At 40.6% G+C, this 57671-nt stretch carries 58 protein-coding genes and 6 pseudogenes (1 of these 64 running past the window's edge); 57 read left to right on the forward strand and 7 right to left on the reverse strand.

What is annotated here, in order from left to right:
• Window positions 1-630, reverse strand: the 5' portion of a protein-coding gene (locus tag I872_RS04020; protein WP_015604870.1) for a LacI family DNA-binding transcriptional regulator. 372 nt of this gene lie to the left of the window's left edge; 630 of the gene's 1002 nt are visible here — the first part of the coding sequence; it begins with the start codon at window positions 628-630; its stop codon lies beyond the left edge, outside the window.
• 198 nt (window positions 631-828) lie between these two features.
• On the opposite strand from I872_RS04020, the gene I872_RS04025 reads away from it, so the two are divergent.
• From I872_RS04025 to I872_RS04160, 28 genes are all read left to right on the forward strand, one after another.
• Entirely contained in the window at window positions 829-2007 is a 1179-nt protein-coding gene (locus tag I872_RS04025) for a galactokinase (RefSeq protein WP_015604871.1), read from the forward strand.
• Window positions 2008-2225: 218 nt separating this feature from the next.
• Window positions 2226-3710 carry a UDP-glucose--hexose-1-phosphate uridylyltransferase gene (gene galT / locus I872_RS04030; RefSeq protein ID WP_015604872.1) on the forward strand — a complete coding sequence of 495 codons (1485 nt, stop codon included), beginning with the start codon at window positions 2226-2228 and terminating at the stop codon, window positions 3708-3710.
• Window positions 3711-3787: 77 nt separating this feature from the next.
• A complete protein-coding gene (gene galE / locus I872_RS04035; protein ID WP_015604873.1) occupies window positions 3788-4789 on the forward strand; it encodes a UDP-glucose 4-epimerase GalE in 1002 nt (333 codons plus the stop codon).
• Between the two features lie 142 nt (window positions 4790-4931).
• Window positions 4932-5855, forward strand: a complete 924-nt coding sequence (locus I872_RS04040; protein ID WP_015604874.1) for a bifunctional riboflavin kinase/FAD synthetase — start codon at window positions 4932-4934, stop codon at window positions 5853-5855.
• 119 nt (window positions 5856-5974) lie between these two features.
• Window positions 5975-6373, forward strand: coding sequence for a Spx/MgsR family RNA polymerase-binding regulatory protein (locus I872_RS04045; protein WP_015604875.1), 399 nt, complete (start codon window positions 5975-5977; stop codon window positions 6371-6373).
• 62 nt (window positions 6374-6435) lie between these two features.
• Window positions 6436-6654 (forward strand): UPF0223 family protein, encoded by a 219-nt coding sequence (locus tag I872_RS04050; protein WP_015604876.1) that lies wholly within the window; start codon window positions 6436-6438, stop codon window positions 6652-6654.
• On the forward strand, window positions 6644-7414 hold the full coding sequence (locus I872_RS04055) for an inositol monophosphatase family protein (protein WP_015604877.1): 771 nt from the start codon (window positions 6644-6646) through the stop codon (window positions 7412-7414). Before I872_RS04050 ends, I872_RS04055 begins: the two co-directional genes overlap by 11 nt.
• Window position 7415: 1 nt before the next feature.
• Complete coding sequence (locus I872_RS04060; RefSeq protein ID WP_015604878.1) at window positions 7416-8729, forward strand: RsmF rRNA methyltransferase first C-terminal domain-containing protein; 1314 nt, start codon at window positions 7416-7418, stop codon at window positions 8727-8729.
• Between the two features lie 96 nt (window positions 8730-8825).
• Window positions 8826-9710: a phosphate ABC transporter substrate-binding protein PstS family protein gene (locus I872_RS04065; protein WP_041826793.1), complete on the forward strand. Its 885-nt coding sequence runs from the start codon at window positions 8826-8828 to the stop codon at window positions 9708-9710.
• Window positions 9707-10624, forward strand: coding sequence for a phosphate ABC transporter permease subunit PstC (pstC, locus tag I872_RS04070; RefSeq protein ID WP_015604880.1), 918 nt, complete (start codon window positions 9707-9709; stop codon window positions 10622-10624). The genes I872_RS04065 and pstC overlap by 4 nt, the downstream gene beginning before the upstream one ends.
• Window positions 10614-11498 (forward strand): phosphate ABC transporter permease PstA, encoded by an 885-nt coding sequence (gene pstA / locus I872_RS04075; RefSeq protein WP_015604881.1) that lies wholly within the window; start codon window positions 10614-10616, stop codon window positions 11496-11498. The genes pstC and pstA overlap by 11 nt, the downstream gene beginning before the upstream one ends.
• A 10-nt stretch (window positions 11499-11508) precedes the next feature.
• Window positions 11509-12312, forward strand: coding sequence for a phosphate ABC transporter ATP-binding protein PstB (gene pstB, locus I872_RS04080; RefSeq protein ID WP_015604882.1), 804 nt, complete (start codon window positions 11509-11511; stop codon window positions 12310-12312).
• Between the two features lie 27 nt (window positions 12313-12339).
• The gene (gene pstB / locus I872_RS04085; protein WP_015604883.1) at window positions 12340-13098 is read left to right on the forward strand and encodes a phosphate ABC transporter ATP-binding protein PstB; all 759 of its coding nucleotides are present in this window, start codon (window positions 12340-12342) and stop codon (window positions 13096-13098) included.
• Between the two features lie 50 nt (window positions 13099-13148).
• Window positions 13149-13802, forward strand: coding sequence for a phosphate signaling complex protein PhoU (phoU, locus tag I872_RS04090; protein ID WP_015604884.1), 654 nt, complete (start codon window positions 13149-13151; stop codon window positions 13800-13802).
• 480 nt (window positions 13803-14282) lie between these two features.
• Complete coding sequence (locus I872_RS04095) at window positions 14283-14846, forward strand: hypothetical protein (protein WP_095666450.1); 564 nt, start codon at window positions 14283-14285, stop codon at window positions 14844-14846.
• A 144-nt stretch (window positions 14847-14990) separates the two neighbouring features.
• Window positions 14991-15644 carry a hypothetical protein gene (locus I872_RS04100; RefSeq protein WP_015604886.1) on the forward strand — a complete coding sequence of 218 codons (654 nt, stop codon included), beginning with the start codon at window positions 14991-14993 and terminating at the stop codon, window positions 15642-15644.
• Between the two features lie 55 nt (window positions 15645-15699).
• Window positions 15700-16326, forward strand: a complete 627-nt coding sequence (locus I872_RS04105) for a hypothetical protein (RefSeq protein WP_167320508.1) — start codon at window positions 15700-15702, stop codon at window positions 16324-16326.
• Window positions 16327-16512: 186 nt separating this feature from the next.
• Window positions 16513-17103, forward strand: coding sequence for a hypothetical protein (locus I872_RS04110; RefSeq protein ID WP_041826794.1), 591 nt, complete (start codon window positions 16513-16515; stop codon window positions 17101-17103).
• Between the two features lie 172 nt (window positions 17104-17275).
• Window positions 17276-17869: a hypothetical protein gene (locus tag I872_RS04115; protein WP_041826795.1), complete on the forward strand. Its 594-nt coding sequence runs from the start codon at window positions 17276-17278 to the stop codon at window positions 17867-17869.
• A gap of 1 nt (window position 17870) precedes the next feature.
• Window positions 17871-19277: a hypothetical protein gene (locus tag I872_RS04120; RefSeq protein ID WP_015604890.1), complete on the forward strand. Its 1407-nt coding sequence runs from the start codon at window positions 17871-17873 to the stop codon at window positions 19275-19277.
• Window positions 19278-19287: 10 nt separating this feature from the next.
• Complete coding sequence (locus tag I872_RS04125) at window positions 19288-19584, forward strand: hypothetical protein (RefSeq protein WP_015604891.1); 297 nt, start codon at window positions 19288-19290, stop codon at window positions 19582-19584.
• 8 nt (window positions 19585-19592) lie between these two features.
• Window positions 19593-19913: a hypothetical protein gene (locus I872_RS04130; RefSeq protein ID WP_015604892.1), complete on the forward strand. Its 321-nt coding sequence runs from the start codon at window positions 19593-19595 to the stop codon at window positions 19911-19913.
• Window positions 19914-20159: 246 nt separating this feature from the next.
• On the forward strand, window positions 20160-22703 hold the full coding sequence (locus I872_RS04135; RefSeq protein WP_015604893.1) for a M1 family metallopeptidase: 2544 nt from the start codon (window positions 20160-20162) through the stop codon (window positions 22701-22703).
• 384 nt (window positions 22704-23087) lie between these two features.
• Window positions 23088-23510: a hypothetical protein gene (locus tag I872_RS04140; protein WP_041826796.1), complete on the forward strand. Its 423-nt coding sequence runs from the start codon at window positions 23088-23090 to the stop codon at window positions 23508-23510.
• Between the two features lie 120 nt (window positions 23511-23630).
• Window positions 23631-24305, forward strand: a complete 675-nt coding sequence (locus I872_RS04145) for a response regulator transcription factor (protein WP_015604895.1) — start codon at window positions 23631-23633, stop codon at window positions 24303-24305.
• Window positions 24295-25659, forward strand: coding sequence for a sensor histidine kinase (locus I872_RS04150; protein WP_015604896.1), 1365 nt, complete (start codon window positions 24295-24297; stop codon window positions 25657-25659). The genes I872_RS04145 and I872_RS04150 overlap by 11 nt, the downstream gene beginning before the upstream one ends.
• A gap of 74 nt (window positions 25660-25733) precedes the next feature.
• Window positions 25734-26120 (forward strand): lactoylglutathione lyase, encoded by a 387-nt coding sequence (gene gloA, locus I872_RS04155; RefSeq protein WP_015604897.1) that lies wholly within the window; start codon window positions 25734-25736, stop codon window positions 26118-26120.
• A gap of 88 nt (window positions 26121-26208) precedes the next feature.
• Window positions 26209-27606: a polysaccharide deacetylase family protein gene (locus tag I872_RS04160; protein ID WP_015604898.1), complete on the forward strand. Its 1398-nt coding sequence runs from the start codon at window positions 26209-26211 to the stop codon at window positions 27604-27606.
• 81 nt (window positions 27607-27687) lie between these two features.
• On the opposite strand, the gene I872_RS04165 is transcribed toward I872_RS04160, so the two are convergent.
• Window positions 27688-28776 (reverse strand): DEAD/DEAH box helicase, encoded by a 1089-nt coding sequence (locus I872_RS04165; protein ID WP_015604899.1) that lies wholly within the window; start codon window positions 28774-28776, stop codon window positions 27688-27690.
• Window positions 28769-29748: pseudogene (locus I872_RS04170) on the reverse strand (Gfo/Idh/MocA family protein). Before I872_RS04170 ends, I872_RS04165 begins: the two are co-directional and overlap by 8 nt.
• A gap of 104 nt (window positions 29749-29852) precedes the next feature.
• On the opposite strand from I872_RS04170, the gene udk reads away from it, so the two are divergent.
• The 28 genes and pseudogenes from udk (at window position 29853) to I872_RS04300 (ending at window position 51630) form a co-directional block, all read left to right on the forward strand.
• Entirely contained in the window at window positions 29853-30488 is a 636-nt protein-coding gene (gene udk, locus I872_RS04175; protein WP_005591973.1) for a uridine kinase, read from the forward strand.
• A gap of 40 nt (window positions 30489-30528) precedes the next feature.
• Window positions 30529-31196, forward strand: a pseudogene (locus I872_RS04180) (YoaK family protein).
• A 43-nt stretch (window positions 31197-31239) separates the two neighbouring features.
• Window positions 31240-31761, forward strand: a complete 522-nt coding sequence (locus I872_RS04185; RefSeq protein WP_015604901.1) for a DUF443 family protein — start codon at window positions 31240-31242, stop codon at window positions 31759-31761.
• Window positions 31683-31910: a DUF443 domain-containing protein gene (locus tag I872_RS12375; RefSeq protein ID WP_272912034.1), complete on the forward strand. Its 228-nt coding sequence runs from the start codon at window positions 31683-31685 to the stop codon at window positions 31908-31910. Before I872_RS04185 ends, I872_RS12375 begins: the two co-directional genes overlap by 79 nt.
• 117 nt (window positions 31911-32027) lie before the next feature.
• A pseudogene (locus I872_RS04190) lies at window positions 32028-32605 on the forward strand (DUF443 family protein).
• 41 nt (window positions 32606-32646) lie between these two features.
• Window positions 32647-33321 (forward strand): hypothetical protein, encoded by a 675-nt coding sequence (locus I872_RS04195; RefSeq protein ID WP_015604904.1) that lies wholly within the window; start codon window positions 32647-32649, stop codon window positions 33319-33321.
• On the forward strand, window positions 33314-33613 hold the full coding sequence (locus tag I872_RS04200) for a DUF4176 domain-containing protein (protein ID WP_015604905.1): 300 nt from the start codon (window positions 33314-33316) through the stop codon (window positions 33611-33613). The genes I872_RS04195 and I872_RS04200 overlap by 8 nt, the downstream gene beginning before the upstream one ends.
• Window positions 33614-33704: 91 nt before the next feature.
• A complete protein-coding gene (locus I872_RS04205; RefSeq protein ID WP_015604906.1) occupies window positions 33705-33914 on the forward strand; it encodes a hypothetical protein in 210 nt (69 codons plus the stop codon).
• On the forward strand, window positions 33889-34584 hold the full coding sequence (locus I872_RS04210) for a TipC family immunity protein (RefSeq protein ID WP_015604907.1): 696 nt from the start codon (window positions 33889-33891) through the stop codon (window positions 34582-34584). Before I872_RS04205 ends, I872_RS04210 begins: the two co-directional genes overlap by 26 nt.
• Before the next feature lie 201 nt (window positions 34585-34785).
• Entirely contained in the window at window positions 34786-34953 is a 168-nt protein-coding gene (locus I872_RS12015) for a hypothetical protein (protein ID WP_167320509.1), read from the forward strand.
• A 1-nt stretch (window position 34954) separates the two neighbouring features.
• Window positions 34955-35653: a TipC family immunity protein gene (locus I872_RS04215; protein ID WP_015604908.1), complete on the forward strand. Its 699-nt coding sequence runs from the start codon at window positions 34955-34957 to the stop codon at window positions 35651-35653.
• A gap of 317 nt (window positions 35654-35970) precedes the next feature.
• A complete protein-coding gene (locus tag I872_RS04220; protein ID WP_015604909.1) occupies window positions 35971-36897 on the forward strand; it encodes a hypothetical protein in 927 nt (308 codons plus the stop codon).
• A 550-nt stretch (window positions 36898-37447) separates the two neighbouring features.
• Window positions 37448-39013, forward strand: coding sequence for a 2-isopropylmalate synthase (locus I872_RS04225; RefSeq protein ID WP_015604910.1), 1566 nt, complete (start codon window positions 37448-37450; stop codon window positions 39011-39013).
• A 12-nt stretch (window positions 39014-39025) separates the two neighbouring features.
• On the forward strand, window positions 39026-40063 hold the full coding sequence (gene leuB / locus I872_RS04230) for a 3-isopropylmalate dehydrogenase (protein WP_015604911.1): 1038 nt from the start codon (window positions 39026-39028) through the stop codon (window positions 40061-40063).
• The gene (locus I872_RS04235) at window positions 40060-40326 is read left to right on the forward strand and encodes a DUF1294 domain-containing protein (RefSeq protein WP_002895724.1); all 267 of its coding nucleotides are present in this window, start codon (window positions 40060-40062) and stop codon (window positions 40324-40326) included. The genes leuB and I872_RS04235 overlap by 4 nt, the downstream gene beginning before the upstream one ends.
• Before the next feature lies 1 nt (window position 40327).
• Window positions 40328-41710 (forward strand): 3-isopropylmalate dehydratase large subunit, encoded by a 1383-nt coding sequence (gene leuC / locus I872_RS04240; protein WP_015604912.1) that lies wholly within the window; start codon window positions 40328-40330, stop codon window positions 41708-41710.
• A 9-nt stretch (window positions 41711-41719) separates the two neighbouring features.
• Window positions 41720-42309 (forward strand): annotated as a pseudogene (gene leuD, locus I872_RS04245) (3-isopropylmalate dehydratase small subunit).
• Window positions 42310-42408: 99 nt separating this feature from the next.
• Window positions 42409-43188: an L-threonylcarbamoyladenylate synthase gene (locus I872_RS04250; RefSeq protein WP_015604915.1), complete on the forward strand. Its 780-nt coding sequence runs from the start codon at window positions 42409-42411 to the stop codon at window positions 43186-43188.
• A gap of 174 nt (window positions 43189-43362) precedes the next feature.
• Window positions 43363-43800 carry a MarR family winged helix-turn-helix transcriptional regulator gene (locus tag I872_RS04255; RefSeq protein ID WP_015604916.1) on the forward strand — a complete coding sequence of 146 codons (438 nt, stop codon included), beginning with the start codon at window positions 43363-43365 and terminating at the stop codon, window positions 43798-43800.
• A gap of 3 nt (window positions 43801-43803) precedes the next feature.
• On the forward strand, window positions 43804-44568 hold the full coding sequence (locus tag I872_RS04260; protein WP_015604917.1) for a nuclear transport factor 2 family protein: 765 nt from the start codon (window positions 43804-43806) through the stop codon (window positions 44566-44568).
• Between the two features lie 14 nt (window positions 44569-44582).
• A complete protein-coding gene (locus tag I872_RS04265; RefSeq protein ID WP_015604918.1) occupies window positions 44583-45311 on the forward strand; it encodes an ABC transporter ATP-binding protein in 729 nt (242 codons plus the stop codon).
• Window positions 45304-46824 (forward strand): ABC transporter permease/substrate-binding protein, encoded by a 1521-nt coding sequence (locus tag I872_RS04270; RefSeq protein WP_015604919.1) that lies wholly within the window; start codon window positions 45304-45306, stop codon window positions 46822-46824. The genes I872_RS04265 and I872_RS04270 overlap by 8 nt, the downstream gene beginning before the upstream one ends.
• 135 nt (window positions 46825-46959) lie before the next feature.
• Window positions 46960-47276: pseudogene (locus I872_RS04275) on the forward strand (TfoX/Sxy family protein).
• Window positions 47277-47366: 90 nt separating this feature from the next.
• Entirely contained in the window at window positions 47367-48032 is a 666-nt protein-coding gene (locus tag I872_RS04280) for a SatD family protein (RefSeq protein WP_015604922.1), read from the forward strand.
• Window positions 48029-48766, forward strand: a pseudogene (locus tag I872_RS04285) (DUF3307 domain-containing protein). Before I872_RS04280 ends, I872_RS04285 begins: the two are co-directional and overlap by 4 nt.
• Before the next feature lie 74 nt (window positions 48767-48840).
• Window positions 48841-49422, forward strand: a complete 582-nt coding sequence (locus tag I872_RS04290) for a GrpB family protein (RefSeq protein WP_015604923.1) — start codon at window positions 48841-48843, stop codon at window positions 49420-49422.
• Between the two features lie 206 nt (window positions 49423-49628).
• A complete protein-coding gene (locus I872_RS04295) occupies window positions 49629-50480 on the forward strand; it encodes an alpha/beta hydrolase (RefSeq protein ID WP_015604924.1) in 852 nt (283 codons plus the stop codon).
• Between the two features lie 169 nt (window positions 50481-50649).
• Window positions 50650-51630: a DUF1002 domain-containing protein gene (locus tag I872_RS04300; RefSeq protein ID WP_015604925.1), complete on the forward strand. Its 981-nt coding sequence runs from the start codon at window positions 50650-50652 to the stop codon at window positions 51628-51630.
• 157 nt (window positions 51631-51787) lie between these two features.
• On the opposite strand, the gene I872_RS04305 is transcribed toward I872_RS04300, so the two are convergent.
• From I872_RS04305 to I872_RS04320, 4 genes are all read right to left on the reverse strand, one after another.
• Window positions 51788-53026, reverse strand: a complete 1239-nt coding sequence (locus I872_RS04305; RefSeq protein ID WP_015604926.1) for a tyrosine-type recombinase/integrase — start codon at window positions 53024-53026, stop codon at window positions 51788-51790.
• Complete coding sequence (locus I872_RS04310; RefSeq protein WP_015604927.1) at window positions 53026-53220, reverse strand: DUF3173 domain-containing protein; 195 nt, start codon at window positions 53218-53220, stop codon at window positions 53026-53028. The genes I872_RS04305 and I872_RS04310 overlap by 1 nt, the downstream gene beginning before the upstream one ends.
• Before the next feature lie 259 nt (window positions 53221-53479).
• Window positions 53480-54841 carry a hypothetical protein gene (locus tag I872_RS04315; RefSeq protein WP_015604928.1) on the reverse strand — a complete coding sequence of 454 codons (1362 nt, stop codon included), beginning with the start codon at window positions 54839-54841 and terminating at the stop codon, window positions 53480-53482.
• Between the two features lie 515 nt (window positions 54842-55356).
• On the reverse strand, window positions 55357-56268 hold the full coding sequence (locus I872_RS04320; RefSeq protein ID WP_015604929.1) for a site-specific integrase: 912 nt from the start codon (window positions 56266-56268) through the stop codon (window positions 55357-55359).
• 1001 nt (window positions 56269-57269) lie between these two features.
• On the opposite strand from I872_RS04320, the gene I872_RS12215 reads away from it, so the two are divergent.
• The gene (locus I872_RS12215) at window positions 57270-57503 is read left to right on the forward strand and encodes a hypothetical protein (RefSeq protein ID WP_231069238.1); all 234 of its coding nucleotides are present in this window, start codon (window positions 57270-57272) and stop codon (window positions 57501-57503) included.
• Window positions 57504-57671: the final 168 nt, after the last annotated feature.

The following is a 57671-nucleotide window of genomic DNA, read 5'->3' on the forward strand; positions in this document are numbered from 1 at the left end:
TTGAAAGATTCCTTTGTCAGATAGATACTGCTGGAAGCTCGTAAGACGAGGGTCACTGATGAGGCTAGCCTGGTCAGAGGTTCTTTCTTGCCCAGCAATCATGCCAATCTGGTCAAAACCAGCATTTATGAAGTGCTCAAGAACCTTCCTTACAGCATTCTCAAAATCAACAGTCACACAGCTGTGACCTGCATTAAGCGTATCACTGTCGACAAAAACTAAGTGGTTGCTGTACTGCTCCAGCTGTTGAATTTGAGCTGGGCTGAATTTGCCGATGGCAATCAAGCCATCAATGTCTTTTAATTGATCAAGAGAATCATTTTGAAACATTCTGAGAATCTCATAGCCCAATTCCTGGGTTTTTTTTCTAATACCCAAGCGAATAGAGTAGTAGTAAAGGTCATCGAGCTCTTCCTGCTCAGTGTACCATTCAATGAGCCCAATACGGTAGGTCTGAGTCTTGCTTGGCTTCCTTTTTCTTGATTTTTTATAGTTTAGCTGCTCAGCGATGTCAAAAATCTTTTTACGAGTGCCATCACTGACCGACATGGCTGGGTCGTAGTTGAGTACGCGGGAGACCGTAGCGGGAGAGACCCCGGCAGCCTGGGCGATATCTTTAATCGTAGCCATTTTTTTCTCCTATTTATCTTATATGGGCTATTATACCTCAAAAACAAGTAAATAACAAAGAGAAATTTAGTAAATATTACCCAATTATTTTATTAAGTAAAATTTACTAAATTTATTGAAGTTTTACTCGTAAAAAGTTATAATAAAATCAAAAAAACGATTACAATGTCGATCATTCATTTTAAAGGAGTTTAGCTTATGTCAAATGTCATTTCAGTAGAGCAAATCCGCGCAGATTTTGCCAAGATTTTTGGAGTAGAAGCGGACCACACTTTCTTTTCACCCGGTCGGATCAATCTGATTGGTGAGCATACGGACTATAACGGCGGCCATGTTTTTCCTGCTGCGATTTCTCTAGGAACTTATGGAGCGGCTCGCAAGCGGGACGACCAGATCTTGCGATTCTTCTCAGGGAATTTTGAAGAAAAAGGGATTATTGAAATGTCGCTGGAAAACCTGCACTTTGAGCCTGAGCATAACTGGACCAACTATCCGAAAGGAGTTCTGCATTTTGTGCAGGAGGCAGGCCATACAATTGACCGAGGCATGGATGTCTATGTTTATGGAAATATTCCCAACGGATCGGGCTTGTCTTCTTCTGCATCTCTAGAGCTTTTGACGGGTGTCATTGCTGAGAAACTCTTTGATTTGCAGTTGGAACGTCTAGACCTAGTGAAAATTGGTAAATTAACTGAGAATGAATTTATCGGGGTTAATTCTGGCATCATGGATCAGTTTGCTATCGGGATGGGTGCTGACCAGCGGGCTATTTACTTAGACACCGATACTCTCGAATATGACTTGGTGCCGCTTGATCTCCAGGACAATGTCGTAGTGATTATGAATACCAACAAGCGTCGTGAGTTGGCGGATTCTAAGTACAATGAGCGTCGGGCGGAGTGCGAAAAAGCTGTTGAAGAACTGAACCGTAAACTGTCTATCGCAACCTTGGGCGAGTTGGATGAGTGGTCCTTTGATGAGTATAGCTATCTGATAGAGGACGAAAATCGCCTCAAACGGGCTCGCCATGCTGTTTTGGAAAATCAGCGCACTTTGCAAGCGAGTACAGCTTTGCAGGCAGGCGATCTTGACAAGTTTGGTCGTCTCATGAATGCGTCTCATGTTTCTTTGGAACATGACTATGAAGTGACTGGTCTAGAGCTGGACACCTTGGTTCATACGGCCTGGGAGCAAGAAGGTGTTCTAGGGGCTCGTATGACCGGAGCAGGCTTCGGTGGCTGCGCCATTGCTTTAGTTGCTAAGGATGCGGTGGAATCTTTCAAAGAAAATGTTGGCCGCAAGTATCAAGAAGTCGTCGGCTATGCCCCTAGCTTTTACATTGCAGAAGTAGCTGGCGGAAGCCGAGTGCTGGACTAATTCACAGAAAAGGAACTTGAGTCTGGGCAAAAGTCCTAGCCTCTCAATTGTCTTTGGATTGTCGAGCAAGACGCAGTGGTTGAGTGGGCTCTATTACGCTGATTTCATCAGCTTTTACAGCCCTACTCAACTGTGCGGAGGTGGGACGACGAAATCGAATTCTAACGAATTATCGATTTCTGTCCCACTCTCTTTACTAGCAAGAGAAAGGAAAATCTATGTCCAAGAAGTTACTGAACGCTTTTGTATCAGCAGTGATTGACAATAGCACTTTTGAGGAAATGGACACCATCTATCTGAGCAATCGTATCATGGCTTTAGTCGGAGAGTCAGTGGCTGAGCAGGAGACAGAGGCTGAGCAGCTAATTGATCTTAAGGATGACTTGGTAGCTGTGGCTGTGAAGAATGGGAAGATTGGTGATACTCTGGCTGAGCAGGATATACTGGGAGCTGAGCTCATGAACTTAATCACCCCTCCCCCTAGCCAGCTCAATCGGGACTTCTGGACGACTTATGCCTCTAATCCCGAGCAAGCTGTCGCTGATTTCTACCAGCTTAGTCAAAAAAATGACTATATCAAGGTCAAGGCTATTGCTAAAAACATTGCTTTCAAAGCACCGACTGCCTATGGAGATTTGGAAATCACCATCAATCTCTCTAAGCCAGAAAAGGATCCAAAGGAAATTGCGGCAGCTAAAAAGGCTAAGAATAGTCATTATCCAGCCTGCCAGCTTTGCATGGAAAATGAAGGTTACCAAGGTCGCTTGGACCATCCAGCCCGCGCCAACCATCGGATTATTCGCTTTGACTTGGCTGGACAGGAGTGGGGCTTCCAGTATTCGCCCTATGCCTACTTTAACGAGCATTGCATCTTTCTGCACAGCCAGCACCTTCCTATGGCTATCAGTCGGCTGACCTTTGAGCGCTTGCTGGACATCGTTGAGACCTTTCCGGGTTATTTCACTGGCTCCAACGCCGACCTGCCTATTGTTGGCGGCTCTATCCTGACCCACGACCACTATCAGGGCGGACGTCATACTTTCCCTATGGAAATAGCAGAGCTGGATTGCAGCTTTACTTTTAGCGGATTTGAAGAGGTGGAAGCAGGCATTGTCAAATGGCCCATGTCCGTCATTCGTCTGAGGTCTGAGAAGAAGGAACAGTTAATCAAGTTGGCTGACAAGATTTTGCAAGCTTGGCGGACTTATTCTGATCTTAGTGTGCAGATTTTGGCAGAGTCTGAGGGTGAGCCGCACCATACCATCACACCGATTGCCCGCAGGAAAAATAGATTTTTTGAGCTAGACTTGGTCTTGCGGGACAATCAAACTTCACAAAAACATCCTGACGGCATTTATCATCCTCATAGGGATGTGCAGCATATTAAGAAAGAAAATATCGGTCTGATTGAGGTTATGGGACTGGCTATTCTCCCGCCTCGGCTTAAGGAAGAACTCAAGCAGGTGGAGCTTTTCTTGCTAGGAGAAGACTGTCAAGTTGCTGCCTATCATCAGGAGTGGGCCAATCAACTCAAAGAGCAGAATCCAGATGTTACCGTTGAGACGGTGGAAGGAGTAGTTCAGGCCTCGGTTGGACAAATTTTCAGCCGAGTACTGGAAGATGCGGGAGTCTACAAGCGAACAGAGGAAGGGCAGGAGGCTTTCATGCGCTTTGTCCGATCTGTTGGTTTGGAAGAAGAATAATTGTAGCAAGAGTTTTCATTTGTCCTTATTTTTGATAAAATAGTTAAAGTATAAATCAAGACAAGAAAGGGAGAAACATGGCAATTTTAGTATTAGGTGGAGCTGGCTATATCGGCTCGCACATGGTAGATCGTCTGGTAGCAGCAGGCAAGGAAGAGGTAGTCGTCGTTGATAATTTGGTGACTGGTCATCGCGCAGCCGTCCATCCTCAGGCAGTCTTTTATGAGGGGGATTTGGCGGACAAGGACTTTATGCGTGATGTCTTTGCTAAGCATCCATCCATCGATGCAGTCATTCACTTTGCTGCCTTTTCACTGGTCGCAGAGTCCATGGTGGACCCGCTCAAGTATTTTGATAATAACACAGCCGGCATGGTTTCTCTTTTGGAGGTCATGCAGGAATGCGGCGTTAAAAACATTGTCTTTTCTTCGACAGCAGCGACTTATGGCATTCCTGAGGAAGTTCCAATTCTGGAAACGACTCCGCAAAAGCCGATTAATCCTTATGGTGAGAGCAAGCTTATGATGGAGACCATTATGCGCTGGGCAGACCAGGCCTATGGCATCAAGTTTGTGGCCCTGCGTTATTTCAATGTAGCCGGTGCCAAGCCCGACGGCTCAATCGGTGAGGATCACGGACCTGAAACCCATCTCTTGCCAATTGTACTTCAGGTGGCTCAGGGCAAACGCGAGAAGATTGCTGTCTTTGGCGATGATTACGATACTCCAGACGGGACCAATGTCCGCGATTATGTCCATCCTTTCGACTTGGCTGATGCCCATATTCTGGCTGTTGAGCATCTGCGTGCTGGTCAACCTTCGGATGCCTTTAACCTTGGCTCTTCGACTGGTTTTTCCAACCTGCAGATCGTAGAAGCAGCTCGCAAGGTGACCGGACATCCTATTCCTTTGGAAATAGCAGAGCGGCGCCCAGGGGATCCGGATACGCTGATTGCTTCCTCTGAGAAAGCGAGAAAAGTTTTGGGCTGGCAGCCGAAATTTGACAATATCGAAACCATTATCGAAACCGCTTGGAAATGGCATTCCAGTCATCCAAACGGCTATGATGATCGTCAGTAACCAGTGTAGTTTCATAGTTTTTGCGATATTGATAGAGACACTTTGTTAGAGATAGCAAGGTGTTTTCTTGGAGCGATAGAAGTTCTTTTTCTTAGATTTAATTTGTTGTAAAAAAGCGGATACATAGTAAAATAGAAAAATGATGAAAATAAGACGAATAAATAATGAATTAGAGATAAATCAGGAAGAAGATACAGTCTTGGTTCTGGGCTATTTTGACGGCCTGCATAAGGGACATCAGACACTTTTTAAGGAAGCAAGGAAAATCGCAGAAGAGCAAGGACTGAAGATTGCTGTACTGACCTTTCCTGAGTCACCAAAATTAGCTTTTGTCCGCTATCAGCCAGAGTTGATGTTGCATTTGAATCATCCGGAGGAACGCGCTGCTCACTTAGAAAATTTGGGTGTGGACTACCTTTACTTGATTGACTTTACTAGCCATTTTTCTAAGAACACGGCCCAAGAATTTTTTGATAAGTACGTTGCTGCGCTTAAAGCAAAGGCAGTTGTAGCAGGTTTTGATTACCATTTTGGATCTGACAAGAGAAAGGCAGAGGAGCTTGCAGACTATTTCGATGGTCAGATTGTCATCGTTTCATCAGTCAATCAAGATGAGGAAAAAATCTCTTCTACTCGGATTAGAGAGACCATCCAAACTGGTGATGTTGCCAAGGCGCATCAGCTATTAGGCTATCCTCTCTCTACGCGGGGCATTGTGGTTCATGGCAATGCTAGAGGGCGCACCATTGGCTATCCAACGGCCAATCTAGCCCCTTTGGATCGCGTGATTTTGCCAGCAGATGGCGTCTATGTGGTAGATGTTGAGCACAATGGCAAGATTTATCGAGGAATGGCTAGTGTTGGCAAAAATGTAACCTTTGAAGGAGATGAACTTCGGTTTGAGGCCAATCTATTTGACTTTGCGGAGGAAATCTATGGCGATACGATTCGGATTATCTGGCTGGACAAGATTCGTGATATGGTTAAATTTGATGGTATTGAAGAACTGGTTGCTCAGTTAAAGAGTGATGAAGAAGTGGCAAGAAACTGGGAATGTTCGGAATAAATGTCAGTTCTTGATATTTTTCTTAGTATTTCAATCCGATTCTTAAAAATATCTAGTCAAGAGAGATAAAATTTAGTATAATAGAGTTAGTTACTATATAAAAATAAGAAGAGAACAGCATGATTACACTATTTTTATCGCCTAGCTGCACTTCCTGTCGCAAGGCGCGTGCTTGGTTGATTAGTCATGAAGTTCCATTTACGGAGCACAATATCATGACGAGCCCTCTGTCTGCTCCAGAATTGCAACACATTCTTTCATTGACAGAAAATGGCACTGATGACATCATCTCAACCCGCTCAAAAATTTTTCAAAAACTAGATTTAGATGTAGAGGATTTATCGATTTCAACGCTCATTAAGCTGATTGAGGAAAATCCTAGTCTTTTGCGTCGCCCAATTATCCTGGATGGTAAACGAATGCAAATCGGCTTCAACGAAGATGAAATCCGTGCTTTCTTGCCTAGAGGCTATCGGAAAGAAGAACTCAGAGCCGCAACTATGCGTGCTGATATTTAAAATATGGAAAAAATTATAGTTACCCACTAGACTTATCGTGGAGCACTGAAGAGCTTGCTTCAGTGCTTTCTTTTTTTAATGATGTAGAGCAAGCCTATGAACAGAAGATTCAAGCGGAGAAACTGCTCCAGTCCTATGCAGTTTTCAAGAAAGTTGTTCCCAGTAAGGGAGAAGAGAAGCGACTCGGCCGTGAGTTTGAGACGGTCAGTGGCTATTCTCTTTATCGGGCTGTTCAGGAGGCAAAAAGGAAAGGGAAAGGAATGATTTCTCTTGGAAAATAAATTTCATTTTGCGAAAGAAATAGTTTATCAGGCAGGAGCTTTTTTAAGGGAGCATCTCTATGATGACTTGGATGTCCTACAAAAGAGCAGTCCGACTGACTTGGTGACTCAAATGGATCGGATCATCCAGGATGACCTGGTCGGGAAAATTTTAACTCAGTATCCGAACGACGCGATTTTGGCCGAGGAAAATGACCTGCGGCACGACATCACGGATGGCAATGTCTGGGTGATTGATCCCATTGATGGCACAAATAATTTCATTACCCAGCGAGCTGATTTTGCTATTATGTTGGCTTATTTTGAAAATGGGCAGGGCAAGTTCGGTTTGATCTACGATGTGACAAGAGACCAGCTTTTTCATGGAGGCGGGGCTTTTGATGTTTACTGCAATGACAGAAAGTTGTCTGCTTTTATCGATAAGCCCTTGCAGCAATATTTGATCGCTTCAAATGCCTGTATGCTAGAGCATAATCAGTGGGGACTGGCTGACTTATCTCGTGCTTGCCTAGGCGTGCGTGTCTATGGCAGCGCTGGGATTAGTTTTGGAAAGGCTTTGGCGGGTGGTTTAGCGGCCTATTTCTCTTATAATTGGCCTTGGGACTACGCAGCTGCCTACGTGATGGCTGATAAACTGGGCTTTGTCATTCAGACCCTAGATGGCAATCAGCCGAATTTTCAGACTCAGGAACCGATTATGATTGCACCAAAGTGCAAGTTGGACGAATTACAAGAGTATTTACGAAAGGGAAAAGGCTAGTATGGACTTTCCAGTAGGTTTTAAGGAAAAGTATAGGGAGCTCTTGGGTCAGGAAGCAGAAGCTTTTTTTGCGACTTTTGATCAAGAGCCGATTTCAGCCTTTCGAAGCAATCCTTTAAAAGAAACTCAGAAAGAATTTGCGGCTGCTATCCCAAACACAGATTGGGGCTATTATGGAAAAGTGTCAGGTAAGTCAGTAGAACACGTCACAGGTCTAGTCTATTCTCAGGAGCCAGCTGCGCAAATGGTTGCCCAGGTTGCAGCACCACAAAAGGGCATGAAAGTTTTGGACTTAGCGGCTGCACCAGGCGGAAAATCTACCCATTTACTCTCTTATCTGGAAAACACAGGTTTGCTGGTTTCTAACGAAATCAATGCCAAACGAAGTAAAATCTTGGTAGAAAACATTGAGCGGTTTGGAGCGCGAAATGTCCTTGTCACCAACGAATCTGCCGATAGATTAGCTAAGGTTTATCAGGGCTATTTTGACCTCATTGTTCTGGATGCTCCTTGCTCTGGCGAAGGGATGTTTCGCAAACAGCCAGATGCTACCCAGTATTGGAGTCCTGAATATCCGGCTCAGTGTGCGCGTCTTCAGCAAGAAATTCTAGAGGACGCTATCAAGATGTTAGCAACGGGCGGGCAGCTGGTCTATTCGACCTGCACCTGGGCACCTGAAGAAAATGAAGAAATTGTCGCTTGGCTTTTAGAGAATTTTCCTTTGGAATTGCTTGAAATACCAAAAGTCAATGGCATGGTGGCAGGGATTGATTTTCCAGAAACAGCTCGTATGTATCCCCACCATTTCAAAGGAGAAGGACAATTTGTAGCGAAATTTCGCTTTACAGGAAGTCAGTCTGCTAAAAAAATCAAGGCTGCCAAAAATAAATTGACAGCTGAGCAAAGAAAACTCTGGCAGGATTTCCAGAAAAAGCATCTAAAAATTGATCTAGAAGGACATTTAGAGACATTTGGGGACAATCTATATCTGCTGCCAGTCGGATTGCCAGACATATCCAAACTGAAAATCGCTCGCAATGGCCTGCATCTGGGTGAATTTAAGAAAAATCGCTTTGAACCGAGCTTTGCCTTAGGTTTGGCCTTGAGACCTAGTGAAGTCGTCTCAGTCCTTGAGATTGACGATGAGGCCTTTAGCAAATATGTAGCAGGCGAGACGGTTAAACTATCTCAAAACTATCCAAATGGCTGGTATCAAGTGCTTGCCCAAGGCAATGGTCTGGGCTTTGCAAAAATTACTGGAAATACCTTGAAAAATTATTTCCCTAAAGGGCTTCGCTTTCGTTCAAAAGACTAGGCAAAGCCCTCTTTCTATGTTATAGTGGATATAGTGGGATTTTCAGTTTTTTCAAATAGACATTCCACTATCATTCTCAAGATTTCGAGGAGAAAAATGGTGAAGAAAAAATATAAGCTGATTTTGTCAGTGCTTCTAGTCCTATTTGCAGTCAGCCTGTCTGCCTGCTCCAGCTGGATTGACCGAGGGGAGTCCATGACTGCCGTTGGTTCGACGGCTCTTCAGCCGCTTGTTGAAGCAGCCGCGGATGAGTTTGGTTCAGCCAATATTGGAAAAACAGTCAATGTTCAAGGTGGCGGATCAGGTACTGGCTTGTCTCAGGTTCAGTCTGGTGCGGTTGAAATTGGCAACTCAGATGTGTTTGCTGAGGAAAAAGAAGGAATTGATGCTTCAGCCCTTGTTGATCACAAAGTAGCAGTCGCTGGAATTGCCGTGATTGTCAATAAAGAAGTGTCTGTCGATAATTTAACGGCGGAGCAACTGCAGAAGATTTTTACCGGTGAAGTGACCAACTGGAAGCAGCTGGGTGGGAAAAACCTAGAGATTTCCATCATCAACCGTGCGGCAAGTTCTGGTTCTCGAGCTACGTTTGACAGTGTCATCATGAATGGTAAATCAGCCGTTCAAAGTCAGGAGCAGGATTCAAATGGGATGGTTAAGTCCATTGTTTCCCAAACGCCGGGAGCCATTTCTTATCTTGCCTTTGCTTATGTGGATGATTCTGTTAAGACTTTGAAGCTCAATGGCTACGAGCCAACGGCCAAAAATGTTGCGACCAATGCTTGGCCACTCTGGTCTTATGAGCATATGTATACTCTTGGTAAGCCTCAGGGCTTGGCAGCAGAGTTTTTGGACTACATGTTGTCAGATGAAGTTCAGGATGGAATCGTCTCAGGAATGGGATATATTTCCATCAAGGAAATGCAGGTCAGCAAGGACGCTGATGGAAATGTTACGAACTTAAAAGGAGATAGCAAATGAGAAATGAAGAATTAGCAAAAAAATTACTATCCCCTTCGAAAAACTCTCGTCTGGAAAAATTTGGTAAATATATCACCTTTGCCTGCCTGTCTTTAATCGTACTGATTGTAGCCATGATTTTAATCTTCGTGGCGCAAAAGGGCTTATCGACCTTCTTTGTCAACGGAGTCAATGTATTTGAATTTTTGTTTGGCTCCACTTGGAATCCGTCAGGTAAGGAATTCGGTGCTCTGCCCATGATCTTGGGGTCTTTCATTGTTACGATTTTGTCAGCATTGATTGCAACGCCATTTGCTATTGGAGCAGCCGTCTTTATGACTGAAGTGTCGCCTAAAGGGGCCAAGATTCTTCAGCCTGCGATTGAGCTCTTGGTTGGAATTCCGTCTGTTGTGTACGGATTTATCGGCTTGCAGGTTGTGGTTCCTTTTGTTCGGACTGTTTTTGGCGGTACCGGATTTGGGATTTTGTCTGGAATTTTCGTACTCTTTGTTATGATTTTGCCGACAGTAACCTTTATGACGACGGACAGTCTGCGTGCTGTGCCACGTCACTACCGTGAAGCAAGCCTGGCTATGGGTGCAACACGCTGGCAAACTATTTGGCGGGTAACACTCAAGGCTGCTCGTTCCGGTATCTTTACAGCTGTGGTCTTTGGAATGGCGCGTGCCTTCGGTGAGGCCTTGGCTATCCAGATGGTTGTCGGGAACTCTGCGGTGATTCCAACCTCTTTGACAACACCAGCAGCAACACTGACCTCTGTCTTGACTATGGGAATTGGAAATACCGTTATGGGAACAGTAGATAATAACGTTCTCTGGTCTCTGGCTCTGGTCTTGCTGTTGATGAGTCTGGCCTTTAACAGTGTTATTAAACTGATTACAAAAGAAAGAGGTAAGAAAAACTATGCACGCTAAGAAATTAGATAAATTGGCGACTGGTATCCTCTACACGATAGCTGGTATCATTGTTGCTATCCTTGCCTCTCTGATTCTTTATATTCTGGTAAGAGGATTGCCGCACATTTCTTGGTCTTTTCTGACTAGAAAATCTTCTTCTTATCAAGCTGGCGGGGGTATTGGGATTCAGCTCTATAATTCCTTCTTCCTGCTGGTGATTACTCTGATTATCTCTGTTCCCCTTTCGATGGGAGCGGGTGTCTACTTGGCTGAGTACGCTAAAAAAGGTCCGGTGACCAATTTTGTCCGTACCTGTATTGAAATCCTGTCCTCTCTGCCATCTGTGGTAGTCGGACTCTTTGGCTATTTGATTTTCGTTGTCCAGTTTGAGTATGGTTTTTCTATCATCTCTGGTGCTTTGGCTCTAACAGTCTTTAATCTGCCTCAGATGACTCGGAATGTCGAGGACAGCTTACGCCACGTTCACCATACACAGCGTGAAGCAGGACTGGCTCTCGGAATTTCCCGCTGGGAAACGGTACTGCATGTGGTCATTCCAGAGGCTCTGCCAGGGATTGTGACAGGGATTGTCCTTGCTTCTGGTCGGATTTTCGGTGAAGCAGCTGCCTTGATCTATACTGCTGGGCAATCTGCGCCAGCTCTGGATTGGTCTAATTGGAACATTTTCAGCATTACCAGCCCGATTTCGATTTTCCGGCAGGCGGAGACGCTTGCCGTCCATATCTGGAAGGTCAATAGTGAAGGAACCATTCCTGATGGAACTGTGGTGTCAGCAGGATCAGCAGCGGTGCTTCTGATTTTCATCTTGATTTTCAACTTTGGAGCCCGCAAACTCGGTTCTTACTTGCACAAGAAATTAACCTCTGCATAAAGGAGAAGCAATGGCAGAATATAATTGGAATGAAAAACATATCATTACTTTTCCTGAAGAAAAGGTAGCCCTTTCGACCAAGGATTTGCATGTTTACTACGGTAAAAAAGAATCCATCAAGGGCATTGATATGCAGTTTGAAAAGGATAAAATTACGGCTTTGATTGGACCGTCTGGATCAGGTAAATCAACCTATCTTCGCAGCCTCAACCGCATGAACGATACCATTGATATTGCCAAGGTAACAGGGCAAATTCTTTACCAAGGAATAGACGTCAATCGGTCTGATATCAACGTTTATGAAATGCGTAAGCACATCGGTATGGTCTTTCAACGGCCCAATCCATTTGCCAAGTCTATTTATCGTAACATTACCTTTGCCCATGAACGTGCAGGTGTAAAAGATAAAAAGATCTTGGATGAGCTTGTTGAAACTTCGCTCAAGCAAGCCGCGCTTTGGGACCAAGTTAAGGATGATCTTCATAAATCAGCCTTAACCTTGTCAGGCGGTCAGCAGCAACGGCTCTGTATTGCCCGAGCTATTTCGGTTAAGCCAGATATCTTGCTTATGGACGAGCCGGCTTCTGCGCTGGATCCGATTGCGACCATGCAGCTGGAAGAGACCATGTTTGAGCTCAAAAAGGAGTATACGATTATCATCGTGACTCACAATATGCAGCAGGCTGCTCGTGCCAGTGACTATACCGGCTTCTTTTATCTGGGAGATTTGATTGAGTACGATAAGACTGCCAATATTTTCCAAAATGCCAAATTGCAGTCGACCAATGACTATGTTTCTGGTCATTTTGGTTAAAGGTGAAGAAACTAAAGGAATGAACTTATGACAGAACCTATTTTGCAAGTCAAGGACTTGTCGGTTTATTATAATAAAAAGAAAGCACTCAATAGTGTCTCCTTGAACTTTATGCCTAATGAAATCACTGCCTTGATTGGGCCATCAGGTTCAGGAAAATCTACCTTGCTCAAGGCTATCAACCGCATGGGTGATTTGAATCCAGAAGTAACAACGACAGGCACGGTCATCTATAACGGACACAATATTTACAGTCCTCGGACAGATACGGTGGAGTTGCGCAAGGAGATTGGCATGGTTTTCCAGCAGCCTAATCCCTTCCCAATGACCATTTATGAAAATGTTGTCTATGGACTGCGCATCAACGGTGTTAAGGATAAACAGGCTTTAGACGAAGCGGTAGAGCGTTCCTTGATTGGGGCTTCTATTTGGGACGAAGTGAAAGACCGTTTACATGATTCGGCTATCGGTCTTTCTGGTGGTCAACAGCAGCGGATTTGTGTAGCACGCGTTTTGGCTACCAGCCCGAAAATCATCCTCTTGGATGAGCCAACGTCCGCGCTAGATCCAATCTCTGCTGGTAAGATTGAGGAAACTCTCTATGGACTCAAAGACACCTATACCATGCTTTTGGTGACGCGCTCCATGCAGCAGGCTTCACGGCTTTCGGATAAAACGGGCTTCTTCTTGGGTGGCGATTTGATCGAGTTTAGTGCGACCAAAGAAATGTTTATGAATCCAGCCAACAAAGAAACAGAAGACTATATTAGTGGTAAATTTGGTTAGAATTCTGATTTTATCAAAAGAAATCAGAAATAACTTTTGAAAGGAAAATTATGCTTAGAGTACAATTTGAAGAAGATTTACAGAAACTCCATAATCAATTCTATGCGATGGGAAATGAAGTCTTGTCGCAGATTAACCGAACAGTGCGAGCTTTTGTAACTCATGACCGTGATTTGGCTCGCCAAGTCATTGAAGACGATGCTAAGGTGAATGAGTACGAAGTGAAACTGGAGAAAAAATCTCTAGAAATCATCGCCTTACAGCAGCCTGTTTCGCAAGATTTGCGGACCGTTATCACAGTGCTGAAAGCCAGCAGCGACTTGGAACGCATGGGAGACCACGCTGTGTCTATCGCTCAGGCGACTATTCGGATGAAAGGCGAAGTTCGCATCCTGTCTGTTGAAGAAGAGATCAAAAAAATGGGCCGTGACGTTAAGAATTTCGTAGAGGAAACCCTCAATGTCTATTTGAACGGAAATGTGGACCAAGCCTATACGATTGCAGCAATGGATGAAAAAATCAACCATTACTTTGACGTTATTCGTGAGTTGGCAACCGAAGAAATCAAGCACAATCCAGAACTGATTGTGACTGGTCGTGATTATTTCCAAGTGATTTCTTATCTGGAGCGCATCGGCGACTACGCAAAAAATATCTGCGAGTGGGTCGTTTACTTCGAAACCGGTAAGATTATTGAATTATAATAGATAGTAAAAGTGAGTGGGACAGAAATCGCTAATTCGTTAGAATTCGATTTCGTCGTCCCACCTCCGCACAGTTGAGTAGGGCTGTAAAAGCTGATGAAATCAGCCTAGTAGAGTCCACTCAACCACTGCGTCTTACTCGACAATCCAAAGACAATTGAGAGGCTGGGACAAAAGTCCCAGCCTCTTTTGTGTTTTTGGGAGGAGAAAAGGTGAGATAAGACGAATTGGGATTTCAAAGGGCTAAAAACCTAAAATAAATCAGTGTATTTTACCTAGATGATTGAGGAAGCCACCTTTGCTTAAAACGATAGAAAAAGATGATAGGGGATAATGCTAAAAATTTATGCTACAATGTGGGAAAGCGATGACTGAAAGCGTTGTTTTATAGGATACTATAATGGAGGTATGGTTATGAAGAAAAAGCTTGTTGTCAGTCTGACAATTTTATTCTTTCTAGTTTCAGGAGGGGGCTACTGTATGACAAAATGGATTGAACACAAAAACTCTCCATATAATGTTAGTGATGTTTTAGACGATAAAGGAGTAAAACTTTACAAACGAGGATTTGGTTTGTTGGAAGAACAGTTGGCAACTTATATCAAGGAGCACTATTCAGGAGTCAGTAAAATTGAGTTTTCACCAATTTTTGTTCAAGGTGGGGATGGGCAGACTATGTTCGATGCTAATATCGTTCCCGTAATTTATGACAATCATGGGAATAAGGCTTATTTAGGGCGAAAAGTTGGTAAGCATGGATATGCAAGCTATGGTCTTTTAGGAGATCTACGGTTAGATTTTAATGGTTTTGATGAGGAAGTGATTGAAATTGATGTAGATGGTAAATTTCTTGATATAACGAATTACAAAAGTTTGCCTCCAAAAGCTAAATTAACAAGCAACCCCACAATGGATGAAAATATTGAAGCGCTTGTCAATACTGGTCAACTAAAAGATGTGGTTAAAAGTGAAAAAGGTAGTCCAAAAGCAGAAATTGTCTATAATACAGAAATTAGGAAAGGAAATGAGTGGGAATGGCGTTAAAGAAATTACAACGATAGTCTTAAATCGTTCTCAGTAAATATACTATTCTAAAAATTAAGGTAGAAATATGTTGAAATTATTAATTATAATGTATCTAAGCGCTTTCTTGTTGTGCAATTTTATTGAATATAATGGAGGAAACTGATGAAGGGAAAAATCTTTGCAATCATTACAGTTCTTGTAGTTTTAATTTTTGGAGGAGTATTTTATATGGTAAATTCACAAAAAAGTTCGACAGGACTTGATGCAAAAGAAGAAAAGATTATTAAGCATGGTTTTCGCTTGTTAGAAGAACAGCTTGGGACCTATATCAAAGAAAACTACTCAGGAATTTCTAAAATAGAATTCTCTCCGATTTTCATCCAAGGTGGCAAGGAAAACCCTCCATTTGTAGCTGATGTTCTTCCAGTAATCTATGATAAGGAAGGGAATCGGGCGGTGATGGGGAAGCGAATAGGTAAAAAAGGTTATCCGACATATGGAACAACTGGAGACTTAACTCTTGACTTTGACCAAAAGGGCAATGAAAATATTTTTCTAAAAGGTTCTTCTATTCTGGATGAAAAGATCGATGTTAGTAGAGCTAATCATTTGCCAGAGGAGGCGAAGTTAACACCTCCAATTAAAGGAACAGACGATAACATTGATGCTTTGGTAAATGATGGTCAGTTAAAAAATGTTAATAAAAGTGAGAATGGAAGCCCTAACGCGAAAATAGATTATAACCTTGAAATTAAAAGAGGGAGTTATTCAGAATGGAAATGCTCCTTGATTAAACAGAGAAATTTATGCTTATAGATAATATGACAGAAAAAATTGAACCGTTTTCATGTAGATATAGAGGTGACAGTTAATGAAGAAAAAAATTGCAATTATAGCTGTATTAATTATCTTAGTTTCAGGAGGGGGCTACTGTATGACAAAATGGATTGAATATCAAAACTCGCCGTATAATGTTAGTGATGTTTTAGACGATAAAGGAGTGAAACTTTACAAACGCGGATTTCGTTTGTTGGAAGAACAACTAGCGACTTACATCAAAGAACACTATTCAGGAGTTAGTAAAATTGAGTTTTCACCAATTTTTGTTCAAGGTGGGGATGGGCAGTATATGTTTCATGCCAATGTTGTTCCTGTCATTTATGATACTCATGGTAATAAAGTCTATTTAGGTCGAACAGTTCAAAATTTCGGTTATGCTAGTTATGGAGATTATGGTGATGTCAGATTAGATTTTAATGGATTTGATGAAGAAATAATTGAGCTAAGAGTAGGAGATGATTTTATTGATATTGCAGGCAATAAAAAACTCCCTGAGGAAGTCAAATTATCATCTAAACCCAAGATGGATGAAAACATTGAAGCGCTTGTTAAAGATGGACAGCTGAAGGACGTGGTTAAAAGTGAAGAAGGCAGTCCAAGTGCAGAGGTTATTTATAATACAGAAATCAAGAACGGATATCATTGGGAATGGCGTTGACAGAACGGCATTGTTTATATTAAATAACATTTAGTAAGGCTAAAAGACGTTAAGAAATCAGATGTAGGAAGTCCGAATGCTGAAATGGACTACAACTTATATGACAATATAAATGTATTATGCTATACTATTAGAAAAGAACTTTGAAACCGCTCTCTTAAAAATCATTATAATGGAGGTAGTCTTGTGAAAAAAAAGATTATTATTGCTTTAACAATTCTATTCGTTGTAATATCAGGAGGAATCTATATGTACAACAAATTAACAAAACCTAACCTTAGCCCCAAAACAGCCAAACTCTATCAGCATGGCTTTCGACTTCTGGAAGAGCAACTAGGAACTTATATAAAAGAGCATTACTCAGGGGTTGAAAAGATTGAGTTTTCCCCAATCTACGTTACTGAGGAAGGGTCAACTTTCTCAAATGCCTATGTACGTCCGACGATTTATGATAAATATGGGAATAAAGCCACTCTTGGTACTAAAGTTAATAATGTGTATCCAAGTAGCTTTGGTATCGTCTCACATATAATTCTTAATTTTGATGGAGGTGGAAATGAAGCTATAGATTTAAAGGACTCAAACGGGAATAACATTGATGTTTCTAACGCGCAACATCTACCTGAAGAAGCTAAACTCACAAGAGCTAAAGGGATTGATTGGAATATTGAATTATTAGTTGAATACGGTCAGTTAAAGGATGTTATTAAGGATGAAAAAGGCAGTCCGAATGCAGAAATTGTTTATAATGTTAAGCTAAGTAAAGAGGAAGAATGATGTGGCGTGAACTAAGCAACAAATACAACTATTTTCTTATGAAGTTGAGGATAGAAGTTTGCCAAGAACAAGGAAAAAGATTTTATATGACAATATAAATGTATTATGCTATACTATTGGAAAAGAACTTTGAAACCGCTCTCTTAAAAATCATTATAATGGAGGTAGTCTTGTGAAAAAAAAGATTATTATTGCTTTAACAATTCTATTCGTTGTAATATTAGGAGGAATCTATATGTACAACAAACTAACAAAACCTAACTTTGGCCCTAAAACAACCAGACTCTATCAACGAGGCTTTCGACTCTTAGAAGAACAATATGGAACCTATTTCAAAGAACACTATAAAGGTATTGAGAAGATTGAATTTTCTCCGATTTATATTGAAGGGGATAATGGTGGTTCTATGCTAAATGCCTATGTACGTCCGACGATTTATGATAAATATGGGAATAAAGCAACATTAGGAACAACAATAGAGAACTACACACCTAATAGCTATGGTTTAGTTACTCATATATTTCTTGATTTTGATGGCTCAGGAAATGATGTCATAGAATTAATGGACTCAGAAGGTAATGAGATTGATGTTTCAAATGCAAAACATTTGCCAGACGAAGCAAAGCTCACGAAGGCTAGAAGTACAGATGAAAATATTTCTTTATTGGTTGAAGACAGTCAATTAAAGGATGTTGTTAAGGATGAAAAAGGAAGCCCAGAAGCTGAAATCATTTACAATGTTAAATTTAGCAAAGGAGACGGATGATATGACTTTGTCTGATCAAGAGGTTCGAAGATTACAGTTAGGTCTTAAGGGGAATGTTAAAAAAAGTGAGGGAGCAGTTATAAATGCCGGAACAGATGATAAACCTGAGTATTATCAAATTGTTTATCGACAAGATAGTACAACTCAAGCAATGGCAGTTGTACCTGTTGATAACAAAAAAGGAGCAAATCCAAACTACCAAGAAACAACGATAGTTGTTGCTGGTACTCAGATGCCCTTTGAAAATTCAAAAGAATTTGAGAATCAACCATATTTTTGGAAAAAGAATCGAGATATTGTTGATTCATCTGAAAGAGCATTCTTTGCTAGTGGGGGATTTGGGATATTTCCAGGAATGCTGACTCCCCAATCAGATGATATTGATATGCTTTATCAAATTACTGAAGAAAAGATAAAATCTCATAATGGTATTATTTCTAATATGTCTGGGCACAGTCAAGCAGGGCCTGGAGTAGCTTATACAGCCTCAAAGTACGGCCTTAAACAGAACCGTACAATCAAAGTAACAAATTTTATGGATTTTGCGGCTAAAAAAGCTGTTGATACAGGCGGTATTTCAAAAGAACAAGTAGCTTATCTCAATAAAAACGCCACTATCTATAGAGATAGTCGAGGCGATGTTGTTTTCTTAGACGGGAATAGTGGTTATGTTCCGTATGGAAAAACAATGAGATTTGAAGTTCTTGAAGGAGAAGACGGGCATTCACCAAGAACTCCAGTAATGAAGGGGAACAAGTTAGATGTAGATTATTATTATAAAAGAAATATATTTGCAACTGGCATGACAGAAAAACAAGTACGAAAGATAGCAGAGTATAAGGCAAAAACGTACAAAGTAAATGTAGCAATCGCAAATTATGGTTTAGAGATGGACAAGGTGACTCCTGAATACTATGTTCGTGAGTATTTAAAGGAATACGGACCTTTTGCTCCAGAACCTTCTAAGCAAGAATTACTCACTTTAAAGAGACGACGCATTGATGAACTGCACGCTTCTTTGAAAACGACTACAGGCAGTCAAATGATTAGCTTGAGAGAGGAACTTGTTCGGACAAGTGCGCAAACGGCTCAGTTACAAGCTGAAGTATATGAGCAGGCGATCAAAGATAAACTTGCAAATGCCAAGGAAAGTGTCTCTCAGCATATAACAGAACTACGATCAGCAGCATATACGCTGGCTCATAACCTTTCTAGTGGAGAGATAGAGGGTTTACTATCTGAGTTGAGTTTTGAGCTAGCTTGGAATACTGGAATAGAAGCAGCAACTCTTTCTTCGGCCAACTCATATCAGAAGAAAATGACAAGTATAGCAGGTAAATTAAACAAGGCAGCTGATAGAATCGTAGAAATCGACCAAAAAGGTAGCCAGATTTTTGGGGAATTATAGGAGGAAGCGTATGATTGAACCAATGATAGAAGATCGAGCGGAAGCAGAACGTATCAAAAAAGAGTATCTTAGAATACAGGAACGTCTGGCTATTCGAGGATTAATCTCAGCCAAAAGAGCCACTCTCCTTGAAGAAAGTCGTCTATTGCAAGAATGGCTCACCAATCAGGCTGAGACAATGAAATCATTCTCATCAGTTCAAGTTCCTGCCGATTTGGAAGGTGCTTTTTCCGGATTAGCGGCCGAATCTATCAAGAATGTCTTAAATGAAGTCTCAACGCCTAATTTGATGAGTCCAATTCTGTAGGAGGGATTATGGATACAAAAAAGCGGATAGCACAATTAGATGATGAACATCTAGCATTTCGTAGAAAAGCCAGTGAATTGGAATGGGATTATCATGATATGAAACGGGAGGCTAGAAATTTTTCGGAAGAAATGAGCAATTGGGTTATATCATTCTGTCGTCACAGTTCGCCTGTTGATTCATCTTATATATTAAATCAAATTGAGGAAAATCGAGAAGATTTTGAGCGGAAAATGAGGCGTTACGAAGATCGACTGAATGAAGTCTGTCAAGAAGAAAATCGCTTATACAATAAAAAATTGAACGAACTGAAGAAAGAAACAAGGTAATCATGACTTCACTTTTCCTTCGGACGAATCCATCAGACAGGCTAAGCTTGTCTTTTTTGTTTTGGGAGGAGAAAAGTGCATGACAGAGTGGCTTTAAAATGATTACTTTATGTTTGAAAGTAAAAATCAATTTTGGTCCAGTTGGAATGAGTATAAAGTCACTAAATATGGTAAAATAGTAAGAGATGAATCTTGAATGGAGGTTGGTTTATTACCAGCCCCTTCAATTAGATGAGGAGAAAAAACATGCAAGCAGTTGCACATTTTATTGATACTTTTGTTCCTGAACACTACGATCTCTTTTTGGATTTGAATCGTGCGAATAAGACTTTCTCAGGAAAAGTCACCATTACTGGTGAAGCTAAAGCTGAGAAAATTTCCTTACACCAAAAGGATTTGACGATTGAGGTCGTGGAAGTAGATGGAAAAGCTCGTCCCTTCACTCTTGATAATGACAATGAAGCTCTTTATGTTGAGTTGGAAACAGCAGGCCCTGTGGAAGTAACCTTGACCTATACAGGTAAGATTACGGACAATATGACAGGGATCTACCCTTCATACTACACAGTTGATGGGGTGAAAAAAGAAATCATTTCTACCCAGTTTGAAAGCCACTTTGCTCGTGAAGCTTTTCCAAGCGTAGATGAGCCAGAAGCTAAGGCGACTTTTGATTTGGCTTTGAAATTTGACCAAGCAGAGGGCGAACTTGCCTTGTCTAATATGCCTGAAATCGACGTTGAAAACCGGAAAGCGACAGGCATTTGGAAGTTTGAAAGAACCCCTCGCATGTCTTCCTATCTCTTGGCCTTTGCTGCGGGTGATATGCAAGGTATTACTGCTAAAACTAAAAATGGCACTTTGGTCGGTGTCTATGCGACCAAGGCGCACCCAGCCAGCAATTTGGAGTTTGCTTTGGACATTGCAGTTCGCTCAATTGAATTTTACGAAGAATATTACGGTGTCAAATATCCGATTCCTCAGTCGCTGCACGTCGCCCTGCCAGACTTTTCATCTGGTGCTATGGAAAACTGGGGCCTTGTGACTTATCGCGAAATTTACCTCTTGGTAGATGAAAATTCTACGGTATCCAGCCGTCAAGATGTGGCACTTGTTATCGCTCATGAGTTGGCTCACCAATGGTTTGGTAACTTGGTCACTATGAAGTGGTGGGATGACCTTTGGCTCAATGAAAGCTTTGCTAATATGATGGAATATGTCTGTGTCAATGCGATTGAGCCAAGCTGGAATATCTTTGAGAATTTCCAAACCACAGGTGTTCCTCTGGCTCTCAAACGAGATGCGACAGACGGAGTTCAGTCTGTCCATGTGGAAGTGAAGCACCCTGACGAAATCAATACTTTGTTTGATCCCGCTATCGTTTATGCCAAGGGAAGCCGCCTCATGCACATGCTTCGTCGTTGGTTGGGAGATGAGGCCTTTGCAAAAGGTTTGAATGCTTACTTTGCTAAACACCAGTATGGAAATACTATCGGTCGTGACCTTTGGAATGCCTTGGGAGCTGCTTCTGGTCGTGATGTAGCAGCCTTTATGGATTCTTGGCTGGAACAGCCAGGCTACCCTGTTTTGACAGCTACAGTAGAAAACGATACGCTCAAACTCTCTCAAAAACAATTCTTTATCGGAGAGCACGAAGATAAGAAACGCACTTGGGTCTTACCTTTAAATAGCAACTGGAAAGGTTTGCCAGATACGCTGGAAACAGAAACGCTGGAAATTCCAAATTATTCTGCCTTGGCTGCTCAAAACCAAGGTGCCTTGCGCTTCAATACGGAAAATACGGCCCACTATATTACGGACTATCAAGGTGTCTTGCTTGAGCAGATTTTAGATACCATTACAGACTTGGATAGCACCAGCAAGCTTCAAGTGGTGCAAGAGCGCCGTCTCTTGGCTGAAGCAGGCAGTATTTCATTTGCTGATTTGGTTCCTGTAATTGAAAAACTGACAGAAGAAACCTCCTATTTGGTTGTTTCAGGAGTTAAAGCCGTTCTGAATGGCCTCAAGCTCTTTGTGGACGAAGGAAGCGAGTGCGAGAAAGCATATAACGAATTGGTTGTTAAACTAATCAAATTCAACTTTGATCGTCTAGGCTTTGAAGCAAAAGAAGGGGAAAGTGATGAAGATGAGCTGGTTCGTCAGATCGTTGTAGGAGGTCTGATTGCAGCTGATGACCAAACAGCAAGTCAAGAAGCAAGCCGTATTTTTGCTGCTCATAAAGAGGACTTAGAGAAATTGCCTGCGGCTATTCGCTTGCACATTCTCATCAACCAAATCAAGCATGATGAGAGCAAAGAATTGGCTGACCAATACTTGAATGATTATGTTTCGACAGTCGACGGTAGCTTCAAACGCCAATTGGCATCTGCTTTGGCTTACACTAAGGACGCAGAAACTCTTGCTCGTATCTTGGAATCCCTGAAAAACAAAGATATCGTGAAACCACAAGATTTGGCAATGAGTTGGTATTTCCCTCTCTTGATTCACCAATTTACTCAAGCTACTGCTTGGACTTGGGCGCGTGAGAATTGGGATTGGATTAAGGCGGCTTTGGGTGGCGACATGAGCTTTGATAAATTCGTCATTTATCCAGCTAATGCCTTCAAGACAGCAGAAAGGCTAGCGGAATACAAGGCCTTCTTTGAGCCGCAGCTTGACGATATGGCTATCAGCCGTAATATCAGCATGGGAATTAAGGAAATCGCAGCGCGTGTTGACTTGATTGCTCGTGAAAAAGCAGCGGTTGAGAAAGCTATCAAGGCTTCAGTCTAGATAAATGAAAGAGAGTGGTACAGAAATCGGTAATTCGTTAGAATTCGATTTCGTCGTCCCACCTCCGCACAGTTTAGTAGGGCTGTAAAAGCTGATGAAATCAGCCTAGTAGAGTCCACTCAACCACTGTGTATTGCTCGACAATTCAAAGACAATTGAGAGGCTAGGACTTTTGTCCCAGCCTCTTTTTGTTGTTTAGAATCCCATAATTTCAGTCTTCTTTAAGAAAAAATTCAGTCCCGTTTAAGCAAGCCTCTCTATAATAATCCTAGCATGTGAAAGGATATGAGCTTGTGTACTCAAGATTTATATTACTTCATCATGTTAAAATCCATGAAAATATAAAATGTAGAAAGAGGAAAAACTTAAAATGGATATGGAAAAATGATTGTAGTTAAAAAGAGTACTAAATGGTGGATGACAGCAGTGGCTAGTGCATCCTTAGCCGTCGGAGCGATTGGTGGCTATGGAATTGGTGCCTTGACACAGAAAAGCCCGCAGCAGAGTTCAGTACAGGCTACTATGCCTCAGCAAAACAAGCAAGATGGCAGGATGCCAGGTCAAGGCGGACAACCTCCTCAAGGTCAGGGACAGGGAAATGAAAATGGTATGCCACCACAGATGGGGGAACAAAACGGTCAAGATGGTCAAGTCGGTCCGGGAGGTGGAGGTCAGCCACCACAAGGAAATGGTCAGCCAAGAGGACCACAAGAAGGAAATCAATCAAAAAAGAAGCCATCAAACGCTGACGGCACAACAAAAGATGATAAGAACAGCGAAAATAACTCGAAAACAACAAATTCTTAAAGCATTTTCGACAAGTCATGATATAATAGAAAAAGATAAGTGAAGATGGAATGAGAAGTGTTTGCCATGTCTCTATTTAAACCACACAGCATAAGCTTTTTCTAGAAAGGGAGGAACAGGATGATTAAGATTCTATTAGTGGAGGATGACCTCGGTCTGTCAAACTCAGTATTTGATTTTTTAGATGATTTTGCAGATGTTATGCAGGTCTTTGATGGCGAAGAAGGACTATACGAGGCAGAAAGTGGCGTTTATGACCTGATTTTGCTGGACTTGATGTTGCCTGAAAAGGACGGCTTCCAAGTGCTTAAAGAATTGCGTGAAAAAGGGGTCACCACTCCTGTCCTCATCATGACTGCCAAGGAAAGTATCGATGATAAAGGCCATGGTTTTGAACTCGGTGCTGACGATTACCTGACTAAGCCTTTTTATCTGGAAGAGCTTAAAATGCGGATTCAGGCCTTGCTCAAACGCTCTGGTAAGTTTAATGAAAATACCCTGTCCTATGGCGATGTGGCGGTCAATCTTTCGACCAATTCGACCTTGGTAGACGGAAAAGAAGTGGAACTGCTGGGCAAAGAGTTTGATCTGTTGGTCTACTTCCTTCAGAATCAAAATGTCATTTTGCCCAAGACTCAGATCTTCGATCGTTTGTGGGGCTTTGACAGCGATACGACGATTTCTGTGGTGGAAGTCTATGTATCTAAGATTCGGAAAAAATTGAAAGGAACGGCTTTTGCGAATAATCTTCAAACCCTTCGCAGTGTCGGTTACATTTTAAAGAATGCTGAATAAACTCAAAAAAGCCTTATATGCGGATGATTTTTCTTATTTCATTCGCTATTTTGGTGTATTCACCCTGATTTTCTCGGCCATGACGCTCATTATTATCCAAGTCATGCGCTCCAGCCTTTACACGACCGTTGATGATAATCTCAAAAGTCTCAGTCAAAATCCCGCCTGGGTAGCCAATCTAGCCTATCGGACGACGGGGCGGCAATACCAAGAGCCAGAGAATAAGGATTCAGAGCATGAGCCGGCTCCCGATATCAAGATTGAGGAGCCGGGTAGGGTCAATGTCAGTGCCAATACTTCAGCCATTCTTTTGAATGATGATTATCAGAATGTATCAGCCAAGAATGGATTTTTAAACTTTGATGCGATTAAATTTAATAAACGATTTCTTAATCAAATCAAGCAAATACAACTAACTAATAGCTATGGACAGGTCGAGAGTTATCGGGCTTATATGTTTGACATTGATCCAGATGATGAAATTGAAAATGTCAAATACGCGGTTGTTATGACCAGTATCAGCCAGCTGGAGCAGACTAGCGAAAAGCATGAAAAGCTAATTGCGATTGTCATGATTAGCTTCTGGGGTATTTCCTTGATTGCCAGTATCTATCTGGCGCGGATGAGTGTCAAGCCTCTCTTGGACAGCATGCAAAAGCAGAAGTCCTTTGTTGAAAATGCTAGCCACGAATTGCGGACGCCTCTAGCTGTGCTGCAAAATCGACTGGAATCTCTTTTCCGTAAGCCCGAGGCTACGATTATGGAGTCTAGTGAGAGTATCGCGTCCAGTTTAGAGGAAGTGCGAAATATGCGTCTACTCACGACCAACTTACTCAATCTAGCAAGGCGAGATGACGGCATAAAGCCAGAATACGGTGAAGTCACGCCAGACTTCTTCACGACAGCTTTTTCTAACTATGCTATTATCGCGGAGGAGAGCGATAAGGTCTTTGATTTCAAAAATCTGGTTTCTAAATCAATCACGACAGATAAGGTCTTACTCAAGCAGGTCATGACCATCCTTTTTGATAATGCCATCAAATACACGGAAGAAGATGGAGAAATCTATTTCGTGGCCTCCGCCAATGATCGGAGCTTAACCTTGCGGATCTCTGACAATGGCCCAGGGATTGCGGGCGACGACAAGAAAAAAGTCTTCGATCGTTTTTATCGGGTGGACAAGGCTCGGACTCGGCAAAAGGGTGGTTTTGGACTGGGCCTATCCTTGGCGAAACAAATAGTAGACGCCCTGAGAGGGACCATCTCGGTCAAAGACAACAAGCCACGTGGAACTATCTTTGAAATCAAACTACCCCTTAAGTCAGATATTAGAAAACGAATCAGTAAAAGTTGAAAAACTTTTCATATTATTTCAAATTTGACTGCTTTTGCGGTATAATAAAAGAAAGAAATGAGAGAGGTACAACTATGACATCAAAAATGTTGCATACTTGTTTACGAGTGGAAAATTTAGAGGCTTCGATTGACTTTTATGAAGAAGCGTTTGGCTTTAAAGAACTGCGCCGCAAGGACTTTCCAGAGCACGCTTTTACCATTGTTTATCTTGGTTTGGATGGCGATGATTATGAGCTCGAACTGACCTATAATTATGACCACGGACCTTATGTGATCGGTGATGGGTTTGCTCATATTGCTCTCAGCACTCCTGATTTGGAAGGCTTGCACGCTGAACATGCTGCTAAGGGCTACGAAGTGACGGAACCAAAAGGTCTGCCAGGCAATCCGCCAAATTATTATTTCGTTAAAGACCCTGATGGCTACAAGGTTGAAGTGATTCGAGAAAAAAGTCTTTAAAAAAAATTAAACTTGTATTTTAGCACTTGTAAGATACAAGTTTTTTAACATTAGAATCATTTTAGGACAATAGCTTAGGGGATAATAGATGGAAAGACAACATAGAAGGAAGCGTAGACGGAAATATAGACTGATTCTCAGTCTTCTGAACCTGCTTCTTTTAGGACTTCTTATTTTTGGTGGATTGCGAATCCATGAAATGTTTCAGGAAAGGGAATTCCAGCAAAAGGTTGCAGAAGTGATTGCCAAGGAAGAGCAAGAGCATGCTGACAATGCTGAAAAGCAGGCTGGTAGGATTGGCAGCCATTATGTGGCAGCTTTTTATCCTCTTATGAATGGGCAGCCGCTTCAAAGTGTCAAAGATAAAATGATGCAGGATAGCCAGAGCATTTCAGATGACAAAAAGCAAAAGGAAAACTTGACTGCTTTGACCTTTTACTACACGGAAGAAAAGTCTACTAGTTTGGCCAATACTAAGGAAGTGGTCATCCAGCGAAAAGATTACAGTATCTCGAAAAGAGACATCAAGTCTGAGGAGGCAAGAGAAGTAGCCTCGACGTATATTAATCCAGAAGGTGCAGCGGTCACTTTGGACAAGCTGTTTCAAAATCCAGAAGCTGCCAAGGAGATTTTCCTGAAGGAGTTGACCAGTCAGCTAACCTTTAGGCAGGTGGAGGAAAGTCAGCAAACAGCAGCCTTGAATGCCCTCCGAGAAATAGAGTTGAGCCAGTGGGGCTTTCACTATGAGGATAGTTTATTTTCCATTCGTCTACCTAAAGAAATCAACGGTGTGTCGAGCGTGACAGTGCCTCTGTCTAGTTTTTATGACCTAATTCGTCCGGAATATTTTCAGGGAGCTGATTTGGAGGCTTACCAGCAGTATGAAACCAAGCGGCATGAGAAAATGGTTGCCCTGACCTTTGACGACGGTCCCGACAGTAAGACGACCCCTCAGGCTTTGGAAATTCTGAAACGCTACAATGCCAAAGCAACCTTCTTTATGGTGGGACAAAATGTTGCTGCCAATCCAGAACTGGCTAAACGTGTCCTTGATGAAGGCCATCAGCTTGGTATCCATACATGGAGCCATCCAGATTTGACCAAGCTGCCTCTAAATCAAGCCAAAAAAGAAATACTAGATACTCAGGAAGCCATTTATAAGGCGACTGGTATTCGGCCTATGATTACAAGACCGCCTTACGGAGCCATCAACTCTACAGTTCAAAATGCTGTCGATCAGTCCTTTATCATGTGGAGCGTGGACAGTCTCGATTGGAAAACACGCAATACAAAGGCTATTATGCAGGAGATCGTGAAAACCCAGCCAGGATCCATTATTCTCATGCACGATATCCATCAGACGACCATCGATGCTCTGCCAAGCGTTCTTGATTATCTGAAGAATAACGGATATACTTTGGTGACAGTTGATGAACTGCTGGAAAATCAGCTCCAGCCACATCAGATTTACTATAGCAGAAATTAAGAAAAGCATTGGAAATCTTGCATTTCCAATGCTTTTTGCTTTCTATCATCAGATAAAACTATCGTTTACTGTGATTTTCACTCAAGGCTGAACATATAGTTCTTGTTTTTTCAAGACGATTTCGCGGACAGAGGCATATTTTTTGAGAGCTTTTAGTTCTTCTGGGTGGCTGATGAAGGTGATGACATAGCCTTCCTTGCCCATGCGACCTGTTCGGCCAGAACGGTGGATGTAGGTTTCCAGATCGCGCGGCACTTCGTAATTGACTACGCATTCTAGAGAATCAATATCAATGCCACGGGCAACTAAGTCCGTCGCCAGCAAGAGCGTGATATCGTAATTTTTAAATTTTTCAAGAATAACCTTGCGGAATTTTACATTGACATCGCTGGCTAGGGAGACTGCACTAGCTCCTCGGTACTGAAGCTTTTCTTCGGCGCTGCCCAAATCTGACAGGCTATTGAAAAAAACTAGCCCATGAAATTCTTCTACATTGGATAGCTTGCGCAAGAGTTCGACCTTGTCACGTTTTTCCACCTGTATATAGAAGTGCTGGATATTGTCCAAAGTCTGGTCGTCAATGCTGATGCGTAGAGTATTTTCGGCGATCTTCTCTTGATCGAACTTAGCAGTAGCACTCATATAAATCAGCTGGTGGTCACGTGGCGCATAATGCAGAATTTTATCAACAAACGCATACTGGGAATCACTGAGAAGCTGGTCAAATTCGTCAAGGATAATAGTGTCGACATTCATCATCTTGATTTTCTTGAGCTTAATGAGCTCGAAAATCCGACCAGGTGTGCCAATCAGTATCTCAGGACTTTTCTTGAGTCGTTCAATCTGTCTCTTCTGGCTATTACCGGAGAGGAGGAGTTGACTGCTCAAGCCTAAGGGCTCTGCCCAAGACTTACAAACATCAAAAATCTGTCCCGCTAGTTCTGTATTTGGAGCTAAAATCAAAAGCTGCTGCGCTTTTTTAGGCTTCAATTTCAATAAGCTAGGAAAGAGATAAGCTAATGTCTTACCCGTACCAGTCGGACTGATGCCTAGCACCGTCTGTCCTTGAGAAATGGGCTCGAATATTTTTTCTTGGATAGCAGTCAGTTCAGCAAAACCGAGCTGATCCAGCTGGTCCTGCCAAACTGTTGGAAATGTTTCTTTAATCATGGTCAACCTCAAATCTAATGCCAGCATCTTTTCTCATGGCAAACATGCACTCATGCACAGTAGCAGCAGCCTGCAGATAGTCGCTATAAAGTTCTTCTTGGCCGCCTTTAAGGACACGAGCAAAAGCCTGGGCTTCTTCAAGCATTTGGTGGTCTGCTTGGCGGATAGCTAGACTTTCCGTCTCTCCATTGAGCTTTTGGAAACTGGCAGAGCGGATAAACTCAATACCGTCTAAGGTCAGAGTGCCTTGGTCCGTATAGATTTCAGCTGGTAGCTGGCTATGAATATTTTTTCCAGCTTGGATACGAACCTGAAAATCAGGATAAATCAGACTGCCTGAACCGTTGAGATCAACGCTATTTGGCAGTTGTTGAGCTGTATAGCAAACGCTTTGTGGAGCACCAAACAGCCGGACAGCTGCATAAAGCGTGTAGACACCCAGATCCATCAGAGCACCGCCTGAGAATTTAGCAGAAAAACATTGGGTTCCTGTCCACTCAGTAGAGCTCCCATCTTGGAGGAGTATTTGGCATAAGTAAAATTAGCTCCCCAGATTTTCTTGTCCTTTAGAAAGTTCTGAATGACTGTAAAAGCTGCTTCGTGGTAGTTTCTAGCTGCTTCAAAAATGTAAACTTGATGTTCAGCTGCCAGCTTGACTAATTCTTGCCATTCTTCAGGCCTTGATACAGCTGGCTTTTCAACGATGACATGTTTTCGAGCCAAAATGGCTATCTTGGCATGGTTGAAGTGGAGGCTATTAGGACTGGCAATGTAAACCACATCTAGGTCGGCAGATAAGAATTCAATCATATCGGTGTAGAGTGCGATGTTTTGATAAGTTTGCGCAAAACGCTCCGCAGAACTCAGGGTGCGCGAGTAAACAGCTGTTAACTGATACTCACCACTCAGTTGGGCTGCCTTGATAAACTCATGGGAAATGGATCCCGTACCGATGATACCGAGTCGTAACATACTTTCTCCTTTAAAATGATTTTCCTGAATTTTTCTTGATTCACCCTTTCATTATATCATGAATTAAGGTAAAATAGATAAGATAACAAGTAATGGAGAAAACAATGCAAAACAGACCTATTATTATCGGTGTTACAGGTGGATCTGGTGGGGGAAAAACCAGTGTATCTCGGGCTATTTTAGATCATTTTCCTAATGAAAAGATTTCCATGATTGAGCATGATTCATACTACAAGGATCAGTCTCATTTGACCTTTGAGGAGCGGGTTAAGACCAACTATGATCATCCTTTTGCTTTTGATACAGACCTCATGATTGAGCAGATCAAGGAGCTTTTGGCTGGCCGTCCAGTGGACATCCCGACCTATGATTATACGGAGCACACGCGCAGCAATAAAACCTATCGTCAGGAACCGCAGGATGTCTTCATTGTAGAGGGAATTTTGGTCTTGGAAGATCAACGCCTCCGCGATTTGATGGACATCAAGATTTTCGTCGATACTGATGATGATGTGCGGATTATTCGTCGGATTAAGCGGGACATGGAAGAGCGCGGACGTAGTTTGGATAGTGTCATTGAGCAGTATCTGGGTGTCGTCAAGCCTATGTACCATCAGTTTATCGAGCCAACCAAGCGCTATGCGGATGTCATTATTCCAGAGGGCGCTTCTAATAAAGTGGCGATTGATTTGATTACCACCAAGATTGAAAAGATTTTGGAGGAAGCTAGAGAAGGATAGAAAGGAAGTCTGGTGTTACACTGGACTTTTTGGGTAAATTATGAGAAAGTTCGTCAAAAGAGAATTCCATTCTCGATCAAAGTTTTTGCCTGTTTGTTGACCTTTTGCGCAGGTTTCGTGGATGCTTACACTTTCATGGAGCGCGGGGGTACATTGGTTGCGGGCCAGACAGGAAACGTCGTCTTTTTGTCCGTTGAGCTGATTCATCACAAGACTGGAGAAATTGAAGTCAAACTGGCTACCATGCTAGCCTTTATGCTGGGAATTTTTCTGATAACAATTTTCCGTCCTTTTTTTGAGCAGTCAATATGGCGAGTAAGTAGCATTTCACCAATGGTACTCATTTGTACTCTAGTTGGCTTTATGCCAAGTACCGTGTCAAATATGCTGATCGTTCCTCCAATTGCTTTCTGTATGGGAGTCGTTGCGACAGCTTTTGGCGAGGTAGATGGCATAGTCTACAATAATTCCTTTATGACAGGAAATATCAAGAAAACAATGGTGGCTTTTGGAAATTTTGTGCGAACTCAGGAAAAACCATACTTGAAAGAGGGCATTTTCTTTGTTGCTTTGTTAGGAAGCTTTGTCATCGGAGCCATTATTTCGACTTATCTGCTCCAATTTTATGCCTTACGAACCATTTGGATCGTTGCAGGAATTCTATTTACCTTCATGATGTTCCGCTTGGTTCAGTATGTACGAAGATAAAGACGAAGCATGATTAGTAAGTTATTAAAAAGGTAGGGCATAGATGTTTAAAAAGGCTGAAATGGAGCCCTTGGCTAAAAGAAATCTTCGATATCGCATACTAAAAACAGAGGATAACTATTATCTTCTGGATGTAGAACGCCCTTTTTTGATTGTCTACTTCTTGCCCTTGTTGATTTACTTTGTGCCTCACAGATGTTATGAGATAAGTAAGGAAGAATATGAGCAATTGTCCCAATCAGAGGAGGAGAATGCTCGGTTAAAAGAGGCTTTTGAAAAACATGGTCTTGGCTATAGCTTAGGAACTGGCGTAGGTGCCATGCTTCTATCGAGAGTATTTGATATCAATCAATTTTTGAAATTTGATTCAAGTAGAATTAGCAATTTTTTGGCTATTCTAATTGTATTATTGCTTTTTGGTTTGCGTTTATGGCTTACAGTGGCTTATGAAGTCCCTAGTGGATTAAAAATAGGGACTATCATAAAATATACGTTTATCCTCGCTTTGTTAAAGAATTACTTTTTAGTATTTTTGCGTATATTATGTCGGTGTTGTTTACAGTAATGATTATTGCTGCTTTTTTAACGAACATAATGGATAATTATATTGGTCATATTGGATTGTTAATATTTTTGACATTTTGGTTATTTATAGGGAATATGTTTTTCATGCGGCCAACAAGTAATTATTGGATAAGAATAAAAAATGGCTAAGGGAGCGGTATAAAAAACTTTTGAGGAGCTAATCATGCGAGCGCACCATGTAAATTTTCGTTATATATTATTAGAGGATGGTAAGGAATACTTTCTATTGGATAAGCTACCGACATTGTGGGGTTATTTTTACCTTATCTGAATTGGTTTAGCAATCGAACGCTTTACCGATTGACAGAAGCGCAGTTTTGGGAAATCCGAATGCGTAAAAAGCATTGGTTAGAGACCCTTGTAATTCCAGCACTGATATTTTTAGCTGTTTCAGTATGGGCAGGGCGGATGCGAACTAGTGACAGCTTATATGCATACCTTAATTTACCTCGCTTCTCATTTACTGAAAGATGGATTTATTGGTTTCTTGCTTTTATACTAGCAGTCGTACTTGCAAATCTAATCCATTTTTTATCATCTCGGTCTTTAGCAAAGAAATTTAATTTTAGTCTTTACAAAAAGAGAAGGGAAAAATAAGATTAACTAAATTGGCTCCTTGGATGAAAAAGCAGTTTAAGGGCGTTCTGATTCTTAACTTCCTAATCCTTTTGTTTAGCTTTTTCATTTTAAATTGGGGGACTTTAGTCTTTCTGATGTTTCATAGTCTTATATTACTAATGTCTACGCTGTTAGCAGGTGATCTAAGCTATAGTGAAAACTGTCAATATATAATAAAAATAGAAGAAGAAAATAATGAAAAATAGAATTTTGATCATAGCAACTGGTGGGGAATTGGTGATTAAATATGAGAAAAATAATTTTTATTGGACAGAGCGGTGATGAGGCTGTCTACTATAATACACGAACGAGAGAGGCCTTAGTGGCGAGTAAAAGTGCCCTCTTAAATACAGAAGGCGCAAGGAAGTCCAATAGGGCCATTATTCCTTTGATGTTTGCTTTTGTTTTTTTGGGTATTGTTGGAGGATTAGTAGCTATACCTGCATTTTCAGGTTTTCGATACAATAGCGAAATGACAAAGTTTTTCATTACTGGATTCATGTTTGTGTTTTTTGGTAGTATGTGGATGTTAGAGATTGCTCTATATAAAAACGTTAAATATGTTCGAGGAGCCACTAAACAACAATTTATAAAGGCAGTAGATTCGAACTTATTTTGGGAAAATTTTGACGTCAAAAAAGCTTCTATAGGGAAATTTTGTGCCTTCTTAGCTGTTATGCTCTTATTGCTTTTTGCAACGGTAATAACATTTATTGCTTTTATTCCAGGTATTATTGATTCATTTGAAAGAAAAGCTCCATTTGAATTGCAGATAATAACTTCGCCCTTAATAGGAATACTACCAGCAGTTTTTTATCTTTCTCTGTTCCAAAACAACCCCATCCGCTGGTTGTTAGCCGTGCGAAAGTATGAGCAAGGAAAAGTGATATTTGCAGAAGACAAGGAGAAGAAACATGAGTGAGACACTATTACCAATGGGAACAGTGGTTAAACTAAAAGATCAAACAGAACTAATTATTATTGGCAGGGGTTCGCTAGTAGAGCAAAATCAAGAGCTTGTATATTTTGAGTATACAAGTGTTCTTGTACCAACTGGTTATCAGCAAGCCGATCAGCTTTATTTCTTTAATAACAGTGATATTCGTGAGGTTGTATTTATGGGATATAAGAATGATGCTGAGATAGAATTTGAATCTAATTTTTATCAGCTAGTTAAAAAGGCTGGTTTTAAAAAAGGAGTTACAGAGCTATAAGTTCGGTTAGATGATTTAATGATTATTTTAAAAACTATACTTCTATTTATACAAAGTATAGTTTTTGATTATTTAAATTTAAGAGGTTATAATGAAGGAAGAAAAATCGAAACAAGATCAGCTAGATGAATTACATCGTCGTCAGTATGAACTAGAACATAAAATCTCGGACAATGTGAAGAATATGAATGAATTGAGCGCCAAAAATCCCACGGATTATAATTTTTTAAAAAGCCTGAATGGTGATATTGAGAATGATAAGGGAGGCAATTACAATGAATATACAGATTTTAAAGAGTAGGAAATTATTCCTATTCCTAAGTATAGTAGCCACCTTATTTTTAGGGTACCAAGGCGTTAAAATCTATAGCTATTTCTCTCTAAAAAATCCACTAGATGAGATTTACTACTCAGAGACGAGTGCTTTTAACCTCCTGCATTTGCCAGATTTTAGCGAGATAATCCGAAGCGGTACATCATATCGAAGTGAAAATGAAATAACTTCTTTAAATCTAAAGAACAATGAAAGCCAAAAACTCGAAATTTCAAATAAGGGAAGTATGTTTCTTGAATATAGAAAACAATTATCTGATAATAGTTTTTTATTCATAGATTATGAATATGAAGAAGGTGTTTTAACTGAATATATTAGTATCGCTTATTCTGATATTTCTGATGAATACGTAAATTACAGGAAAAATGTTTCAAAACACAATGGTCGAAATACTGATATAGCCACAATATATCAATTTAATTCTAACGTTCATAATAACCAACCAAGTCTTACAAATCCTACCGAAGTATTGGAATATCTCAACCCCTACAACATTGACAAAGCTTGGCTGGAACAGAAATCTCATAAGATTTTATATGATGATTTCCTCAACATCTGGTTTAAAAAAGGAAGCCAGCGGTACTCAAAAAGCAATTTGGGTAATTTGAAAATAGAAAAAGCTGAGATCTTCCGGTAATTATTTCCTTAATGGCAAGGGAGCGTCATGTAAGGATTATATCAAACAAGAGTTATTGGTGCTACGATGCAAAGATATAGATTCCCTCTTCTTTAGCCAATAGCAAGCCAAGGAGGTTCGTCATGAAGATTAATAAACAAGAGTTGGTTATGGCTCGTGAGGAACTATATACCAATAAACACCCTAGAAGCCCAATTAAACATGGCACAGGCTAAAGCGCAAGGGATTATCGCCAGTCCGCACTTTAAGTCTGGTGCGAAAGATGCCTTAAACAGCGAGTTGACGAATGACACTATTCCGCTTTTGCTCAGCTATGTTGACAATATCAATGCCATTTACAATGATTTGATCACAGAAGGAGTAAACTAATATGAAAAAAATCATCCTAAGTCTCTTCACCCTCCTTATAGCAGTTCTCTGTGCCTTTGGTTTTTTGAGATATCGGGACTATGACTCACTAAAAAATCCAATTGATGAAATCTATTATGCGAGCGTTCATTACAAAAATATTCTTGGTTTGCCAGTCATGAGTAGGATTATAGAAAGTAATACGGCATATGTAGGTGAGCCAGCCTGGATAAATTATCATCGGGAAAAACCTAGTTTGGCAGATGATGAAGATTTGCAGCTATATATCAATTCCGATGGTTTGCTTGCTGTTTTGTATAGTAAAAAGTTATCAGGAGAAACTTATCTCAATATTGACTATGTCTATGAGGAGGGTTTCGTTAAACAAAATGTTTCCATTGCTTTCTCCAACGTTTCGGATTTTACTGTTCAAGCTTTTATTAATGAATCTAAAAATAGGGGCTATGTCAGGACAGCAGATGAAATTTATCGCTCTCTTAGAGGGGGAGAGCCCCTGCGTAAGAGTCTAGTGTCAAAAGAGGAGATATTGGACTATCTGAAGGATTACGATATTGATCAGACTTGGTTGGCAGAAAAATCTGATCAAATTCTCTACACCTATTTTCTGGATATCTGGTTTAAAGAGGGAAGTCAGCGCTATTCTAAAGAAAATATGGGCGATTTGAAAGTGAAATACTCGGATACCATAGGGAAAGAGTAAATAGGTTATACTAAACCAGACAGAATTCAATAAGTTTTTTTACTCAAAAACGTTATAGGCCTTTTCGATTCAAAGTTGAATTATCAGAGGCGATGCAACTCTTGGAGGACTTTAATGAGTAAAATGGTGAGTAGAGGAGGATGCGAATTGATAAAAAAGCCATCGATTGTTATTTATAAAAGATCAGCACTGGGATTGCTTAGTTTATTTAGTTTAATGGTGGTGACCAGTTTTTTAATATCTTTCTAGAAGAAAATCGGTCAGCAAATCTTTTCTATTTCTTAGTAGCAGTTTCTTTATTGCTCACAGTAGGTTGGATGGCCTTTGCTTTTATGGGAAAAATCCAGCTTGATGGTCAATACTTGCTTGTTTTCCGAAATTTTAAATGCTATCGCTTTCCACTTTCTTCGGTTGCATTTTACTTCGGAAAGAATAGACACGCTTATCGTGGCAGTTATGAATGGCCTTTATTTATTGTAGGGGAAGCGTTGACCCAAAATGGCAGCAGTCAAAAAGTAACGCTGAAGTTAATTGGAAGTAAGCGGAAGAACCGTCAATTCCAGCAGTTTATTCAAGAACATCTTGAAGGGAGAATACATCCTCTGCCTAAGGAAGATTCGTGGAGACTGAACGCTTTTGGTCAGTTAGAAATCATTGAAGATGAAGTGCATGAAGAACCCAAGTCAGCATTGGCAGTTACTAGGAAGCTGTCTGATTTTATCGAATTTGGAGCAGATCAAGGAAATGTCAAAAGGACTGTGTTTTATGATATTAAGCGAAATGAGCTTTTTGTAGGGAAAAGTGTGCCTTTTCCAATGATTTTTCTACCAAGTGCTGGTTTTTCTTATGGCCTATATGTATTAACGGAGAAGCTGACTGTACGAGGTTTGTTCCCTTTACTTTTTTCCTTCGTCTTCATGCTTTTACTGGCTCTTTACCAATTTAAAAATAGAAGGGAGAAATCAGTAGTTGAAGTAGTACCTTATGAGATGCCCATAGACTATTTTGCCACCCAAAAATCTAACAGTCTAAAAACCTATGCTCTCATTTTCCTCTTTGCCTTGATTTCTGCTATTTTTTCTTGGCTTTATCTTCTATTTGGTAGTTTCCTACTTTTATTTTTTACGATTGTCATATGGTATTGTTTCTTGCTCTTGCTCCTGTCTGGGCAATTTAAAAAAACCAAATATTTGAAAGTATTAGAAAAAGAAAAGTCATATAGAAATCAAAGATGGAAAAGTTGATTTGGAAAGCATGGGGATCAGAAATGGTATAAGGCTGGCAGATTTGCCGCGTATGATTCTCTTCTAATAGGGAGGAATGACTGGTTTTCAAAATTCTATCATTGTAATCAATATAATACTAGAAGAAGGAGGAGCTGGCCTGCTTCTTTTTCTTTCTTGCATTTATAGTAATAAGACCACAAAATAATCCAGCATATTAAAAATTTTCAGAAAATATCGAATTATCTGTTGACAGCCGAATGATACTGTGCTAAAATACTAATCAATAACATTTCAAAAGGAGTCAGTCAAACATGAAGTCAACTCAATTTTCAAACTTTGCTTTGTTGTTGCGTTACTCGGGCTAGTGCGAAAGCATTAGTCCTGTTTGGCTTACCAAGCGGGAGTAAATCAACATCTCGCTTGGCTTCCAGCGAGATGTTTTTATTTTATTCTTCACGAAAATCTTTGCTAGGATATGCTGAGAAAAGCGAACTAAAAGTTCATTTCATAGCTGTATCTATCATTGATTTTTATAGCTGTTTTAAACGATAAAGAAAGAGGAAAGTCTATGCAAAAAGTTGAGTTTCTTGATACCAGCCTTCGGGATGGTGAGCAGACACCGGGAGTGAATTTCTCTATTAAGGAAAAGGTTGCCATTGCTAAACAACTAGAAAAATGGGGAATTTCTGCTATTGAAGCTGGTTTCCCAGCTGCTAGTCCAGATTCATTTGCGGCAGTGCAAGAGATTGCTAAAGTCATTACTAAAGCTTCTGTCACTGGCTTGGCGCGTTCGGTTAAGTCTGACATCGATGCTTGCTACGAGGCACTCAAGGATGCCAAACATCCGCAGATTCACGTTTTCATTGCGACCAGTCCCATCCACAGAGAGTTCAAGCTGAAAAAGTCAAAGGAAGAGATTTTAGCAGCCATTAAGGAGCATGTTTCTTATGCTCGTTCTAAGTTTGAGATTGTCGAGTTTTCACCTGAGGACGCAACACGGACAGAGCTTGATTTTCTGCTTCAAGTTGTCCAGACAGCAGTTGATGCAGGTGCTAGCTACATCAACATTCCAGACACAGTCGGCTTTACTACGCCAGAAGAGTTTGGCAATATCTTCAAGCATTTGATTGACAATGTCCAAACGGATCGTGAGATTATCTACAGTCCTCACTGTCACGATGATTTGGGAATGGCAGTAGCTAACAGCCTGTCTGCGGTCAAATACGGAGCTAGACGGGTGGAAGGCACAATCAACGGTATTGGTGAGCGTGCTGGTAATGCTGCGCTGGAAGAAGTAGCAGTTGCTTTAGAAATTCGCAAGGATTATTACCAAGTTGAGACAGACATTGTCCTCAATGAAACCATCAACACTTCTGAGTTGGTATCCCGCTTCTCAGGCATTCCAGTGCCTAAGAATAAGGCAGTCGTTGGTGGCAATGCCTTCTCTCATGAATCTGGTATCCATCAGGATGGTGTTCTTAAGAATCCACTGACCTATGAAATCATTACTCCTGAGCTAGTCGGTGTCAAGAGCAACTCACTCCCACTTGGTAAACTCTCTGGCCGCCACGCCTTTGTTGAAAAACTCAAAGAACTGTCTCTGGACTTTGGAGAATCTGAAATTAATGAGCTCTTTGCTAAGTTTAAGGTCTTGGCGGATAAGAAAAACGAAGTCACGGACGCTGACATTCGGGCTCTGATTGCTGGAACGACAGTTGAAAATCCAGAAGGCTTCCACTTTAATGATCTGCAGCTGACGACCAATGACGATCATACTATCACAGCAGATGTGCAGCTGGTTAATGGCGACGGCGAGACAGTCAACTGTGTGGCAGAAGGCAAGGGAAGTGTCGAAGCTATCTTTAATGCTATTGACCAATTCTTTAACCAGTCCGTTCAACTTTTAGCCTATAATATTGAGGCCGTGACGGACGGGATTGACTCTCAGGCTCGTGTTTTGGTAGCCGTTGAAAATACGGACACAGATACGATTTTCAACTCCTCTGGTATTGACTTTGATGTTCTTAAGGCCAGCGCCATTGCCTATATACATGCCAATACCTTTGTGCAAAAGGAAAATGCAGGTGAAATCGGCCATCAGGTATCCTACCACGATCTGCCTGCAAATAATTAGAAGGAAGCGACTATGACAAAAGAAATTGTAGCTCTGGCGGGTGACGGTATCGGCCCAGAAATCATGGAAGCCGGTCTCCAAGTACTTGCTGCTGTTGCGGACAAGTTCGGTTTTACGTATCATATCACGGAGAAGGCTTTTGGGGGTGCTGGTATCGATGCGGAAGGTCATCCTCTGCCTCAGTCAACTCTAGAAGCGGCCAAGGAGGCGGATGCTATTCTCCTAGCAGCTATCGGCAGTCCCCAGTATGATAATGCTCCAGTTCGTCCTGAGCAAGGTTTGCTCGCTCTGCGGAAGGAGCTTGAACTCTATGCTAATATCCGCCCAGTTAAGATTTTCGATTCTCTGAAGCATTTGTCGCCTTTGAAGGCTGAAAGAATTGCTGGCGTGGACTTCGTGGTCGTGCGTGAGCTGACTGGTGGGATTTACTTTGGTGAGCATATTTTGGAGGACAGATCTGCGCGTGATATTAACGACTACAGCTATGAAGAGGTGGAGCGGATTGTCCGTAAGGCCTTTGATATTGCGCGTGGTCGCAGAAAGCGCGTGACCAGTATTGATAAGCAGAATGTGCTAGCGACATCCAAACTCTGGCGCAGAGTAGCAGATGAGGTGGCCAAGGATTATCCAGATGTGACCTTAGAGCACCAACTGGTGGACAGCGCTGCGATGCTCATGATTACCAATCCTGCTAAGTTTGATGTTGTTGTAACGGAAAATCTCTTCGGCGATATTCTCTCAGACGAGTCCAGTGTCTTGTCAGGGACGCTGGGAGTTATGCCATCAGCCAGTCATTCGACTGCTGGGCCAAGTCTTTACGAGCCTATCCATGGCTCGGCTCCAGATATTGCAGGGCAGGGCATTGCTAATCCTATCAGCATGATCCTTTCTGTAGCCATGATGCTGCGGGATAGTTTTGCAGAGCTAGAAGCTGCAGAAGCGATTGAAGCAGCGGTTGAAAAGACCTTGGCTCAAGGGATTTTAACGCGAGATCTGGGCGGTCAGGCGACAACAACTCAAATGACGGAGGCCATTATCAATAACTTATGAAATGGATATTAACAGGTATTTGCCTGCTATGGAACCTTGTCGTTTTTCTGCTTTATGGCTGGGATAAGCGAAAGGCTAAGAAAAATCACTACCGCATTCCCGAGAAAACCTTGCTCTTGTCAGCTCTGGCAGCTGGAGGTTTAGGTGCTTTATTAGGCGGCCGCCTCTTTCATCACAAGACTAGAAAATGGTATTTCTGGCTGGCTTGGATTTGCGGAATAATAGTGGAAATTGGAATTTTGTATTACATATGGAGAAGCTAGTATGGCTGGAAAATCAATTTTTGATAAGATTTGGGAAAGACACGTAATAACAGGCCAAGAAGGTCAACCCCAGCTTATGTATGTGGATCAGCATTATATTCATGAAGTAACCAGCCCTCAGGCTTTTCAAGGCCTTCGAGATGCAGGGCGCAAAGTTAGACGGCCGGACTTGACCTTTGGAACTTTTGACCATAATGTTCCTACGGTCAATATCTATGATATACGGGATGTGATTTCCAAGGCTCAGATTGATAAGCTTTCTGAAAATGTCAAGGATTTTGGCATCGAGCATGCGGCTCACGGATCAGAACTGCAGGGGATTGTCCATATGGTTGGACCCGAAACGGGCAAGACGCAGCCAGGGAAATTTATCGTCTGCGGTGACAGTCACACGGCCACTCACGGAGCTTTTGGAGCTATTGCTTTTGGAATTGGTACTTCGGAGGTGGAGCACGTCTTTGCTACACAGACCATTTGGCAGGTCAAGCCTAAGAAAATGTTGGTCAAATTTACTGGAGTGCCACCTAAAGGTGTTTATTCTAAAGACTTTATCCTTGCTCTGATTGCCAAATACGGTGTAGCTGCGGGTGTTGGCTATGTGGTCGAGTATGCTGGTGATGCCATTGATCATTTGACTATGGAAGAGCGCATGACCATCTGCAATATGTCCATTGAGTTTGGCTCAAAGATGGGCATTATGAATCCCGATCAGAAGACTTATGATTACGTTAAAGGGCGGCCGGGCGCTCCCAAGGATTTTGAGGCAGCAGTAGCTGATTGGAAGACTCTGGTCAGTGATCCTGATGCTGTCTATGATAAGGTCATTGAGATGGATGTTTCCCAGTTGGCACCTATGGTGACTTGGGGAACCAATCCTTCTATGGGAGTAGAGTTTGGCGCGGCTTTCCCAGAAATTCGCGATATGAACGACGAGCGGGCCTACAATTACATGGACCTCTCTCCGGGTAAGAAAGCAGAAGATATTGACCTAGGTTATATCTTTATCGGCTCTTGCACCAATGCCAGACTCAGCGATTTGCAGCTGGCAGCTAAGTTTGTCGCTGGCAAGCACATCGCTCCCAATCTGACTGCTATCGTCGTACCAGGCTCTCGTCCGGTCAAGCGGGCTGCTGAAAAGATGGGACTGGATAAAATTTTCATGGATGCAGGCTTTGAGTGGCGCGATCCTGGTTGTTCCATGTGCCTGGGAATGAATCCAGACAAGGTGCCAGATGGAGTTCACTGTGCCTCGACCAGTAATCGGAACTTTGAGGATCGTCAGGGATTTGGTGCTAAAACCCATCTTTGCAGTCCTGCCATGGCAGCAGCGGCAGCTATTGCCGGGCACTTCGTAGACGTACGCCAACTACCGGAGGTGCAGTAAGGAAGTTTTATGGAAAAATTTACAATCTACACGGGGACAACAGTCCCCCTCATGAACGATAATATCGATACAGACCAAATTTTGCCCAAGCAGTTTCTCAAGTTGATTGATAAAAAGGCTTTGGTAAGTATCTTATGTACGCTTGGCGTTATCTGGACAATCGGTACACCGAAGATCCTGATTTCGTCTTTAACAGACCGGAGTATCGCAAGGCGACTATTCTGATTACAGGGGACAATTTCGGAGCGGGTTCCTCTCGGGAGCACGCTGCCTGGGCCTTGGCTGACTATGGATTTAAGGTAGTCATTGCTGGATCTTTCGGGGATATTCACTACAATAACGAGCTGAATAACGGTATGCTGCCTATCGTCCAGCCACTGGAAGTCCGGCAAGCTTTGGCTAATCTGAAGCCGACGGATGAAGTGACGGTGGATTTGGAGCAGCAGAAGATTTTTTCACCAGTGGGAGAATTCTCCTTTGACATTGATGGAGAATGGAAGCACAAGCTCCTCAACGGTCTGGATGACATCGGTATTACCCTGCAGTATGAGGATTTGATTGCAGAATATGAAAAAAATCGTCCCTCTTATTGGCAGTAAAATTGTTTTCGATATATTGAGAAAATTCTGAAAACATCTTGTCTCCGATAAAAATATATGGTAAAATAAATCTTAATTTAATAGAAAAGGAAGAAACTTATGACAAAACACATTCAATGGAACGGAACTCTTTCACAAGAAGGTTATGACATCCTAAAAGGCGATGGCGGCTGTATCGTTTGCCCGACAAAGGTGGGTTACATCATTATGACTAGCGATAAAGCTGGCTTGGAGCGTAAGTTCGAAGCTAAGGCTCGTAACCGTAATAAGCCTGGTGTTGTCCTCTGTGGCAGTATGGATGAGCTTCGCGCTTTAGCACAACTCAATCCAGAAATTGAAGCTTTTTATCAAAAGCATTGGGATGAAGATATCCTCTTGGGTTGTATCCTTCCATGGAAGCCAGAAGCTTTTGAAAAGCTCAAAGCCTATGGCGACGGTCGGGAAGAGCTGATGACAGATGTTCGTGGCACGAGCTGTTTTGTTATTAAGTTTGGTAAGGCGGGCGAGCAGCTGGCAGCTAAGCTTTGGGAAGAAGGCAAGATGGTTTATGCTTCCTCAGCCAACCCATCCGGTAAAGGAAACCGCGGCAAGGTAGAAGGAATTGGAGAGCGCATCGAAAATGCTGTTGACTTAGTCATTGAAGCAGATGACTATGTAGCCTCTATCCAGCCAGACAAGACCATTGAAACTCGCTACGAGCAAGGTGTTATGGTCTCCATGGTGGGCAAGGATGGAAAACTGATTCCAGAACAAGGTGGGCAACGGTCCATCTCACCAGCACCAGTGGTCATCCGCAAAGGATTGGACATCGACAAAATCATGATGCACCTGTCCGATACCTTTAACTCATGGGATTACCGTCAGGGTGAATATTACTAAGATAAAAAGAAGCTCAGTGCGAGAGGGGGATTTCCTCTTTACACCGGGCTTTTTAGTTTATAATCTTTATTCAGTTTAAAATTATTTCCAAATAGAACAAAATACTTGACAAATGTAATGGACAGCATTACAATAAGTAGAAAACAATTCGATATAGAAATAAATTGGAGTAGTATGAGAGACAATCATCTAATAGCCCACCATATTCGTTTGTTGAATGGGCGGATTTTTCAAAAGTTACTGAGCCAAGATCCAGAAGCGCTTTATCGGAGTGAGCAGGGCAAGATTCTCGCTGTTTTATGGAAGAGTGAAACGGGTTGCGCTACGGCGACAGATATTGCACTGGTGACGGGATTGGCCAATAATACGCTAACAACTATGCTGAAAAAGTTGGAAGAGCAGGGATTGGTGACCTTTAATCAGTGTGGTTCAGACAAGCGAAAGAAGTATGTCAAGTTGACAGAGCAAGGTTGGGCACAGAAAGAAGTTGGTCATCGTGTCAGTCAAAAACTGGATGCTATTTTTTATAAAGGCTTCTCAGAGGAAGAAATTCGTCAGTTTGAAAGTTATCAGGAACGTATTTTAGCGAACCTTAAAGAAAAAGAGGAATGAATTTTGTCAAAACAAGTTGAAAATGCACATAATCTATACATTCATGCCATTCAAGATGGGCGTGTGGTCGAGGCTCAAGCTCAGTCTGTAGGGGATACCTACATTCAACATTCGACAGGTATGCCAGATGGGAAAGAAGGTTTCGCGGCTTTTTTTGCAGATTTCTTTGAGCGCCATCCAGAGCGTGAGATGAAAATTGTTCGCACCATTGAAGACGGCAATCTAGTCTTCGTCCATGTCCATCAATATCTGAATGGAGGAGAAGCGCAATGGGTGACGACTGATACTTTCCGTGCGGATGAGAATGGTCGTATCGTGGAGCATTGGGATGTCATTGACTACTATCGCACTCCTGAAAACGGACAGTTAGACCAGATTTTTGGAGATTTTGAAATCACGGATTTGGACAAGACAGTAGAAAATAAAAAAACCGTTCGTCGTTTTTTGACAGAAATTTTCCAAAACGGCGAGCTAGAGCAGTGGAGTGATTATGTGGCAGAAGATTTGATTCAGCATAATCATGAGATTGGCCAAGGAAGTCAGGCTTATAAAAACTATGTTGCAGAGCATGGAGTTTCTTTTGACTTTGTTTTCCAGCTTTTGGGGCAAGGAAACTATGTGGTTAGCTATGGGCAGATTCAGATTGATGGGGTGGCTTATGCCCAGTATGACATCTTCCGTTTAGAGAATGGATTGATTGTAGAGTATTGGGACAATAAAGAAGTCATGCCTAAGGTAGAAGATTTGATCAATCGAGGAAAGTTTTAAAATGGGGATAAACAATGATTGAATACAAAAATGTAGCGCTAGGTTATACTGAAAAAGATGTCTTGAGAGATGTCAACTTACAGATTGAGGATGGAGAGTTCATGGTTTTAGTGGGACCTTCTGGTTCCGGTAAGACAACTATGCTCAAGATGATCAACCGTCTTTTAGAACCTACGGATGGCGATATTTACATGGATGGCAAGCGCATCAAAGATTATAATGAGCGTGAGCTTCGTCTTTCTACTGGTTATGTTTTACAGGCCATTGCTCTCTTTCCCAATCTAACAGTTGCGGAAAATATTGCTCTCATTCCTGAGATGAAAGGTTGGAGCAAGGAAGAGATTGCTAAGAAAACAGAAGAGCTCTTGAAAAAAGTCGGCTTGCCAGCAGCTGACTATGCTCATCGACTACCGAGTGAGTTGTCAGGTGGGGAACAGCAGCGTGTTGGTATTGTCCGTGCCATGATTGGTCAGCCCAAGATTCTTCTAATGGACGAGCCTTTCTCAGCCTTGGATGCTATTTCAAGAAAACAATTGCAGACTTTAATCAAGCAATTGCATAGTGAGTTTGGGATGACGACTATTTTTGTGACCCACGATACGGACGAAGCTTTGAAATTAGGTGATCGGATTGCTGTTTTACAGGACGGGGAGATTCGTCAAGTGGCGACACCTGAGGAAATCCTATCTGCACCTGCAACCAGCTTCATAGCAGATTTATTTGGAGGTGTTCAGCATGGCTAATTTGATTTCTACCTTTCAGGAGCGCTTTGGCGAATGGTTGGCAGCCTTAGGGCAACACCTCCAGCTGTCTCTTCTAACCTTACTAGTGGCCATCTTCTTGACCATTCCGCTCGCCATCTATCTTCATAGTCATAAAAAGACAGCCAATTGGGTGCTGCAAATTGCGGGAATCTTTCAAACCATTCCTTCAATGGCCTTGCTGGGACTCTTTATTCCTCTCATGGGGATTGGTACACTGCCGGCATTGACGGCTCTGGTGATATACGCTATTTTCCCGATTTTAGAAAATACTGTCACGGCTTTGAATGGGATTGATCCGAGTCTTGAGGAAGCAGGAATCGCCTTTGGGATGACCAAGTGGGAGCGACTCAAAAAGTTTGAACTGCCTCTAGCAATGCCCGTCATTGTATCAGGAGTTCGGACGGCAACGGTAATGATTATCGGGACAGCGACTCTGGCAGCCTTGGTGGGAGCTGGTGGATTAGGTTCTTTTATCCTTCTAGGAATTGATCGTCGCAATGCCAGTCTAATCTTGATTGGAGCAATTTCATCCGCAGTTTTGGCTATTCTTTTCAACAGTCTCCTTAAATGGATGGAAAAGGCTAAGCTTCGGACAGTATTTACAGCTTTTGCGGTCTTAATCCTCGGACTAGGCGCTTCTTACACACCAAGTTTGCTACCGAAACAAAGCAAGGATAATCTGGTCATTGCTGGGAAATTGGGTCCAGAGCCAGAGATTCTCATGAATATGTATAAACTCCTCATCGAGGAAAATACGGATATGACTGTGACAGTCAAACCAAACTTTGGTAAGACAGACTTCCTTTATCAAGCTCTGAAAAAAGGTGATATTGATATCTATCCTGAGTTTACTGGTACGATTACTGGAACTCTCTTGCAGCCTGCTCCAAAGGTCAGCAATGATGCTGAAGAAGTTTTTGAAGCAGCGCGTGATGGCATTAAGAAACAGGACAATCTAGTCTTGCTCAATCATATGGCCTATCATAATACATATGCCATTGCAGTTCCAAAGACTATCGCCAAAGAATATAATCTTAAAACGATTTCTGACCTTAAGGCAGTCCAAGACAAGCTAAAAGCGGGTTTTACCCTAGAGTTTAACGACCGTGAAGATGGAAACAAGGGCTTGCAATCTCTATATGGTCTTAATCTTAATGTAGCGACCATGGAGCCAGCCCTTCGCTACCAGGCTATCCAGTCGGGTGATATTCAAATCACGGATGCCTATTCGACCGATGCAGAGCTGGCGCGATATGATTTACAAGTTCTAGAAGACGATAAGCACCTTTTCCCTCCTTATCAAGGGGCCCCTCTCATGAAAGCTGAATTGCTCGAAAAACACCCTGAATTGGAAGGGATTCTCAATAAACTAGCTGGTAAAATTACGGAAAGCCAGATGAGCCAAATGAATTATCAAGTTGGCATTGAAGGCAAAAAGGCCGAAAATGTCGCGCGTGACTTTCTAGTCAAGGAAGGACTTTTGAAAAAATAAGAAATAAAAGTTAGACTCGTAAGGTCTAGCTTTTTTACTTATTGTAGAATAGATAGACTGCAGATTGAAGAAGGATCATCAGCAATCTTCATCCTTTTTTGGTATAATAAAGTATCAATTCATGGAGGTGGTTCGATGGCATCTAGTCAAGAATATTTGGATTTTATCCTAAAGCAGCTGCAAGGCTTAGGCCAAGAAATTAGCTTTCGAAAGATGATGGGAGAGTATTTGATCTATTATCGAGGGCGCTTATTTGGCGGGCTTTATGACAATCGCTTGCTGCTCAAGCCAGTCCAGCCAGCTCTGGATTTTTTGAAAATCCGGTTTATGAGTCTCCTTATCCAGGCGCAAAACCAATGCTTCATATAAAAGAAGTAGAAGATGCTGCCTTTCTCTGTAGTCTGATTAAAGCTGTCTATCCTGCCTTACCAGCACCTAAAAAGAAAAAATAGTCTTTCTGTTTTAATGGATATTTATAAATTTTCCGTTATAATAGACATTTTAAGAATTTTCCGTTATAGTGGACTTAAAGGAGGTTTGCTATGCTTTATATTGCTCTTATTGGAGACTTAATAGAATCCAAACAGCTGAAAAATCGTAAGCAGGCTCAGAAGGACCTGCAGGACATGATGGCAGTGCTAAATCAGGATTATCAGGATTATCTGGTGTCACCTTTCACGGTAACGACTGGAGATGAGTTTCAGGCTTTGCTGCGACCTAATCCAGAGATTATGCAGCTCCTTGATCAGATTGCCTTGGGCTTTCCTCACCCAATTCGCTTCGGGCTTGGGCTGGGGGAGATTGTGACGGACATCAATCGGGAGCAGAGTATTGGTGCGGACGGACCGGCCTACTGGAGGGCACGCGCAGCCATTGAGGCTATTCACGAGAAGAACGACTACGGCAGCAGCCGTATAGCTGTATCCTTGGGCGATGAGGAGCTCAGTCAGGCGGTTAATACGGTGCTAGCGGCTGCGTCCTTTATCCAGAGCAAGTGGAATGCTAGCCAGAGAGAGGTGCTGGAGCGGATGCTCATGGAATACATTTATGATGAAAATTTTTCTCACGGAGAAATAGCAGAGTTGCTGCAGATTAGTCCAAGTGCGCTTAGTAAGCGGCTGAAGTCATCTGGTTTAAAGGTCTATCTGAGAAATCGCCGTTTAGCTATGAAAATGATTTTACAGGCAGCAAAGGAGGCTGAACAATGACAAATTTCATGGGATTTTCAGAATTTTTCATGCAGAATTCGATTCTTGTTTTGACTTTGCTGGCTCATGTGCTAGCTGATTTTCAGCTGCAAAGTTAGAAGATGGCTGATCTCAAAAGCCGGCGGTTAAATTTTTTGATTCTCAACTTGGGAATCGTTCTCTTGCCTCTGTTGCTCTTGGGGATCATTTTACCTAAGCATCTGCTATATTTCGGCTTGGTCTGGCTCAGCCATGCGCTTATTGATTTCTTGAAGTATAGGTTGAATTCTTTAATTGTCCGTCACCATTCTAAAAAGTCTGCCTTTTTACTGGATCAGCTCTTGCATCTGATGAGCATTTTTGCTCTTTATTTTCTCTTAGGGCAGCAGCAAATTCCAGCTCCTAATTGGCTGTCTGAGCGCTATCTCATGCTGCAGGCTCTCTTTTTCTTCGCCCTTACTGGTAAGCCAGTCAATATCCTCTTTAAACTTTTCTTCAGCAAGTATCAGGCAGGGGAAGACAGTGGAGAGACTATTGCGGGGGCTGGTGCTATGATTGGGATTTTGGAGCGCTTGATTATGGGACTTTCCCTTATTTTCGGACAATTTACAGCGATTGGATTGGTCTTCACAGCCAAATCTATCGCTCGCTATAATAAAATTTCTGAAAGCCAGTCCTTTGCAGAATACTATCTGATTGGCTCACTCTTTAGCATGATCAGTGTTTTACTGACTTATGGCTTGCTTTATTGGTAATAAAAACTGAGGCTGGGATATAATTCTCAGTCTTTACTTTGATTCTTATTTTCTATAAAGAAAGGAGAAGGCACATGGCCAAAAACCTAGAAGATATGTCTTTAGAAGAATTATGGCAACTATTCCCGATTTTCTTAGAGGAGCACAATAAGGACTGGACAGCTTGGTATACGGAGGAAAGCAGAAGAATACAAAGTTTTTTGCCAGCAAATCAGTTGTATAAAATGCATCATATTGGTTCTACATCTATTGAGGGGATATGGGCTAAGCCGATTATTGATATTCTTTTAGAAATTCCTCGAAGTGAAGATATGGAGAGCATTAAGAGCGAATTGCTGGAGCATGGCTACCTGCTTATGTCAGAGTCAGAAGGCCGCATGTCTTTTAACAAGGGCTATACGCTGCAAGGCTTTGCTGAACGAGTTTTCCACTTGCATCTTCGCTACTACGGAGACCATGATGAACTCTATTTTCGAGACTATCTGAAAGACCATCCAGCTGTCGCCAAAGACTACGAGCAGTTGAAATTAATCTTATGGAAAAACTACGAGCACAATCGTGATGCTTATACGGCTGCTAAAACGGATTTCATTAGACAGTACACTCAAAAGGCCCACAAGCTTTATGAGGGAAGGTATGACGACAAGCTCGCATAAGCTGGAACTCCCGCAAATCAATCACGTTTTGTTTTAAATAGAACAAAATCGCGCAGCAGCTGGATAAATTCGTTATAAAACATATTCGTGATAATATAATTCGGTTTAAATGATATGATGTGATTTAAATTGAATACAATTCCTTTATTTGTCTACAAATAACAGAAATGTTATAATACTAATCTATACAAGATAGGAGGTGGAAAATGAATAAACGATCTATCATTGCACTCTCAACTTTTCTGTTTGTTGTTCTTGTTACTTTATTTCTAGTGTCCAAGCTACAAACAAGAGAGTTAAATAGTAGGGACTATATTCAATCAAGGACTCCGACATTATTTTTCCATGGTTATGGCTCAAGTGCTAATGCTGAAAAGCATATGGTAGAGGCAGCTAGGCAAGCTGGAGTTACTCAAACCATCATCACAGCTACAGTTGATAGTCATGCTCAAGTAACCTTTAAAGGAGATATACCAAAAGATGCTATCAATCCAATTGTCATGGTTGAGTTCGAGGACAATCGAAATGCTAATTATGCCCAAGACGGAGAATATGCAGCAGCAGTTGTTCGAAAGTTGCAAGCAAAATATGCTTTCAAAAAGATGAATTTTGTCTCGCATTCTATGGGAAATATGTCTATTTTATTTTACCTATTAGAGCACGCTCAGAATGAAGAGTTTCCAAAGTTACAAAAGCAGGTAAATATCGCCAATCATGTCAATGGTTTGGAGGGGATGGATCTGCCAGCTAATTTGACCATTCTAGACAACCATACAGGGCAGCCTAGCGCCATGAGTAATAGCTATCAAAAACTTCTGGGCTTGCGCGAAATTTATCCGCAAGATCAAGTGGATGTTCTCAATATCTATGGAGATTTTAAAAATCAATCAGATGGTTCTGTTTTAAACGTTTCTTCTCGCAGTCTCAAGTATCTTGTAATCGACAATGCTAAGTCCTATCAGGAAAAGAGAGTGACTGGCCCTCTAGCTCAGCATAGCCAGCTGCATGAAAATCCAGAAGTAGATAGATTATTGATTGATTTTCTTTGGGGCAAATGATTTTAAGAAATGCAGGCTATTCTCTGTCTATAAGAAAACTTTAAGCATTTTATACTATTTTGTTCTATGGAAAGTTTTCCTTTCCTAATTTAGTATGACAGCGCAATCCGCTGATTATAATCAAAGCTTCTCTAAAACCTTATTGTTTAGAGATAGATTGAGGAGTAAAATGAAATTTAAGAAAACATTACTGACAGCAGGAGCTCTAGTAGCTACTCTCTTTACTGTATCCACCGCAGCTGCTGATACAAACGTTCAAAAAGTCATTGACGAAACCTATGTTCAGCCTGAGTATGTCTTGGGCTATTCCTTGGATGACAGTCAAAAAGAGCAAACACTTCAGCTCTTAGGCTACAATGCATCGAGTGATTCTAAACCTCTGAAAACAATGACACCTGATGTCTATTCAAAGATTATGAATGTAGCAAATGATCCTAGTTTGCAGCTGTATTCTTCTGTTAAGATTAAGAAGTTGGGCAACAAGAAGCCGCTTCAAGTCAAGATTGTTACGCCGCAAAACATCACCAAGGTTACAGAGGATATGTATCGCAATGCAGCAGTCACCTTGGGAGTACAGCATGCAGAAATTACAGTAGCAGCACCTATCCCTGTGACTGGAGAAAGTGCCCTAGCTGGTATTTATTACTCGCTGGAGGAAAATGGAGCTAGTGTTCCTCAGGAAAATAAAGACTTGGCTCAGGAAGAATTAGCCGCACTTTCAAATATCAATGCTGAAAACCAAGGTAAGGAAGGCTACGATGCCGATAAGCTGAATGTGGCACTGACAGATATTAAAACAGCTGTTGCTAATGCTAAAAAGAATAACAGCAATTTGACCGAAGCTGATGTCCGTAAAATCGTTGAAGAAACACTGAAAAATTACGGTCTCAGCAGTTCAGTCACAGCTGACCAAATTAATCTAATTATTAACTTTGCAGTAAATCTTTCAAATAGTGGAGTCATCACAAATTCTGATTTCACAAAGACGCTCACCGACTTAAAAAACAGTATTGTTTCAAAGGCTGGCGACACATTCAATAATATCAATCTTAACTTTGATGCAAACGGACTTCTTGAAGATGGCGGTAATTTCTTTAGCAATATCTGGAATGCAATCGTCAATTTCTTTAAGGGCCTGCTAGGTCAATAAGACTGTCTTTAAAAATATAACAAAAAACCAGCTAGATTCTAGCTGGTTTTTGCATAGTTCTTATTCCCACTCAACGGTTGCAGACTCCTTGAGAATTGCTATATAATAGGCTTTTTAAGGAGTTAGTGATTCTTTGGTGGGGTTTTTGGTGGGAATGTTATTTTGAAATTGATTGGTTCCCGTTGAAATGTACTAAGCTAGAAGATGGGAAAGAAACATTAATAATTCCTACCATTTCATTAGTGATAACTTCATCAGCGCCATCCCATAGATGTGAGTAATGTTTCAATGTGATTTCAGGAGAAGAGTGTCCTAAACGTTTTGATAGAATAAGTACAGTAGCATTTAATTCATTAATTAGTAGCGAAGCATGACTGTGTCTGAGACCTTTCGCTTGGATAGGCTTTACGTGAGCAATCTTGGCGTACCTTTTAATAATCCTTGAGATTGTAGATTTCAACATAGGTAAGCCATCGTATGAAAAGATAAAATCATTCTCGTGTCCTAGTCCAATCTTTTTTTGAGCTTTACGCCATTTTTTTAACACATCAATAGTATCTTTATCTAAACTAATCATCCTTTTGCCGTCTTTAGTTTTCGAATGGGAATTACGAGTCCATTCTTTTTTGTTTTTAACAATAAGCATATGATGAACTCGTAGGCGTTGCTTATCAAAGTCAATATCATTCCATTGAAGGGCACAACCTTCATTTACACGTACGCCAGTCATGAAATATACCCAAATCATCACGAAGTTTAAATGTTCATATACATCTTCAATGTAAATTTGTGAAATAACAGCTTCAAATTCGCTCTTAGTCCAATATGGGACATTACTTTTCCCTTTAGGAATTGCATTAGATTGCTTAGAAATGTTTTTTTCCACATATCCCATTTGCAAAGCATAGTCCAATGATTTCCTAAACATGCCAAAGATGAGGCTAGCATATCCTTGTGAATATCCGGCACCATCCTCATCTTGACTAGTCAGTAACCATGTTCGAAACATCTGGACTTGTTCGAGTGTAATCGAACGAAGTGTAGTGTCACCAAAACGATCACAAAGCTGTAAAAGATTTTTCTCTCGAACTGAAAATGTGCTGTGCTCAACTGTTGTTCTATAATATGGAATATAATGTTCTTCCATAAATTGTCGATATTTCATCCGGTAGTTAGAATAACCTTGAGATTGTTGATAATCATGTTTCAGCCGAGTTAATTCCTTATATGCTTCTGAAGCTGAATTAAATGGATTTCCGTGTTGATCTTTCCTTGATTTCTTTCGTACACGTTTCCCGGTTACTCTATCTATACCAAATTCGGTTTGAATAAAAAATTTTCCGTCTTTGTCAGTATAGACTCCTGGAAATTTAGTTCTCTGTTGATTTTTTGGCATTATTCCTCCTTGTGAAGTGAAACACCCAAAATTTCTTCAACAGCAACGATTGGGACATGCCCTAAACGTCGATTATTATAAAAGGCATATCCCTTTTGTACCATAATTTGCTTAGCTTGTCTAATAATTGAAATGGCAGTATAGGGATTGTAACCCATTTTAATTAAATCTTCTTTGTTCATTGTTTGTTTCATAATTAATAATCCTCTTGAAATTTCTAAATTTTATTGCGATAATAGAAGTAGGTAATAGATATTATTACTAGTATATTTTGAGTTTGTTTCTGACACCGACCAAAGTTTAGAAACAAGCTCTTTTTTTGTTCTAAAAAATTTACACATATCTATTTCCTTTCTCAAATATTAAACTCAAACTGTTTACATATAAATATATGTTAGTTGTTGTATCAAGGTTTACAGCCATAAATATAAAAAAGTTATTATTTAATTTGCGTTATTTTTTATTGATATCTAAATCTTTATCAGGAAATTCTTTTAAAACATGATTTCTAATTTTATTTTTTTGATTTCGAGTATTAGATTTTATAATTTCGTCGAAAATATTATTCCTATAACCTAATGGATAATCTTTTAAAACGTGTTTATATGTATGAGCCGATGTAGTATCCTTATGACATCCTAACCCTTTTTCCCTAGCAACTTCTAGTGATTCATAAAATAGTTTAAATATATCTCGAACGTGCCAAGTAATCATTAATCCAGTCTCGTTTTTTTCAGAATAATCTTCTTCGCTATTTTGGAAGGATTCTATTATTGTTCTTTTGGTTCTAGCTTTATTTTTGAAAGGACTAATATTCGTCAATGCTATAATTTCTTCATCTAACACCAAAGGAGACAAAGTTCTAAGAGAATGGTTATTTACTTGATTAAAAAGTGCTTTAATATAATTTTTAGGACCGTGTTTGTTATATACATCTTGAATCACTTTTTTAGTTTTAATACTTGATTCTTCAATTAACTTTATGTACACATTTATTGTTGAATGAAGTTTTGTTTCCAAATATTCTATCAATTGTGCATCATTCAGCAAATCTAAGGAATTGGTTCCCAAAAATTTTTCTATTTTATTTTTCTTTAATACTAGTTCAAATCTTTGGACATTAATATTATCTAGTTTTGAACCATTTCTTCTGATTTGTCCTTTTCTTTTTGCTTTTTCAATTTTATCGTAAGTAACAGTTAATTCTTCATTACTAATCTTACAACTCAAAATTGGATAGTCATAGTTGTTCTTTTTACTTTTCTCATTTCCAAAATTAGGAGGGTTTCCTGATGAAAGACATTTGTGTAGAAAACTTCTGAGCTGTAGGTTTGGAGTTTTATCAAAGGCAATAGTATAAGCAAGTTCAATTTCGAGAAAGAGGGCAGTCGAGTATGTAATGATAATACCGTAATTATTTTTAATAAAATCGATTGCGTTTGCTAATCTATTTTTAATCCCCTCAATACCAACCGTTTCGAAATTTAAACCTCCGTGAATTAATTCAATGTAACAGTAGGGTGTTTTAAAATCTGATGTATCAAAAGAAATAGTGATTTTCCCAAAAAATTCTGATTTAATATCTAAACCAAGTAACTCTCCATCTATAGAGGTTTTTAGATTACATGAACTGTCCTGCTTTAAATTCTTAATTTCTACACGCTCTACAGAAAAATCCTGTAGGGATACTTTACATTTATCTATTCCAGCAAAACAAGACTTTGATGAGAGAACCTCTAATATACTATTTTCATTATTGATTTTTTCTTCTAAACGTCTTTCCTTTTCTTCCGGTGTTAATTTTCTTCTAGCCATTCTATTAAGTTCCTTTCACATAGTATTTTGGTAAAGTATGTTGTTTGGGCTAAGATCAACATCTTTTTCTAAAGGTTAGTTTATTTTATTAAGTTTCCATTTATTTACCTCCTTATTTTTTTACATTAGTTAGTATGCCACAAATCTTTCCGAAAACGCCTAAAAAAAAAATGGGATTTTTTTTTAAAAAACAAAAAAAACACTCAATTAAGAGTGCTTTAAAAACGCGTCGTAACAAGGTTTTGAAGGAAAAAGTAAGTTTTTATCTACTTTATTTATTTTCTAAAAAAATTTTTTTATTTTTCATTTAAATTTAGGATGTTGAGAAAAAGATCAATACTTTCAGTACGATTTTTATTTAGTTGAATTTTTTAATTTTAATGAGAGATATATCATAATGTTTGGAAAAAGTTACTTAGTTTGCTTGTGCGATTAACTTATATGCATAGGATTTTTGAAACTCTTCTGGTCGATTGTGTCCGAGAGCACGTGATACAATTAAACAAGCCTTTCGATCAAGGACAACACCTTTTAATTCGCCTCGTAGATAAATTTTTTCTTTTTTTATCTTTGATATCTTTGGGATCTCGCGCAACAAGAAGATAAAGACGTTTTGCGTATTCTGCACGATATTTATGAGGTTTTAAAGCAGTTGGAACTTGAAACACACGCTTTTTACCAGCTAGTTTAAATTCTTCAACAAGCCTCTCTAATTCTTCTTTGTCTCGTGTAATAATCGGAACCCAACGATCTCGTGCTCCTTTTGATTTATGCTTTTTACCAATGATTTTAAGATAGTATCGACCATCTTCACGTTGATGTAGAGAATCACCTGTAATAGCTTTTAATTCATTTTTACGTAACCCAGTGGCAGATACGATTGAGAACCAGCGATTATTTGTTTCTTCAGACATCCTGTCTTCATTAGACTTCAAACGATTATTCTTTTTGTCGGCTCGATATCGAATATCCGTTGCAATAAAAGCGGTAGAAGGTACTCCTAAAACTTTGGCTAATGCTGCTTTATAGGTTGACTGGGTTGGAGCAGAAAGCCCTAATTTCTTACAATGTTCTAAGTATTGATTCACTAAGTCAATCCATCCCTCAATATCGTTAGATTTATCAAGAGCTTCTAAATCTTCGGCAGTAGCTGTTGCGGCAACAAAGGAAGCGAATCTGCTCCAGGAACCAGCGTAGTTATGAAGAGTGCGGTCGGTATGGATTAAATGAATGTCCTCTCCCGTTTTTTTGGATTCATTGCGCTTGATACCCTTTCCTTTTTTAAAGCGCGTGACTAGATTAGTTAGTCCTTTTGATTGGACGAATTGTTTACGGCCTTCGAAAGTAGTTAGAGAATCTATCTGTTGTTTCTTAGCTTTCTCTTTAGCTTCTCGTCGTTCAGCACGACTACGTCTCTTCTTTGCCATAGTTCTTTCCTTTCTATATGTATATTGTCTACTTTTAAAGAAGATCTTAAGAAAAATCTTAAGGTCTTTTTTATTCAAGTTGAAGTAGTGCAGTGACTTAAGCTTATATTCACTGATGTAGTATCTTCCCTTTGCTGAGGGCGCTTCTTAATTGATGGCTAAGAAGATAACCAAGTCATTTTACAACATGACAAGTTGACTCAATTCAAATAAGATGTAGAGTTCCATCTTGCAGATAAAAATCTGTTGTTTTTTCTTGTTAGTCTTTTTCAGGTTTAAATCCTCTGAATTTAGCGACTGAGCTAAGCTAGTTTTTGTATTTGATTTTAAGACTTTTGTTATTTACTTTAGTTTTTATACTTTGATTTTTTACTTTGTTATGATCTAAAAAAGATTTTTTTAAACTGCCATTGACATTTCTTTTATTATCTATACATTTCTTTTTTAGTTAATGAAATACAAAACTGGTTCTTTCCTAACCCAGCTTAAACCTACTGTTTCCACGATAGCTACCTCCTTTCAAACATAAAAAACGTAGCTATATTAGTTACGTCTCTACTCAATCAATTATTTATATATTATTAGTATGCCATAAATCATAAAATAAAAAAATTAGGATAAGGTTTTTTTACGTTATTCACTTTTACCTAGTACTGTGTGTTTAGCGTGACTTACACATACGTTTCTGTCAACGCTAAACACACAGAAAAATTAGAATTGCAAAATAAATGAGGGATGAGAGAAAGAGGAAAAAACTACAAAAAATTCAATAAGTGAAACAATATCTTTATCGTTTTTTCTTAATTATTTTTTTTATAAATTGGGATTTGTGGCATACTATAACTGTAAAAACATTTTAGGAGGAAACAACTATGTTTCTAAAATATTATTCACTCATTAACTATATTCTCTATAAAAATCGCAGAGAATTCGAAAACTCATTTGATTGCTACCCCAAAAAGACAGTGTATGAGTTCTATATTAGGGAGTCTACAGGAGGAATGAAAATTAGACAAAAAGAACATAACGCAATTCATGTTAGCCTATTTTCTAATAGTGGAAGTTATATTACACTTTACTTAAGGAATTTTACGCCAGATGATTTGGTGGCTGTGATGAACTCATTAATCAAGCAGAAGAAAGAACTTGGATATGAGCGGTTGATTTGCATGTTATCAGAGCTCAAAAATGATGAACGCTTAAGTTTATTGATGAAGTTATCCAAAATGAAATAAATATACTTGGACGAGTATCTCAGTGTGTTTTTGTGGTAAATTTGTCTTTAAAATAGATAAGATAGATTATTTGATAAAGCCATTGTATTAGATGATTGGTTTGCCAACAATGTAACAGATGAATTATTTCATTCAGCTAGATCTGGATAAAACGCACCAAAATTGGTG

The organism is Streptococcus cristatus AS 1.3089 (assembly GCF_000385925.1).
Lineage (GTDB): Bacteria > Bacillota > Bacilli > Lactobacillales > Streptococcaceae > Streptococcus > Streptococcus cristatus_B.

Excerpts from the sequence above, each read along its gene's own strand:
- I872_RS04185 (WP_015604901.1), top strand. The coding sequence starts at position 31,240 with ATGTTTAAAAAGGCTGAAATGGAGCCCTTGGCTAAAAGAAATCTTCGA.
- leuB (WP_015604911.1), top strand. The coding sequence starts at position 39,026 with ATGACAAAAGAAATTGTAGCTCTGGCGGGTGACGGTATCGGCCCAGAA.
- I872_RS12215 (WP_231069238.1), top strand. The coding sequence starts at position 57,270 with ATGAAAATTAGACAAAAAGAACATAACGCAATTCATGTTAGCCTATTT.
- I872_RS04235 (WP_002895724.1), top strand. The coding sequence starts at position 40,060 with ATGAAATGGATATTAACAGGTATTTGCCTGCTATGGAACCTTGTCGTT.
- I872_RS04310 (WP_015604927.1), bottom strand. The coding sequence starts at position 53,220 with ATGAAACAAACAATGAACAAAGAAGATTTAATTAAAATGGGTTACAAT.
- I872_RS04290 (WP_015604923.1), top strand. The coding sequence starts at position 48,841 with ATGGCCAAAAACCTAGAAGATATGTCTTTAGAAGAATTATGGCAACTA.
- I872_RS04025 (WP_015604871.1), top strand. The coding sequence starts at position 829 with ATGTCAAATGTCATTTCAGTAGAGCAAATCCGCGCAGATTTTGCCAAG.
- gloA (WP_015604897.1), top strand. The coding sequence starts at position 25,734 with ATGACATCAAAAATGTTGCATACTTGTTTACGAGTGGAAAATTTAGAG.
- I872_RS04160 (WP_015604898.1), top strand. The coding sequence starts at position 26,209 with ATGGAAAGACAACATAGAAGGAAGCGTAGACGGAAATATAGACTGATT.
- pstB (WP_015604882.1), top strand. The coding sequence starts at position 11,509 with ATGGCAGAATATAATTGGAATGAAAAACATATCATTACTTTTCCTGAA.
- galE (WP_015604873.1), top strand. The coding sequence starts at position 3,788 with ATGGCAATTTTAGTATTAGGTGGAGCTGGCTATATCGGCTCGCACATG.
- I872_RS04095 (WP_095666450.1), top strand. The coding sequence starts at position 14,283 with ATGACAAAATGGATTGAACACAAAAACTCTCCATATAATGTTAGTGAT.
- I872_RS12015 (WP_167320509.1), top strand. The coding sequence starts at position 34,786 with ATGGCACAGGCTAAAGCGCAAGGGATTATCGCCAGTCCGCACTTTAAG.
- I872_RS04195 (WP_015604904.1), top strand. The coding sequence starts at position 32,647 with ATGAGAAAAATAATTTTTATTGGACAGAGCGGTGATGAGGCTGTCTAC.
- phoU (WP_015604884.1), top strand. The coding sequence starts at position 13,149 with ATGCTTAGAGTACAATTTGAAGAAGATTTACAGAAACTCCATAATCAA.
- I872_RS04320 (WP_015604929.1), bottom strand. The coding sequence starts at position 56,268 with ATGGCAAAGAAGAGACGTAGTCGTGCTGAACGACGAGAAGCTAAAGAG.
- I872_RS04130 (WP_015604892.1), top strand. The coding sequence starts at position 19,593 with ATGGATACAAAAAAGCGGATAGCACAATTAGATGATGAACATCTAGCA.
- I872_RS04100 (WP_015604886.1), top strand. The coding sequence starts at position 14,991 with ATGAAGGGAAAAATCTTTGCAATCATTACAGTTCTTGTAGTTTTAATT.
- I872_RS04040 (WP_015604874.1), top strand. The coding sequence starts at position 4,932 with ATGAAAATAAGACGAATAAATAATGAATTAGAGATAAATCAGGAAGAA.
- I872_RS04105 (WP_167320508.1), top strand. The coding sequence starts at position 15,700 with ATGAAGAAAAAAATTGCAATTATAGCTGTATTAATTATCTTAGTTTCA.
- I872_RS04135 (WP_015604893.1), top strand. The coding sequence starts at position 20,160 with ATGCAAGCAGTTGCACATTTTATTGATACTTTTGTTCCTGAACACTAC.
- I872_RS04165 (WP_015604899.1), bottom strand. The coding sequence starts at position 28,776 with ATGATTAAAGAAACATTTCCAACAGTTTGGCAGGACCAGCTGGATCAG.
- I872_RS04300 (WP_015604925.1), top strand. The coding sequence starts at position 50,650 with ATGAAATTTAAGAAAACATTACTGACAGCAGGAGCTCTAGTAGCTACT.
- I872_RS04250 (WP_015604915.1), top strand. The coding sequence starts at position 42,409 with ATGACAAAACACATTCAATGGAACGGAACTCTTTCACAAGAAGGTTAT.
- I872_RS04150 (WP_015604896.1), top strand. The coding sequence starts at position 24,295 with ATGCTGAATAAACTCAAAAAAGCCTTATATGCGGATGATTTTTCTTAT.
- leuC (WP_015604912.1), top strand. The coding sequence starts at position 40,328 with ATGGCTGGAAAATCAATTTTTGATAAGATTTGGGAAAGACACGTAATA.
- I872_RS04065 (WP_041826793.1), top strand. The coding sequence starts at position 8,826 with ATGGTGAAGAAAAAATATAAGCTGATTTTGTCAGTGCTTCTAGTCCTA.
- I872_RS04140 (WP_041826796.1), top strand. The coding sequence starts at position 23,088 with ATGATTGTAGTTAAAAAGAGTACTAAATGGTGGATGACAGCAGTGGCT.
- pstB (WP_015604883.1), top strand. The coding sequence starts at position 12,340 with ATGACAGAACCTATTTTGCAAGTCAAGGACTTGTCGGTTTATTATAAT.
- I872_RS04200 (WP_015604905.1), top strand. The coding sequence starts at position 33,314 with ATGAGTGAGACACTATTACCAATGGGAACAGTGGTTAAACTAAAAGAT.
- I872_RS04210 (WP_015604907.1), top strand. The coding sequence starts at position 33,889 with ATGAATATACAGATTTTAAAGAGTAGGAAATTATTCCTATTCCTAAGT.
- I872_RS04205 (WP_015604906.1), top strand. The coding sequence starts at position 33,705 with ATGAAGGAAGAAAAATCGAAACAAGATCAGCTAGATGAATTACATCGT.
- I872_RS04280 (WP_015604922.1), top strand. The coding sequence starts at position 47,367 with ATGCTTTATATTGCTCTTATTGGAGACTTAATAGAATCCAAACAGCTG.
- I872_RS04215 (WP_015604908.1), top strand. The coding sequence starts at position 34,955 with ATGAAAAAAATCATCCTAAGTCTCTTCACCCTCCTTATAGCAGTTCTC.
- I872_RS04220 (WP_015604909.1), top strand. The coding sequence starts at position 35,971 with ATGGCCTTTGCTTTTATGGGAAAAATCCAGCTTGATGGTCAATACTTG.
- I872_RS04225 (WP_015604910.1), top strand. The coding sequence starts at position 37,448 with ATGCAAAAAGTTGAGTTTCTTGATACCAGCCTTCGGGATGGTGAGCAG.
- I872_RS04295 (WP_015604924.1), top strand. The coding sequence starts at position 49,629 with ATGAATAAACGATCTATCATTGCACTCTCAACTTTTCTGTTTGTTGTT.
- I872_RS04315 (WP_015604928.1), bottom strand. The coding sequence starts at position 54,841 with ATGGCTAGAAGAAAATTAACACCGGAAGAAAAGGAAAGACGTTTAGAA.
- udk (WP_005591973.1), top strand. The coding sequence starts at position 29,853 with ATGCAAAACAGACCTATTATTATCGGTGTTACAGGTGGATCTGGTGGG.
- pstA (WP_015604881.1), top strand. The coding sequence starts at position 10,614 with ATGCACGCTAAGAAATTAGATAAATTGGCGACTGGTATCCTCTACACG.
- pstC (WP_015604880.1), top strand. The coding sequence starts at position 9,707 with ATGAGAAATGAAGAATTAGCAAAAAAATTACTATCCCCTTCGAAAAAC.
- I872_RS04265 (WP_015604918.1), top strand. The coding sequence starts at position 44,583 with ATGATTGAATACAAAAATGTAGCGCTAGGTTATACTGAAAAAGATGTC.
- I872_RS04145 (WP_015604895.1), top strand. The coding sequence starts at position 23,631 with ATGATTAAGATTCTATTAGTGGAGGATGACCTCGGTCTGTCAAACTCA.
- I872_RS04060 (WP_015604878.1), top strand. The coding sequence starts at position 7,416 with ATGGACTTTCCAGTAGGTTTTAAGGAAAAGTATAGGGAGCTCTTGGGT.
- galT (WP_015604872.1), top strand. The coding sequence starts at position 2,226 with ATGTCCAAGAAGTTACTGAACGCTTTTGTATCAGCAGTGATTGACAAT.
- I872_RS04120 (WP_015604890.1), top strand. The coding sequence starts at position 17,871 with ATGACTTTGTCTGATCAAGAGGTTCGAAGATTACAGTTAGGTCTTAAG.
- I872_RS04255 (WP_015604916.1), top strand. The coding sequence starts at position 43,363 with ATGAGAGACAATCATCTAATAGCCCACCATATTCGTTTGTTGAATGGG.
- I872_RS04125 (WP_015604891.1), top strand. The coding sequence starts at position 19,288 with ATGATTGAACCAATGATAGAAGATCGAGCGGAAGCAGAACGTATCAAA.
- I872_RS04305 (WP_015604926.1), bottom strand. The coding sequence starts at position 53,026 with ATGCCAAAAAATCAACAGAGAACTAAATTTCCAGGAGTCTATACTGAC.
- I872_RS04270 (WP_015604919.1), top strand. The coding sequence starts at position 45,304 with ATGGCTAATTTGATTTCTACCTTTCAGGAGCGCTTTGGCGAATGGTTG.
- I872_RS04045 (WP_015604875.1), top strand. The coding sequence starts at position 5,975 with ATGATTACACTATTTTTATCGCCTAGCTGCACTTCCTGTCGCAAGGCG.